Genomic DNA, 57,671 nt, shown 5'->3' with positions numbered 1-57,671 from the left:
CCGTCGACCCATGCCTGGATGGTGCGGACGGAGTCGTCGTTCCACTGATCGGTCGTGAACTCGTTGCCGTGTCCGTCGAACCAGACCAGGTCCGGTCGGCCCGACGGGGTGTCCCGTCCGAAGAAGAATTCCTGCTGCCGGAGCGACGGTGCGCTTCGCCTGATCCGAAGCAGGCGTGAGACGAACGCGACGAGATCGGAATCGATGTTCGACCAGTCGATGGCCCACGCGTCCTCGGCGGGTGCGTCTTCGGCAATGCAGTACGCGTTGTTGTTGCCGAACTGCGTGTGTCCCAGTTCGTCTCCGGCGAGCAGCATCGGCGTTCCGGTGGAGAGTGCCAGGGTGGCGAGCAGTGCCCGTACATGGCGGGCTCGGGCACCGGTGATGGCAGGGTCGTCCGTCGGTCCTTCGGTCCCGTGGTCGACGGAGATGTTGTTGTCGGTTCCGTCGCGGTTCTCCTCACCGTTCGCCTCGTTGTGCTTGCGCGAGTACGACACGAGGTCGTGGGCAGTGAAACCGTCGTGGGCGGTGATGAAATTGATTGACGCCCAGGGCTTTCGGCTAGCACCGCCGTAGATGTCCTCGGATCCGGCGAGCCGTGACGCGAGATCGCGCACACCGATCTGTTCGGCCCAGAATCGGCGGACCGTGTCGCGGTAGCGATCGTTCCATTCGGACCACATCGGGCCGAATCCACCCACTTGATAGCCGGCTCCCGTTGCATCCCACGGCTCGGCGATGAGCTTGACTCGCGAGAGAACCGGATCGGTCGTGATGGCAGTGAGGAGGGGTGCGCGAGCGTCGAATCGCCATCCTCCAGGCCGTCCCAGCGTGCTGGCCAGATCGAATCGGAAGCCGTCGACTCCCATGACCTCGGTCCAGTACCGCAGGCTGTCGCAGACCATGCGCACCACTGCGGGGGACGCGGAGTCGAGTGTGTTGCCGCACCCGGTGAGGTCGACGTCGTATCCGCGACCGTCCAGCAGGTAGTACCCCGGCGCGTCGAGTCCGCGCCAGCTGATGGACGGCCCGGACACCGACGACTCGCACGTGTGGTTGTAGACGACGTCGAGCACGACTTCGATTCCGACGCTGTGTAGTACGTCGACCATCGTCTTGAACTCGGTCACCTCGGCGCCGGGTTCGGAGGCGAAACGTGGATCGGGCGCGAAGAACGCACCCGTCGAATATCCCCAGTGGTTACGCATTCCTCGTGCCCGCACGTCGGGTTCGGTCGACATCGCCTGCACCGGTAGTAGTTCCACTGTGGTCACGCCGAGTGTGGTGAGGTGCTGGAGTACTGCGGGTGCAGTGAGGCCCAGGTACGTCCCTCGGTGCTGCGCGGGTACGTCCGGGTGCCTGGCGGTGTAGGCGCCGACGTGGAGCTCGTACAGCACGGTCCGATCCCACGGAACGGACGGCCGGACGATCTCGCGCAGTACGGTCGGGTCGGTGACGACCGACAACGGCATGTGCCCGAGCGAATCGACTGTGCTCGGTTGCCCGAACGGCTCGTCGTCGTAGGGGAGAAGAGCATGCGCGTCACCCAGTTGCCCGACGATCTGCCGCCCCGCGGGGTCGAGAAGTATCTTCCGATCGTTGAAGCGTCGCCCGGCCGCCGGGTCCCACCGCCCGTGCGCGCGGAACCCGTATCTGGTTCCGGGGGTAACGCCGGCAACGAAACCGTGCCGAATGCCGAAGGTCTTCTCCCGGAGTTCGACGCGCCGTTCGGAGCCGTCGGGATCGACCAGGCATACCTCGACGCCGTCGGCCTCGGGCGAGTGGACCGCGAATTGCGTACCACTTGCCGACGCAGTAGCTCCCAACGGAAACGGACAGCCGGGAGGAGAGGACTCCTCGCCGGAGGCGGGACGATCGTCGGTGTGATCAATGGAAGGCGACACGCTTCGAGATCCTGCCGTGTGTGGGGGATGGATGTGCGACAAGATAGACGTCGTGTCTGAACCGGATCCCGATTTGCTCATCGATTTCAACGACGTACTCATCAGGCGAGGTGGGGTGACGCTGGTCGGCCCGGTCACCTGGCAGGTGGAGCTCGACGAACGGTGGGTGGTGCTCGGGCCCAACGGGGCGGGCAAGACCTCCTTGATGCGGATCGCAGCCGCGGAGGTGCATCCGACGTCGGGCACCGCACACGTGCTCGGCGAGGTGATGGGAAAGGCCAACGTCGCTGATCTCAAGACGCGCATCGGTCTGTCGTCGTCGGCTCTCGCTCATCGCATCCCTGCCGACGAAACCGTGAGCGATCTGGTCGTGTCCGCCGGATACAGCGTGCTGGGACGGTGGCGTGAACGGTACGACGACATGGACACCGAGCGCGCCGTGGACATGCTGGAGAGCCTCGGAGCCGAACACCTGTCGCAGCGAACGTACGGAACCTTGTCCGAGGGTGAACGCAAGCGCGTGCTGATCGCCCGTGCGTTGATGACCGACCCGGAACTTCTCCTGCTCGACGAGCCCGCCGCGGGTCTCGACCTGGGCGGCCGCGAGGAACTCGTCGCGCGACTGGCGGATCTCGCTGCCGATCCCGACGCACCGGCCACCGTCCTGATCACCCACCACGTCGAGGAGATTCCCCCCGGTTTCAGTCACGCACTGCTGCTCAAGGAAGGCGGGGTGGTGGCGCAGGGGCTCGTCGACGACGTGATCACCGCCGAGAACCTGACGGAGGCGTTCAGCCAGTCGATCACACTCGATCGGGTGGACGGCCGTTTCTTCGCTCGGCGAACGAGGGCGGCCGGGCAGCACCGCCGGTGACACGTCCGACAATCGGACGTTGTAGTTTTCGAAGATGACTCCGACCGAAGCTGTGCCTGTCCGGGATGCATCGACCGTGATCCTCGTCCGTGACGCGCCGTCCGGAATAGAGGTCTTCCTCCTCGAGCGCGTGTCCGGCATGGCGTTCGCAGGTGGGATGACGGTGTTTCCAGGGGGCGGCGTCGACAGTTCCGACGGCGACGCCGATCTGACCTGGGCGGGCCCGGATGCATCATGGTGGGCGGGCAGATTGGGCGTCGACGAACGAAGAGCCGCGTCGCTCGTCTGCGCGGCAGCCCGCGAGACGTTCGAGGAATGTGGAGTCCTGCTCGCCGGTCCTACGGCCGATTCGGTGGTGCGCGACACCTCCGTCTACGCCGACGATCGAGCCGCACTCGAACGGCACGAACTCACCTTCGCGGCGTTCCTCGAGCGTCATGGGCTGGTGCTGAGGGCGGATCTGCTGCGGCCGTGGTCCAACTGGATCACGCCGGACGGCGAAGCGCGTCGCTACGACACGCACTTCTTCGTCGCGGTCACGCCCGAGGGGCAGGACGCCGATGGCGCCACACGTGAAGCCGCGTCGGTCGGTTGGAGGTCTGTGGAGTCCGCGCTGGACGACTGGCGCGGTGGACGTACCGTTCTGCTTCCTCCTACGTGGAGTCAATTGGCTGGGCTGACGGCCTTCGATTCGGTGTCCGGCGTCCTCGCCGCGGAACCGGTCATCACTCCCATTCAGCCGAACCTGTACTACGTCGACGGGGAACTGCGGGTCGAGTTTCCCGACGACGAGGCCTACTACGCGGGCAGTGCGCACCCGTGGTCGGGGAGATGACGCCGGGCACCGGTAGCGTGTGCGGACATGGCTGAGTTCGTGAATCTCGAGGTATCCGACGGTATCGGCACCATCCGCTTGGACCGACCACCGATGAACGCGTTGAACCGTCAGATACAGGAGGAGATCCGGGCCGCCGCGCGTGCCGCGACGATCGATCCCTCGGTCAAGGCCGTCATCGTCTACGGCGGTGAGAAGGTCTTCGCCGCCGGTGCGGACATCAAGGAAATGGTGGAGTTGTCGCCCGCGCAGATGAACGACATCATCGGGGACCTGCAGTCCGCGCTGGGGTCGGTGTCCGAGATACCCAAGCCCGTCGTTGCCGCGATCACGGGTTACGCACTCGGAGGTGGCCTCGAAGTGGCGTTGAGCGCCGACCGTCGCATTGCCGGCGACAATGCGAAACTCGGGGTGCCCGAAGTGCTTCTCGGCGTCATCCCCGGCGGTGGCGGAACCCAGCGGTTGGCACGCCTCGTGGGTCCGAGCAAGGCCAAGGACCTGGTCTTCACAGGCCGATTCGTCGGAGCCGAGGAAGCACTCCGCATCGGACTGGTCGACGAGGTCGTCGCCCCGGACGAGGTGTACAACGCCGCGAGAAAATGGGCTTCGCAGTTCACCAAGGGTGCGTCGCGGGCGCTGGCTGCGGCCAAGGCGTCGATCGATCAAGGCCTCGACACAGATCTTCACACCGGCCTGAAGATCGAAGCTCAGCAGTTCGCGGCTCTGTTCGCGACGAAGGATCGGACCATCGGCATGGAGTCGTTCATCGCCAACGGACCGGGCAAGGCCGACTTCACCGGCGAGTGATCGCCTGCCCCGCGAAACTGGAACTTGTTCATTTCCTACCGGATAGTAGGCTGCCCTCATGACTGCAAGCCCTCACGACGGTTCGTCCGACTCCCAGGCGGCCGGCGCTGATTCCAGCCTCCACGTCGTACCGGACCCCGCTCCCAACCCGCACGCCACGGCGGAGCAGGTGGAGGCCGCGCGGAGCGACACCAAGCTCGCCCAGGTCCTCTACCACGACTGGGAAGCCGAGACGTACGACGACAAGTGGTCCATCTCGTACGATGAGCGCTGCATCGACTACGCGCGTGGACGGTTCGATCAGGCCGTCGGTTCTTCTCCGGACGCGCAGGATGCGCTGCCCTACGGTCGCGCGCTCGAACTGGGGTGCGGCACCGGCTTCTTCCTGCTGAACCTGATGCAGGCGGGTATCGCGGAGAAGGGTTCGGTCACGGACCTGTCGCCGGGAATGGTCAAGGTGGCATTGCGCAACGCCGGGCACCTGAATCTCGACGTCGACGGCCGAGTCGCCGATGCGGAGACCATCCCGTACGAGGACAACACGTTCGATCTCGTTGTCGGGCATGCCGTGCTGCATCACATTCCGGATGTGGAGCAGTCCCTCCGCGAGGTGCTCCGTGTGCTCAAGCCCGGGGGGCGCTTCGTGTTCGCCGGCGAGCCGACGACTGTGGGAAACTTCTACGCTCGGTGGTTGGGACGCGCTACGTGGGAGACCACAACGCGAATCACGAAGTTGCCGTTCCTGGCGAGCTGGCGCAAGCCACAGGAGGAACTCGACGAGTCCTCGCGGGCAGCGGCACTCGAAGCCGTCGTGGACCTGCACACGTTCGATCCGAGCGATCTCGAGAACATCGCGACGAGTGCCGGTGCCGTCGACGTCCAGGCGCGGACGGAAGAGTTCGCGGCAGCATTGCTCGGCTGGCCTGTCAGAACGTTCGAGGCGGCGGTTCCCGCCGAGAAGCTCGGGTGGAACTGGGCCAGGTTCGCGTTCGGGGGCTGGAAGACACTCAGCTGGGTCGACGAGAAGGTTCTCACGCACGTTGTCCCGCGTGGGTTCTTCTACAACGTGATGATCACCGGTCTGAAGTCGTCCTGACCGTTCGCACTCGCTGAACATCACGCGCTGAACATATCGGCACTTCATGGGCTACACCTTCACCGACGCCGACATCGACTACCTCACCGACGATGTCGGCGTCGGCGCGCTCGACTGGATCTCTCGGCTGGCGCTCACCAAGCAATCCATGCTCGCCGACGTGACCGCGGCACGCAGCAGGTTCGGCGACAACACCGCCGCACTCGTCGAGACCATCACTGCGCGGCGCAAGGCTTCTGCCAAGCTCGACGGTGCAGGGTCGTGGCTGCTGACCGACGATGCCGTACAGCAGGCGACGCCGACGATCGTGGCGCGGCGCCGTGCCGAACGGCTCGCCGGCCTCGACGTCCACGACGTCACCTGCTCGATCGGCACCGAACTGGACTCGTTGGTCAGCACCGCAGGGTCTGTGCTCGGAAGCGACCTCGACCCGGTGCGGTTGCGGATGGCCGGCCACAACGTTCCGTCCGCGTCGATCGTCCGAGCCGACGCACTCGTTCCCGTGTCCCGTGGCACCGTCGTGCTCGCCGACCCCGGGCGGCGTTCGGACGGCAGGCGCACCCACGACCCCGCGGCTCTGCAACCGCCGCTGCCGGACCTGATCGAGACGTACGTCGGACGCGATCTCGTCGTCAAGTGCGCCCCCGGACTGAATTTCGATTCGCTCGGGTGGGCAGGAGAAATCGAGTTGGTGTCGCTCGACGGCGGGGTCAAGGAAGCGTGCCTGTGGTCCGACGGCCTCTCCGCAGCGACGATCACACGGCGCGCATCGGTATTGAGTTCCGACGGATCCGCCTACGAGATCACCGATTCCGAGCCCGACGACATCGACTCCGCAGAACCCGGGGAGTGGTTGATCGACCCTGACGGAGCTATCGTCCGCGCAGGCCTCGTTCGTCATTACGGGGCCCGGCACGGGTTGTGGCAACTCGATCCCCGCATCGCATATCTGACCGGCAACACGGTGCCCGAGGGTGTGAACGGATTCCGGATCCTCGACCGAATCAAGTACTCGGAGAAATCGTTGCGGCAGGCCCTTGCCGCGCACGGATGCGGATCGGTGGAGATCCTGGTGCGTGGCGTGGACGTCGACCCCGCAGTGCTACGGCCCCGCCTGAAGTTGAAGGGCGACACAGCGCTGTCGGTGATCATCACGCGGATCGGCCGGTCCGGTGTGGCGTTCGTCTGTCAGGCTCGTCGCCCGGGCAGGACCGATCAGGACGTGTAGGTGAAGATCTCGCCGAGATAGGTCGAGGTGACCACCTGGCCGTCAGGCCCGATCGACGTACCGACCGTGGGGCCGGAGGCGCCTTCGAGCACCTGCTCGGACACCGTCTCCCCGCTCGCCGAGTCCAGCGCGACGAGGACTGCCTCGTCACCGCGGCCAACGACCGTGACGATGCGGCCATCGGCGGTGCTCACCGGAGTACCCAACTGCTGCAGATCATCTCGCGACCAGGCGACACTCGCGCTCGTGCCGTCGTCGCGGATCGAGCGCACCGACCCCTCGCCGCCCGACGGAACGATCGAACCGTCGCTCGCGACCGATGGCGTGTTGCTCGCACCGAATCCGGCTCCGAACGTCCACCGCTGCGAACCGTTCGAGGCGTCGAACGCGGACACCCGGCCGTCGACGTCGGCGAGATAGATCGTCGAGCCGTCCTCCGACAGAACAGGACTCGACGACACTCCGGCCGGGAGCAGTTCCGACGACCAACGCTCCGTGATCGACGGTGTCGCCTCCGCGTCGTAGTGCAGCGAGATCAACTGCGGTGCAACGGCACCCGAACGCCACAGAACGAGATAGATGTTCGACGCATCCAGGTCCACGGCGGGCGTGGCCGCCACTGCGCACTCGGCGGAACCCGTCGCACACGCATCGAGACCGGTTGCAGGCGGGAGGAAATCGGCGCCGGGCTCGGCCAGGAAATCAGGAGGGTCGATCAGATCGTGGATCGGCACGACGGACTTGCCGGTCTGGGTGTCCAGGACGTTGATCTGACCGAACTGAGTCACAGCCAGAACGCTGCCGTCACCGAGGAACTGCGCGGAACGCGGAACGCCGTTGGTGGGGGTGCGCCAACGCAATTGACCGTGCTCGTTGAACGACGAGAACCCACCGTCGTCGCCGACGTACACATTGGCCACGGAATCGACGAGGGGTGTCTCGGTGCCCACCGACGGCCCGACGCGGTTGCACCAACGCTTACGGCCCGACTCGATCTCGAACGAGAAGAGATTGCACCCGGCCTCACCGAGCGTCGAGACGAACATCTGACCGCTCGCCGCGATCGACACCGGAGACGACGTCGTCGCACCCAGCGGGCGCGACCACGCGAATTGTGCGTCCGACAGTCCGGCATGCTCGGTGGAACTGCTGTTCCGGGAGTCACCGTGCACGACAGGCCACCCGTCGGGCGCGAATGCGTCGATTGCCTCCCCGCCCCCGCCGCATGCTGCCGCGGTCAGGGCTGCAACGGTCGCCAGCGACACCACGCGAGCCACACCAGCTCTACCGCCAAGCACCTTGTTACTTCTCCTCGAACGTGTCCGACGCACATGATTCAAGGACAGAGACTATCCCGGCCACCGTCTCGATGGCCAAAGCGGTCCACACGGGTCGTTCCGAGCCGCACTGCAGTGCCGCTAGGGTGGACGGCTATGACGAGCATGTGGAACGCGCCGCTGCGTTCACGCTGGCGGGGATCACGACGACGCGACGAGGACCAGGCCCGGTTTCTCACCCGCGACTCGCTCCGCTGGGTGCTGAAGAACAAGGCCTACACACCGTGGTACCTCGTTCGGTACTACCGGCTCGCTCGGTTCAAGGCTGCCAATCCTCATGTCGTGCTACGGGGAATGGTGTTCCTGGGCAAGAACGTCGAGATCCATTCGACTCCCGAGTTGTCCCGGCTGGAGATCGGGCGATGGGTACACATCGGCGACGGCAACGCGATCCGGTGCCACGAAGGTTCGCTGCGGATCGGTGACAAAGTGGTGTTCGGCAAGGACAACGTCGTCAACACTTACCTCGACATCGAGATCGGTGCGTCGACGCTCGTCGCAGACTGGTGCTACATCTGCGATTTCGACCATCGGATGGACGACGTCACCACACCGATCAAGGACCAGGGGATCGTCAAGGGACCGGTTCGGATCGGTCCGGACACCTGGATCGCCGCCAAGGTGACGGTTCTCCGCGAGACCAGCGTCGGTCGTGGATGCGTGCTAGGTGCACACGCAGTCGTCAAAGGCGTGATACCGGACTACAGCATCGCCGTCGGTGCGCCGGCCAAGGTAGTCCGCAACCGCAAGGCCGACTGGGAAGCCGGTGCTGCCGAGCGCGCGAAGTACATCGCAGCGCTCGAGGACATCGAACGCAAGAAGGCACTCAGGGCAGCGGAAGCTGCGCGCGGAGACTCAACTGCGCTCGGGTAGAGCACGTTCGACGATGGTAGGGCGCGCGAGCGGATACCGCACCTTCCGTTTCGCGGCCAGATAGACCTGGGCGGTCGCTTCCGCGACATGCCTCCAGTCGAAGTCGACGGTCAATCGCTCACGTGCGGCGTGGGCTCGCTCCTGGGCTGCATCGACGTTGTCCAGAACTCGTCGAACCGCAGTGGCGAGTCCTGCCACGTCGGACGGCTCGAAGGACAGACCGGTCACGCCGTCGACTATCGCTTCCCCCAACCCTCCTGCCGTCGACGCCACCAGCGGGGTCCCCGCGGCCGCAGCTTCGAGAGCGATGATGCCGAACGGTTCGTAGCGGCTGGGGAGAACGATTGCGTCGGCACCGTGGAGCCAACCGAGTAGTTCTGTGTGGTCGAGCGATCCGAGGAAGGAGACGGAACGGGTCACTCGGTGCGTTCGGGCGAGCTGCGCCAACCACGCGAACTGTGTTCCCTCGCCTGCAATGTGCAGTGTGGTGCCCGGGTGGCTCCGACGGATGCGCGGCATGGCGGCGATGGCGTCCTGGATGCCCTTCTCGTATTCGAGACGGCCGACGTACAGCAGTTTGGCGGGTTCCTGGCGAGGCTGGCGAGGACGGAAGGTCCACGTGCGGATGTCGATGCCGTTCCTGATGACCGACACCGCCGAGTCGCGAATCCCGAACAGCCGAGTGACCTCGTCCTTCATCGATGCCGAACAGGTGATGACGGCGTCGGAATCGTTGGCCAGCCACCATTCGATGGAATGCACCTGACGATTGATCGTGCCGGAGATCCAGCCACTGTGCCTGCCCGCCTCGGTGGCGTGGATCGTCGAGACGAGGGGGACGTCGAAGTGTTCGGCGAGCGCGATGGAAGGGTGCGCCACCAGCCAGTCGTGCGCGTGGACGACGTCGGGTTGCCAGCCGTCGCCCAGGCCCGGCTTGCCGAGTGCGATTCCGGCGCGAACCATCGCGTGTCCCATGGCGAGGGTCCACGCCAGCATGTCTTCGCCGAAGACGAAGTGCGCGGGATCTTCGGCCACCGCGACCACCAGGACGCCGTCTTCGATGCGATGGTGCGTGGGATGGGTCGACGCGTCGGTGCCCGTCGGGCGGCGCGCCAGCACCACGACTTCGTGTCCGGCGGAGACGAGTTCGGTTGCCAGATGGTGGACGTGTCTGCCCAGCCCCCCGACGACGACGGGCGGGTACTCCCACGACACCATCAGAACCTTCACTTCGACGCTCCCCTCCGAGCTGCAGATCCGTGCTGCAGGTTCTCCGAGCTGTACTTACCTGCTACTCGACGAGCGTCGAGTGCGGGAAAAAGCCCGTCCGCCTGGTTCCACCCGCGTGCGAGCCGCTCCGCGTCGTCGTGACGACCACCGCGGACCGCGTCCGCGATCTCCCGGAGAGCGTGGGCGTGGACGTGCGCACGCTGGCGCGCATATCCGGCCGCCGTGTCCTTGCTGACCATGAATGCCCAGTCACTGGCAACCGCGTTGAGTGTCTCACGCAGAATCTGGTCGTTCACCCTGTTGCGCAATTCGGGTATGCCCGATCGCTGCCCGTCCACCGTGCGCTGCCCGTCCACCGTGCGCTGCCCGTCCACCGTGTGCTGCCTGTCCACCGCGCGCTGTCCGTCGAGTGAGCTCAGCGCTGCCTCGACCACCTCGGCGTTCAGATCGACCAGATCGCGGACGGCGTCGCCGTTCCACACGCGCCAGTCCTTGCCCGACCCCCATGACGACTCGGTCAACTGTACCGGCGAGCCCACGAATCCCTTGCTGCGAGCGTCGTCGAGAGTTCCGATGTCGATTCCGGCTTCCGGTAGAGCTCGCAGGACACGTTCGAGCCAGACTGGACCCTCGAACCACCAATGGCCGAACAATTCCGTGTCGAACGCCGCCACGACGAGTGCGGGTCGACCGATGCGGTCGGACTCGGAGCGGAGCCTGCGCCTGACCGCGTCGACGAAGTCCGCGACGTGAATGTCGATCGCGGCGGAGGCGGCCGCGGGATCGTAGGGCTCCTTGTCGGCCGAGTCGACGGTTCGTCCGGTGACGCGGGCGTGCTTGAGCCCGGTCGCATGGTCGTAGGTGTGGAAGTCGCGGTACGAGGCATGACCGGGGTAGCCGGATTTCGGCGACCACACGCGATAGCTGACCTCGAGATCGCGCCCGAATGCGAGAACGTCGGATTCTCGCACCGGTCGCCCGAGCGTCGTGTCGCCTCGCAGGGATGGGCCGTCCACCATGAAGTGGGTGACCCCTGCGTCCGCGTATCCGACTTCCATCCCCGGTGCGTACGCACATTCGGGTGCCCAGATGCCGGTGGGCCGTGTGCCCCAGCGCCTCGCCGCGTCGGAAAGCCCCTCGGACAGCGAGAATTCGCGCAGCCTCGGATCGAGCAGCGGTTGGAAGGGGTGGGCGAGGGGGCCGCCGAGCAGTTCGACCGTTCCAGCGTCGACGAGTGTACGAACGACCGGTGATCCACCGTGTCGCCACTTCGTCTCGAATGTGTCGAGTGCCCGTGCGGCGCTTCTGTGTTCGCGGATCGACATCGCACGGTCGGTCGCCTCGTGCGCGCGCAGCTGCCAGTTTCCGAGCCAATGATGCATCCCCGCAAGACAATGCGGGTCGTCGAGTTGAGCGGCGAGCACCGGGGTGATTCCGAGCGAGAGCAGGTTGGTACGTCCCTCGTCGGCGAGCGTCGAGAGCATGTCCGTCAGCGGCAGATAGGAGTCGGCCCACGATTGGTACAACCACTCCTCGCCGACCGGCCATCGGCCGTGATTGGCGAGCCAGGGCAGGTGCGAGTGCAGAACCAGAGAGAACATGCCCGGTTCGGTCACCTTCGGTGAAGGTGTGCTCACCCGCTCACCGCAGCTCCGCCGTGAGGCTTGATCGCGACGGCGACCAGGTCGAGGCTCCCGTCCATGTCCGTCGGGTGGATGTCGAAATCTGCCGTGGTGATCGATGCGACGTCGGCCGAGAGGGCTGCCGGCCAGGGCTCCCCGGCGAGAGCGCGCTCGATCTGAGCGTCGATGAACGACCCTCCGTGCTTGTCGTCGAGCTTTCGAAGCGTGGACCCGTGATGGACGCCGGTCATGACGTCCACGGTGAAACCTGCGTGTTCCAGCAGCTCGGACAGCTCGTCCGCGTTCAATTCGCGCGTGTGGAACGGGTTCAACGGAGTGTCTCGCCCCGGGGAGAACGTGATGCGATTCGGTGTACTGACGAGCAACTCTCCACCCGGGCGGAGGACCCGGAAGCACTCGTCGAGGAACTGCCCCTGATCCCACAGATGCTCGATCACCTGGAAGTTGACGACCACGTCCACCGAGTCGTCGCGAAGGGGCAGCTGTGCCAGATTGCCGCGGAGCATGCGGACTCCGCGATACCGATCGTGTACGTGAGCGGCGGCGCCTGCGTCGTAGTCCACGCCGGTGACCGACTCGGCAACGGCGTCGATCATGTTGGCGCCGTAGCCTTCTCCTGATCCTGCCTCGAGGACGGTGCGGTGCCGGCACCGCCCCAGCAGGTGCTCGTACACGACCTCGTGTCGGCGGAACCAGTAGTTCTCCTCCGCGATGCCAGGAACCGTGCGCTCGCCGGTGAGGGGGAGCGGTGCGTCCGCGTCGGCTGTCGATGATTCGCTCACCGACGAGAGGGTAGTGCCTACGTCCAGGGACGATCCATCGGCAGTGGCGTCCGATCAGGCGGGGCGGATGTATTGTCGGATCGGAAATGCGGTAAGTTACCCACCAGTAACTAAACATGGGGTAATCTACGGCAGGGCCTAGAACAGCAAGAACCCATAAGGCACGACCCGATTCACCCTACGAATCAGCGGAACATGACCAGGAGGTCGACGCAGACCCATGACGAACATCGTTGTTTTGATCAAGCAGGTTCCCGACACGTGGTCCGAGCGCAAACTCACCGACGGTGACTACACGCTCGACCGTGAGGCAGCCGACGCCGTTCTCGACGAGATCAACGAGCGCGCCGTCGAAGAAGCCCTGCTCATCAAGGAATCACAGGGCGGCGAGGTGAAGGTGCTGTCCGCAGGCCCCGACCGCGCCACCGATGCCATCCGCAAAGCGCTGTCCATGGGTGCCGACAGCGCCGTGCACCTCAACGACCCCTCGCTCCACGGGTCCGACGCCATCCAGACTGCGTACGCGCTGGCAGCTGCGCTCGGGAACGTCGCGTTCGAGAACGACGAGCCCGCCGATCTGATCATCGCGGGTAACGAGGCCACCGACGGCCGCACGGGCGCTGTACCGGCAATCATCGCCGAGTACCTCCAGATCCCCGCTCTCACCCAGCTCCGCAAGCTGACCGTCGCCGACGGCACCGTGTCGGGCGAGCGCGAGACGGACGAGGGCATCTTCGGCCTCGAGGCTGCACTGCCGGCCATCGTCAGCGTCACCGAGAAGATCAACGAGCCGCGCTTCCCGTCCTTCAAGGGCATCATGGCCGCGAAGAAGAAGACGGTGCAGACCATCACGCTCGCCGAGATCGGCGTCGAGGACGGCATCGTCGGCGTGGAGAACGCAGGAACGACCGTCACGTCGTCCACCCCCAAGCCTCCCAAGACTGCAGGCGAGCGGGTCACCGACGAGGGCGACGGCGGCGACAAGATCGCCACCTACCTCGTAGGCCAGAAGATCATCTGATCCCGCCGACGTAACGCCGCGCAGACCACTTAAGGAGAGCAAGTCATGGCAGAAGTACTCGTGCTCGTGGAGCACGTCGAGGGAACCCTCAAGAAGGTCAGCACCGAGCTGATCACCGCCGCCCGTGCACTCGGCGAGCCGTCGGCAGTCGTCACCGGTCCCGCCGGTACCACCGACAAGCTGGCCGACGCATTGACCGAGGCAGGCGCGGAGAAGATCTACGCCGCGGAGTCCGACGACATCGACGGCTTCATCATCACCCCCAAGGTCGACGTCCTCTCGGCACTCGCCGAGTCCGTCTCGCCGGCCGCGATCATCACCGCAGCCAGCATCGAAGGCAAGGAAGTCGCCGGACGCCTCGCGGCGCGCCTGGGCTCCGGTCTGCACAACGACGTCATCGCTGTGAACGGCGACGGCAGTGCCACCTACTCGATTTTCGGTGGCGCGTTCACCGTCGAGGCAAAGGCCAACGGAGACGTCCCCGTCATTTCGTTGCGTCCGGGCGCAGTGGAAGCCGAGCCGAAGGCAGGCGCGGGTAGCCGCGAAACCGTCGAGGTTCCGGCGCAGGAAGACGGCGTCGTCAAGGTCACCTCGCGTGACCCGATCGTCGGCGGCGACCGCCCGGAACTCACCGAAGCGACCGTCGTCGTGTCCGGTGGCCGTGGCGTCGGAAGTGCAGACAAGTTCAACGTCGTCGAGGACCTCGCCGACTCGCTCGGCGCAGCCGTCGGAGCGTCGCGCGCTGCGGTGGACTCCGGTTACTACCCGGGTCAGTTCCAGGTGGGTCAGACCGGTAAGACGGTCTCCCCGCAGCTCTACATCGCACTCGGCATCTCCGGCGCCATCCAGCACCGCGCCGGAATGCAGACCTCGAAGACCATCGTCGCAGTCAACAAGGACGAAGAAGCACCCATCTTCGAGATCGCCGACTACGGCATCGTGGGCGACCTGTTCAACGTCGCACCTCAGCTCACCGAAGCGGTGAAGAAGCACAAGGGCTGATATCGCCCGGACAGACGACACGCCCCCGCCTCCCCGTTTCGGGGGCGGGGGCGTGTCTGTCGTTCACACAACGTGTTCGGACACGTTACCCACCTGATGCGCTGACGTGGCCGCGGCTCGTTAGACAACTTGCATGACCACTTCAGTCATGAACTCGCGTGCATCGTCCATGCCCGAGACGGCCACGAAGGGCCGAGGCGCCGACCGCTATTCGCTCGTCCTGTCCACCGACCGAGACCATCGCGACGCCGCTCAGAAACTCCGCTACGACGTGTTCGCGTCCGAACCCGGATACGACATTCCCCGAGATCCCAGCGGCCGTGATGCCGACCGCTTCGACGAATTCTGCGACCATCTTCTCGTCCGCGACAACACCACCGACGACTTCGTCGGTTGCTACCGCATGCTCACTCCCGACGCTGCCATCGCAGCCGGGGGCTACTACACCGCAACGGAATTCGATCTCACAGCCCTGAATCCGGCCGCGTCCTCGGTAGTCGAGATGGGACGCGCCGTCGTCCGGCCCGAGCACCGATCCGGCTCCGTCCTCGGACTCATGTGGGCTGGAATCCTGCACTACCTCGAAGTGACCGGCCTCGAATGGGTCATGGGATGCGTATCGGTACCCATGCAGGCGTCCGCCGAGGACGTTCCAGGGGCGAACGTCCGAGGCGTCCGCGACTTCCTGCTCGACAAGCATGGATCGGCACCCGACCGCCGCGTGATCCCACGTAACCCAGTCGTGGTCGACGGCCGCGGTCTGGACGACATCGTGGCCCCAGCGCGAACGTCGATCCCTCCTCTGCTTCGCGGATACCTGCGACTGAACGCGGTGGTGTGCGGAGAACCGTCGCACGACCCCGACTTCGGAGTTGCGGATTTCGTCGCACTGCTCGGGCTGAGCGATGCCAACACTCGGTACCTGGATCGGTTGAGGAGCGCGGCCAACACGTACGAGACGAGGGGACAGGGATGAGCGCGTCGAACATCGTCGACTCGTCCGGCCGCGCAGCCGAATCGGCCGTGACGGAACAGGTGGTGGATCATGCATGGATGCCGTCCAGCCCGTGCGGAGACGGCTGCATCGCGCGCGGAAGCGCAACCGTGGGTTCGGTGGTGGTCGCACTGCGCATTCTGGTCGCGCTGTTCGCGGTCGCTCTGCTCCCGGTACTGATCGCCGTCGGTGTGGTCTCACCCCGACTGCGCAGGCGCGTCACTCGGTTCGGTGCGCGGATGTTGCTGTTCGCCGTCGGTATCGGGCTCTGCGTCCACGACCCACGGTCGGATCGGGAACGCTCCCGTACCGAACACGGCGCGCTCGTCGTGGCCGGACACATTTCCTGGACGGACGTACTGGTCCTGACGGCACTGCGACCGGCGACGTTCGTCGCCCGCGGCGACCTGATCGAGTGGCCGGTACTGGGCCTGTTGGCCAGGGCAATGAAGGTGCTTCCCATTCACCGGCAGAAACTGCGTGCGCTCCCGGGGACCGTCGACCAGGTTGCGGACAGACTGCGCGACGGTAAAACGGTCGTGGTGTTCCCGGAAGCGACGACCTGGTGCGGACAGGCGTACGGCTCGTTCCGGCCTGCGATGTTCCAGGCCGCGATCGACACGGAGACCTGGGTGCAGCCGGTCCGGCTCGCGTACGTCGACGGAGATTCTGCTCGCACGACCGCGACGTGCTTCGTCGGCGACGAGACCATCGGTCAGTCGATCGGCAGGATCCTGCGGCTGAAAGGAATCGTCGCGCGCTTGGAACTGGCCGCTCCCGAGGCGCCGGGCACCGACCGTCGGGATCTCGCGAGGCGTTGCGAGGCAGCGGCGCGATCCGGTGATCGATTCGATCCGACCATGCACGGCGTCGTCACTCTCGACGTCACCCACGACGTCGTCCGGGCACCGGAACGGCCCGCGCACCGCTGAGCAGGATCCTCGGGTGGCCGGGTTTCTCGGGTGGGTGGGGCATGTGTCATCACCGGCTATCCTTGGAAGCGTTATGCCTTCTGCCCGCAGTTCGGCTGCTGCCCCCCGCACGAGTGCACCCGTGTACCTCGATCATGCTGCGACGACGCCCATGTCCCGCGCCTCCATCGAGGCCATGACGGCAGTGTTCGCCACCGTCGGGAACGCATCCTCGCTGCACGGATCCGGCAGGGCCGCCCGCCGCAAGGTCGAGGAGTCGCGGGAATCGATCGCCGCGAACCTCGGAGCTCGGCCGTCGGAGGTGATCTTCACCTCAGGTGGAACCGAGAGCGACAACCTCGCGGTGAAGGGGATCTTCGCGGCTCGGCGTGACGCTGACCCGTCGAAAACCAGAATCATCGCCAGCGCCGTCGAGCATCATGCGGTTCTCGACGCAGTCGAGTGGCTCGCCGACCACGAAGGCGCAGAAGTCACCTGGCTCGAGGTCGACTCTCGTGGCCGAGTCCACCCGGACACCCTCCGTGCGGAGCTGGCCGTGGGAGCGGACCGAACCGCGTTGGTGACCATCATGTGGGCGAACAACGAGGTCGGCACCATCATGCCGATTGCCGAGCTGGCCGCCATCGCTCGCGAGTACGACGTGCCCATGCACAGCGACGCCATCCAGGCCGTCCCACATCTGCGCGTCGACTTCGGCGCCAGCGGCCTGTCCGCCATGAGTATCGCTGCGCACAAGTTCGGCGGACCGCAAGGCGTCGGTGCCCTGCTGCTCGGACGCACGACGGCCTGTGTCCCGCTGTTGCACGGGGGCGGTCACGAGCGTGACGTCCGATCCGGGACGCACGACACTGCGTCGGTTGTTGCGATGGCTGCAGCTCTCGCGGACACCGTCGCGCACCTCGATGACCGTCATTCGAACGCGGAGCGGTTGCGCGAGAAGATGGTGAGAGGTGTTCGCGCGATCGATCCCGAGGTGATCGTCAACGGCCCGACCGACGATCGGCGGCTACCCGGTATCGCGCACTTCACCTTCCTGGGCTGCGAGGGAGATTCCCTGCTCATGCTGCTGGATGCGGCAGGCATAGAATGTTCGACGGGGTCCGCCTGCACCGCCGGTGTGGCCAGCGCCAGTCACGTGCTGATCGCGATGGGCGCGGACCCGTCGACAGCACGCGGATCCCTGCGTTTCTCGCTAGGACCCGAATCGACCGACAATGACGTGGACGCACTGCTGGCAGCGTTGCCGCAAGTAATCGAACGAGCCCGCGCGGCGGGATTGGCGAGCGTAGGAGCTCGGGGAGGACAGCGCTGATGCGTGTACTGGCTGCAATGAGCGGCGGAGTGGATTCGGCAGTTGCGGCTGCCCGCGCAGTCGACGAAGGACACGACGTCGTCGGCGTCCATCTGGCTTTGTCGACCGAGCCCGGGACGCTGCGCACCGGTTCGCGCGGATGCTGCTCCAAGGAAGACGCCGGGGATGCGCGCCGGGCTGCAGACGTGCTCGGCATCCCGTTCTACGTGTGGGACTTCGCCGACCGATTCAAGGAAGACGTCATCGACGACTTCGTCGAGTCGTACGCTGCAGGCGAGACGCCCAATCCATGCCTCCGGTGCAACGAGAAGATCAAGTTCTCCGCGCTTGCCGACCGTGCGCTCGCTCTCGGATTCGACGCCGTGGCAACGGGGCATTACGCCCAGCTGCACGACGGCGTGTTGCGCCGTGCCGTCGACGCCGACAAGGATCAGTCCTACGTACTCGCGGTACTGACGCACGGACAGCTGTCGCGGGCGATGTTCCCCATCGGGGACACCCCCAAGTCCGAGATCCGCGAGGAGGCCGCAGCACGCGGACTCGCGGTCGCGGACAAGCCGGACAGTCACGACATCTGCTTCATCCCGTCAGGTGACACTCGTGCGTTCCTCGGAGCGAAGATCGGTATCCGTCCCGGCAAGGTCGTCGATGCAGACACCGGTGTAGAACTTGCCGATCACGAGGGTGTGCACGGCTTCACGATCGGTCAGCGCAAGGGCCTCGGAGTATCCGGGCCTGCCGCGGACGGAAAGCCTCGCTACGTCACCGCCATCGAACCCGAGAGCGGCAATGTCATCGTCGGGTCTGCTACTCGCCTCGACGTGTGGGGAATCAGTGGCGACCGCGCGATCTGGACGGACGGTGTTGCACCTACCGGTCCGATCGAATGCGTCGTACAGGTTCGCGCGCACGGTGGGCTCACGGAAGCTGTTGCGGAAGCAACCGCCGACGGGGGAGTGGACATTCAGCTTCGTAGTGCACTCACCGGAGTGGCGAAGGGACAAGCGGCCGTGTTGTACCGCCGCGACGTCCAGGGCGACATCGTCATCGGCAGTTCCACCATTGCCGGCACTCGTTCCGAGAGCGAGTGAGCGGCAGCGTCTTCGGGGCGCTGGCGACGGGCATCGGGTCGTGGCCCGGCACCGACGTTCGAGAGGCGTCCTCGATCGTTCTCGGTGAGCTGCCTGCACTGCCGCACATCGTCGAACTTCCGGCTCGTGGACTCGGTGCGGACACCATCGGCAGGACAGGCGCGCTGATGGTGGACATCGAACTCGACGTGCGTACGTCGGGTTATCGGGTGTCGCAGCGCAAGTCACTGACGGGTCGCCGCGCAGAAGATCTGTTGCACGAGGACCTCGACGTTCTCGAAGAGCTCTGGGAGACGGGTGGGTTCGGCGCGACCCATCGCGTGTTGAAGGTGCAGGCGGCGGGTCCGTTCACCATGGCCGCGCAGGTCGAGCTGCGCAGCGCGCACCGAGTGTTGACCGACCGCGGCGCGGTTCGCGACTTCGCGGATTCGTTGGCCGAGGGGCTCCGCCAGCATTGCGCCGAGCTCCGAACCCGGCTGGGTGTGGACGTAGTGGTCCAGATCGACGAGCCGAGTTTGCCTGCAGTACTTGCCGGTTCACTGTCCGGCGTGACCAGACTCGATCCGGTGCGGGCCGTACCGGAGCCCGAAGCGTTGGACCTGCTCGACTCCGTGTTGAGTGGCGTCGGCGTTCCCACTGCGGTGCATTGTTGCGGTGCAGACGTGCCGTTGGACCTGCTGCGCCGAAGCGCCGCGGAGGCCGCTGCACTCGACGTGGCGCAGCTCGGCGCACGTGACCTCGACGGCATCGGAGAGTTTCTTCAGGCAGGCAAGACGATCATGTTCGGCCTCGTGCCTGCGGTTCGGCCGGAGAAGGTGCCGACGTGGCGTGAGGTCGCGGCACCCGCGGTGACACTCGTCGACCGGCTCGGATTTCCGCGGTCCGTTCTGTCGACTCAGGTGTCGGTCACCCCCGCGTGTGGGTTGGCCGGGGCGACGCCGGAGTGGGCCAGGCAGGCGCTCGAGCTGGCGGGCAATGTCGCGGACGCTTTTCAGGACGCACCCGACTCGCTCTAGCAGCGTGTCGAGTGTCGGTGGGGTCCGTTAATGTTCGAGTGTGGACGAATCGACTGCACCGACTGCCGCGACCGAGAATGCCGACGATCGGGCGACGGGCACTCCGGCCTCCAGGGAGGACAAGGAGCGATGGCAGCAGCTGGCCGAGGACGTACGGGGTCATCAGTTCCGCTACTACGTCCGGGATTCGCCGGTCGTTTCGGACGGTGAGTTCGACGCGTTGCTGCGTGAGCTGACCGAGCTCGAGGAGCTCCATCCCGAACTGCGCGTGGCGGATTCGCCGACCCAGTTGGTCGGTGGCGGGTTCGCGACGGAGTTCACCGCGGTCGACCACCTCGAGCGAATGCTGAGTCTGGACAATGTCTTTGATCACGACGAGCTTCGGGCATGGGCCAAGCGTGTCGAGACCGAAGTGGGGGATCGCTCTGCAGGGCTGCACTACCTGTGCGAGGTCAAGATCGACGGTGTGGCACTCAACGTGGTGTACGAGAACGGAAAGCTCGTCCGCGGTGCCACTCGCGGTGACGGTAGAACCGGCGAGGACGTGACGCTGAATGCCCGCACCATCTCCGACATTCCGGAGACGCTGACTGCCAGCGAAGATCACCCGATTCCGACGCTTCTCGAGGTGCGCGGCGAGGTGTTCTTCCGGCTGGAGGATTTCCAGGCGCTCAACGCCTCGCTCGTGGAGGAAGGTAAACCGCCCTTCGCGAACCCACGTAACTCGGCGGCAGGGTCACTTCGTCAGAAGAATCCGGCGGTCACGTCCAAACGCAGACTCGGCATGATCTGCCACGGGTTCGGCCGCATGGAAGGGTTCGCGCCGGACACGCAGATGCATGCCTACGAGGCTCTGAAGGCGTGGGGGCTTCCCGTGTCGTCCCACACGTCGCGTGTGGAGGGGATCGACGCCGTCGTGGAGAAGGTGGCCTACTGGGACACCCATCGGCACGACGTCGAGCACGAGATCGACGGCCTCGTCGTCAAGGTCGACGAGATGAGTCTGCATCGTCGGCTCGGAACCACCTCGCGTGCGCCGAGGTGGGCAATCGCGTACAAGTACCCGCCGGAGGAAGTGACCACCAAGCTTCTCGACATCCGTGTGAGTGTCGGCCGCACCGGACGCGTCACCCCGTTCGCGTACATGGAGCCCGTGCTGGTGGCCGGTTCCACTGTGTCCCTGGCGACGCTGCACAACGGTTCCGAGGTCAAACGGAAGGGTGTCCTGATCGGGGACACCGTGACCATTCGGAAGGCAGGCGAGGTCATTCCGGAGGTCCTCGGACCTGTCGTCGACGCCCGCACCGGCGACGAGACCGAGTTCGTCATGCCGACCGAATGTCCCGAGTGCGGGACCACGCTCGCACCGGCAAAGGAGGGAGACGCCGACCTTCGGTGCCCCAACTCCGAGTTCTGCCCGGGGCAACTCCGAGAACGTATGTTCTTCGTTGCAGAACGAGGCAGGTTCGACATCGAGGGGCTCGGCTACGAGGCCGCAACCGACCTGCTGAAGGCCGGGGTGATCGAGAACGAGGGCGACATCTTCTCACTCACCGAGGACGACCTGCTGAAGACCGACATCTTCCGCACCAAGGCCGGAGCGTTGTCCGCCAACGGAAAACGACTGTTGGCCAACCTGGACAAGGCGAAGGACCGCCCTCTGTGGCGTGTGTTGGTGAGCTTGTCCATCCGCCACGTCGGACCCTCCGCGGGCCGAGCGCTCGCGAGTGAGTTCGGCAGCCTCGAGCGTATCGAGAACGCGTCGCAGGAGGAGCTTGCCGCTGTCGACGGCGTCGGCGGGACCATTGCCACGGCCGTATCCGAGTGGTTCAGGGTGCCGTGGCATCGCACGATCGTCGAGAAGTGGCGTGCAGCGGGTGTGCGGATGGAGGACGAGCGCGACGAGTCCATCGTCCGAAACCTGGAGGGCATGTCGATCGTCGTCACCGGATCGCTGGAGAACTATTCCCGTGACCAGGCGAAAGAAGCAATTCTGGTGCGCGGAGGAAAAGCAGCGAGCTCGGTGTCGAAGAAGACTGCATTCGTCGTCGTCGGTGAGTCGCCGGGCAGCAAGCACGACAAGGCCGTCGAGCTCGGCGTACCGGTCCTCGACGAGGCCGGCTTCACCGTGCTGCTCACCGAAGGCCCCGATGCAGTGCGGGAGCCGGATCCTGATGCCGAGGCGGAAGCTGACGACGCGGGGGAGGACGCGTAGCTCAGCCGAGAACGGTGGCGACGATGCCTGCGAGGTAGCCGAGGCGCGCGACCTCGGAGGGGCGGAAGTCCGGTCCTCCGGGGCGTCCGAGCATCAACACCGTCCCGGAGGCGCCGAGCGGTGCCGCGGCGATCTTCGTGTCCATGTCGCGCCACACCTGCGGCACCCACTCGGCGTCACCGTCGAGGGAAGCCGGGTGTGCCAACGGCATCCACGGCATGTCTGTTGCGTGTGTCTCCGGTGCACCCGAGCTGCCCACGACGCGGTAGGCCCCGTGAGGTCCTGTCGCGACCACGACGCTCCAGCCGACCCGCAGTACCCGCGGTGCTCCGTCGACCAGCACCTGAAGCCTGTCGTCGGTCGCCGCCGCAACCCGGTCGATCAGTTCCAGTTCGCGATGCGTGTCGAGCACACCGGTGTACGGCCGGATGGAGTCGACCCGAACGTCGGTCAGATTCTCGGCCGCGGTGATCAGCGTGTCGGGAAGTGCGCCGGGCGGAACGTCCACGACGAGGTCGTCGACGGCATACCCGTCGCCGCGTTCGATGACGTCGAGCGACAGAATGTCCGCGCCGACCGAACCCAGAGCGACGGCGAGCGAGCCGAGGCTACCCGGACGGTCGGGGAGCTGAACGCGGAGCAGGTAGGACATGTCGCGCCCTTTCGCTTACGAGATGACAGAACTTCCACGGGTGAAACACCGCGAGCCATCCTCGCACTGTTGGCGTCTCGCGGCGCAACTGCCGCACCGGCCGTGACCTTCGCGACATCTGGGTGCGACCCAGCGAACCGGGAGTGGAGCCTGCAGGAATGACCCAGCGAACCGGGAGTGGAGCCTGCGACGAGGGCCCCGATAAGGTTGACGATGGCCGCGTGTTTTTCGCGGTGCGTCGTCATATGTGTGAAAGGGGTCTACGCGGTGCCTGATATCTCCCGCGACGAGGTGGCTCACCTTGCCCGGCTGTCTCGGCTTGCGCTCAGCGAAGCCGAGTTGGACGAGTTCGCCGGCCAGCTGGATTCGATTCTTCACCACGTGAAGGCGGTGGCCGAGGTGGCTGCGGACGATGTGACGCCGACGGCCAATCCGAGCGCGATCACCAATGTCACGCGCCCGGACGTGATCGTGCCGGGTCTGACTCCCGAGCAGGCTCTGGCCGAGGCACCCAACGCCGAAGAAGACCGATTCGCAGTGCCGCAGATTTTGGGAGAGAGCGAATGACCGACCTGACCACGCTCGACGCGTCCGACCTGGCGTCGAAGATTCACGCGCGTGAGGTATCGGCCGTCGAGGTCACGCAGGCTCACCTGGATCGCATCGAGAAGGTCGACGGGGACATCCACGCGTTCCTGCACGTGTCGGGCGCCGCTGCGTTGGTTGCTGCCAAGGAGGTCGACGAGGCCCTCGGTGCGGGAGAGGCTGCGCCGTCGGCGCTTGCCGGTGTGCCGTTGGCGCTGAAAGACGTGTTCACCACCACGGACATGCCGACGACGTGTGCGTCGAAGATGCTCGAGGGCTGGATCTCCCCGTACGACGCGGCGGTCACCTCGAAGCTTCGCTCGGCGGGAATTCCGTTGCTCGGTAAGACGAACATGGACGAGTTCGCGATGGGCTCGTCCACGGAGAACTCCGCGTACGGTCCGACCAAGAACCCGTGGGACACCACACGCATTCCCGGTGGATCCGGCGGCGGCAGTGCTGCAGCGTTGGCGTCGCATCAGGCGCCGCTGGCGATCGGAACCGACACCGGTGGATCCATTCGTCAGCCTGCAGCGTTGACGGGCACCGTCGGCACCAAGCCCACGTACGGCACGGTGTCCCGGTACGGCCTGATCGCGTGTGCGTCGTCCCTCGACCAGGGCGGGCCATGCGGCCGTACGGTGTTGGACACCGCCCTGCTGCACGAGGTCATCGCCGGTCACGACCCTCGGGATTCGACGTCCGTCGACACGTCGGTGGCGTCCGTGGTGGCGGCCGCGCGCGAAGGAGCGGGCGGCGACCTGAAGGGCGTGCGCGTGGGTGTGGTGAAGGAACTGCACTCCGACAGCTACCAGAGCGGGGTCATCTCCTCGTTCGATGCGGCCGTGGCGACGTTGACCTCGCTCGGTGCCGAGGTCGTCGAGGTCTCGTGCCCCAACTTCGTTCACGCGCTCGCCGCGTACTACCTGATTCTCCCCTCGGAGGTGTCCTCCAACCTCGCCCGGTTCGACGGCATGCGCTACGGAGCACGTGCAGGCGACGACGGTAAGCACAGCGCCGAGCAGGTCATGGCGATCACGCGCGCCGAAGGGTTCGGCGCAGAAGTGAAGCGCCGCATCATGATCGGCACCTACGCGCTGTCCGCCGGGTACTACGACGAGTACTACGGTCAGGCGCTGAAGGTGCGGACTCTGATCGCTCGCGATTTCGACAGGGCGTACGAGAAGGTCGACGTGCTGGTGTCGCCGACCACTCCGACGACGGCGTTCCCTCTGGGGGACAAGGTCGACGACCCGATCGCCATGTACCTCAACGACCTGTGCACGTTGCCGACGAACCTCGCCGGGCACTGTGCGATGTCGGTGCCGTCGGGTCTCGCCTCCGAGGACGGGCTGCCCGTCGGTTTGCAGATCATGGCGCCGGCGTTCGCCGACGACAGGCTGTACCGCATCGGCGCGGCCTACGAGGCTGCGCGCGGCGCGCTGCGCTGACCCACGTCCCGATCGACCCACGTGACGATTCGTTCGGTGCACGACGCCGCCCTGGGTGTCGTGCACCTTCGAATCGACACCGTGATCCTGCCTGCCCTGGTCCTGGCGCTGGTGTGCACCCTGGGGTGGATTCTGCTGCGGCGACGCATGATGCTGATCCCGCTGTCCGCAGCACTCGTCTGTGGCGTACTCGCTGCGCTGAACACTCAGATCTGGCATACGCCCACGCTCGCGGCAGCGCTCGGGCATCCGCCCAGGGGCACCGTGACGAGCGCAGTGATACCGGGTGAGACCTCCGGGTTTCACGCGCGTCCGGCTGCGATCTACACCCCTCCGTTCTATGGAACTCCCGGCGACGCGGCTCCGCCGGTGCTCGTCCTGCTGACCGGCCAACCGGGTCATGTCGTCGACTGGATCGACGGCGGACACCTGGCCGACACGATGGATACCTACGCAGCGTCCCACGACGGCCATGCGCCCGTCGTGGTGGTGGCCGACGCGCTGGGCGAGTCCGACCCCATGGGCTCCGTCGACGAATGGGGCGAGCCCACTCCCAACCCGATGTGCATGGACTCGCGTCTGGGCAACGTCGCCACGTATCTGTCGGTGGATGTGCCCGCATGGATACGGCACACGATGCGGGTGGACACGGATCCGAGCGCGTGGGCAATCGGTGGTTACTCCTATGGCGGCACCTGCGCCGTGCAAACGGCTCTGACCGCCCCGGGGATCTACCCGACGTTTCTGGACATCTCCGGTGAGGACGAACCCCGCCGAGGCACGCGCGAGGACTCGATCACCGCTGCGTTCGGGGACGGTAGCGCCGAGTCGACTCGACGTTTCGACCAGTGGACTCCGCTGACTCTGCTGCGCGAGAAGACGTTTCCGAACTCCTCCGGCGCGTTCGTCGTCGGCTCCTCGGACACGGAGTTCGAGCCTCAGACTCGCGAACTGTTCGCCGCTGCGGCCGCGGACGGGCTGTCCGTCCAGTACTCCGAACTTCCCGGCGGCCATTCCATGGATGTGTGGGCACCGGCCCTGGAACGTGAAATGGACTGGCTCGGGACCCGAATGGGACTGTAGATCTACCCACAATCGAGAAGGCCTGTTCCCTGATCCTCCCCGTACCGATGGCCGTGGCCCGCAGGCGCATCGAGAGCGAAGAGCAGATCCACCGACGTCTGTGCAAAGGAGACCAACGGAATCCACTGTGGCACCGGTGCGTCGACTCGCGCCTTCGTCAGATCCGGTGGTGAGAGGATCAGCTCGCGCGACCACCACACCACCGGATCGGAGGTGTTCGCCAGAACGACGCCGCGCCCGGTATCCACCTTCTTCGCCGGCGGACCCGCCCACAGTGTGCTGCAGACCGCCGACGAATCCGGCTGCAGCGCAGCGCTTCCTGCAACCGAGCCGAGGCTCTGGCCGTAGATGTGCAGCGTCGGTCTGCGGTCCTCGTCGAGCGCAGCCAGCTTCGCTTCCACTGCCACGCGCAGGGCTCGGGTGGATTCGATCGCAGCGTCCTCCGCGAACAGGAACGTCGCCCAGCTCGGTTGGTCCGAGTACTGCAGAGCGACTGTCGCGACATCACCACCGAATCGTTCGTCGAACCCGCGGACCGCGTTCTCGTCGACCCATCCCGATCCGGTGGGCACGGCGATCACGACGTGCGCCTTGGCCAGACCGCCGGAGCGCTCCAGTTCCTCCGCAGCCAATTCTGCGCGTTCGCCGTACGTCGGAGCGGCACGCAGCCCCACGTACGTGCGCACGGCCGTGCTGCCCTCGCCTCCAGCGAGGAACCGCTGACCCTGCACCCCGACCGAGACACCACCGACGGGTGCGACCGCGTGCGCCTGAACTGTGCTCGACACGAGGTCCGCCTGCGCATATCGCTGCGCGAAAGCATCACGTGCCCAATCGAATCCGAAGACCGATATCGTAACGGCCACGACGGCTGTCGTTGCCAGCAGCCGCATCGCCCCGAGTTTGCCCGCTCCGCGGGCCGAGCCGATTCCGATGACGACCAGAAGAGCGCAGACCGAGACCGAACCGCAGACGACTTCGATCCAGTACATCGGACCCACGCGAGGGACTCCCCAGGACTCGCGCAGTCCGTTCTGCCACTGCGCGTCGGCGATCCCGACCGCACCGACGGTGAGCAGTGCCAGGCCGAGGGCTACGCGGCGAGCTCGCGGTCGCGGACAGGTCCGGTGCACCCGGGACGTGATCCGGTGCGCTACCGCGGAGACGACCAACGCTGCCGCGGCGAACAAGCCGGTCACCACCGCTTGGACCAGTGACGCTCGGGGCAGCAACGACGGCGACAGGGATGCCGCGACGGACAGTGCAAGAAGCAGCGACGTGCTCACCCGAGGAACCGCGGGAACAGCATGCAGGTTCGTCGGTGCCGGCGGGGTCGTTGTCGTGGGCGTGAGTACGAACGTCATGCGAGTACCTCCGGGCTACGACGGCGCAGAACGGCACCGGCGACGGTCGTCGCGGCGGCGGCCGTCGTCAGGACGCCACCGGTGATCAGGAAAGGGAGGGCGGGCTCCGGCGTCGGCGATCGGTAGTTCTGGCGCCAGGAGTTGAAGTCGACTGCAGTGCTTGCGATATCGCTCATCACGAAACAGCTCGCGCGGGACCAGGCTCCGATTCTGCCGTCGCAGGCGTCGTCCATCGACGTGCTCAACGCGGCGTCGAGGCGTGTACGGGCGTCGGGGGATGCGGGGGCGCCGTGCGCCGCGCCGAACCGCAGCAGGTCGTACCCCAGATCGTGTGCTTTGCAGCCGGATTCGAAGTCCGTGGGTAGTGGCACGGGCGACGAGCAGTCCCCGTCCGGTGCCACCGCCCTGCCGTCCTCGAGCGTGGGGCGGTAGTACTCGTTCTCGAAGCCGATCGGTATCGCACCGATGGCGGCCGTTGCGTCGTCGTCGACCAGGGCCTCGATGGCGACGGTCGCCGCGGTCCTGCGAGGTGCCGAGATGTCTGCGTCGGCGACCGGCATCGCCGTGCCGACTCCGATACCCAGCATGGTTCCGACCACCACGGTGCCGACGACGTACTTCGCTCTCGCTGTCATGGCTACGAACGCTAGGAATCGAGGACCGAATCGGTAATCGCCCCGAAGTGCCGTTTCGACTGCCGTCGTGGTGCGTGACGCTTACGCGAAGTGCTACCGCGGGGGTAGGTCGATCTCACCCCTCGGTACGATGACTTTTCGCTCGCGAGTTCCTACTGTGCTTCTCGTGGGCATATCGAGTAGGACCGAGAAGGCGACACGAGTTCGACGGCTGGTTCCGCCGGGGCGCGGCGTCGACGTCACCATCCTCGCGGTGACCGCGATTCTGTATTCCATCGCGTGGCCGACGTTGCAGGTCACGCACGACGTGCCGGTTCCGATCATGCCGATCGTGTCTGCTCTCGCCGTGTTTCCCTTCGTGCTCGTCCGTGCGAATCCCGCTCTCGGATGGGCTGTTTCGGCCGGCTCGGCCGTGGTGATCCCGGTTGCGTTCGATCGCCTGCCGGGGTACGACTTTCCGTGGCAGGTGACACACGTCCTCGTGCTCCTCGCGCTCGTACTTTCCGTCAGTCTTCGCTGCGCACTACCGGTCGTGGCGGTCACCTGGGTTGCGACGGTCCTGCTGTTTCTCGTATATGCACCGGGCAACGACGGAATAGGGTGGGGCGTCGGGCTGACCGCGATCGTGGTGTTCGGCCTGCTGATTCGCTGGCTGGTGCTGTCGCGGCGGCAACTGGCCAAGCAGGAGGAGGTCAGCGAGCTCGAACGCGCGCGCAGAACGATTCTCGAGGAGAAGGCCAAGATCGCGCGCGATCTACACGACGTAGTTGCCCACCACATGTCGTTGGTAGTGGTGCAGGCGCAGAGCGCCCCATACCGAGTGGACGACGTATCGCCCTCGGCCGCGGCAGAATTCGAGTCGATCGGGGCAACCGCACGGGAGGCACTCAACGAGATCCGCGGAATGCTCGGGGTACTGCGCAGTGACGGAGTGCTGGCGGACGACGCTCCGGCACCCGGGGCAGGAGACATCACGACGCTGCTCGAGAACACCCAGCGCGCAGGGGTTCGGCTCAGCTGGCAGATCCTCGGCGGTGCCGACGCGGTGTCGGCGACCACAGGGCTCGCGCTGTATCGGATAGTGCAGGAATCGTTGTCCAATGCCTCCCGGCACGCTCCCGGTAGCGAGGTACGCGTACGACTCCACTACGCACCCGACATCACCTACCTGGAAGTCGTCAACGACGAGGCTGTCGATACGACCGCCACCCGGGCGAGCACCGGAGGCGTCGGTACGGGCGGTCACGGGATCACCGGTATGCGCGATCGTGCGGTCGGTGTCTCGGGCTGGCTCGACGCCCGCCCTCGATCCGGCGGTGGATTCGAGGTCGTTGCGCGGCTTCCGGGCAAGGCGCCTGCGGATCCGCCCGGGGGATCCGCGTTCCCCGTCACCGGGCCTGCAGCTTGATCGGGCCCCAGTTTGATCGTGCCCCTCCCCAGTGTGATCGAGCCCACCGACTACGTCAGGACATAGGGTGTCATCCGTGGCCATCACCGTGTTCATCGCAGACGATCAGGCAATGGTGCGGCAGGGTTTCGGTGCCTTGCTCGCCGCTCAACCGGACATCAGCGTCGTGGGAGACGCGGACAACGGAGCCACCGCAGTCACCGAGGTGAAGCGACTGCGCCCCGACGTCGTTCTCATGGACGTCCGTATGCCGCAGATGAACGGACTCGACGCCGCACGCGCGATACTCCGCGCGTCGCTCGATCCTCCGGTCCGCATTCTGATGCTCACCACATTCGACATCGACGACTACGTCTACGAGGCGCTGACCATCGGAGCCAGTGGGTTCATGCTCAAGGACGCACCCGCCGACGAACTGATTCGGGGAGTGCGCGTCGTCGCCTCGGGTGAGGCGTTGCTGGCGCCGTCGGTGACACGCCGGTTGATCGCCGACGTCACCACGCGTCGCGGCACGGCCAAGCAGCCACCGGCGAAGCTGTCCGTACTCACGCCGCGCGAACGCGAAGTGCTCGAACTGATCGCGAAAGGCCTGTCGAACACCGAAATCGCGGCGACTCTGTTCGTGGCCGAACAGACCGTCAAGACCCATGTAGGCAAAGTGCTCGGCAAACTGGACCTCCGAGACCGCGCGCAGGCAGTGGTGCTGGCATACGAGAGCGGAGTCGTCACACCTGGGTGAGCGGCGGCGCTGCGAAATGACCGGATGAGGCAGGAGTGAAGCCTGCGAAATGACCGGATGAGGCAGGAGTGAAGCCTGCGAAATGACCGGATGAGGCAGGAGTGAAGCCTGCGAAATGACCAGATGAGGCAGGAGTGAAGCCTGCGAAATGACCAGATAGCCCAGTCGGATTACGGTGTGAGTATGGAACCGACGAGAGGCGAAAAATTGCGCATCGGAGTTCTCACGGGCGGCGGTGATTGCCCCGGGCTCAATGCGGTGATCCGTGCGGTGGTCCGAACGGCGGATGCGCGGTACGGCTCCACCGTCGTCGGATTTCAGGACGGTTGGCGGGGTTTGCTCGAGAACCGCCGGATTCAGTTGCGCAACGACGATCGCAACGATCGACTGCTGACCAAGGGCGGGACGATCCTTGGTACGGCACGCACCAATCCGGAGGTGCTCCGGGCCGGTCTCGACAGGATCAAGGAAACGCTGGAGGACAACGGGATCGACGTCCTCATCCCCATCGGCGGCGAGGGGACGTTGACGGCGGCCAACTGGCTGTCCGAGGAAGGTGTACCCGTCGTCGGAGTACCCAAGACGATCGACAACGACATCGACTGCACCGACGTGACGTTCGGATTCGACACCGCGCTCACCATCGCGACCGACGCGATCGACCGACTGCACAGCACCGCCGAGTCGCATCAGCGCGTGATGTTGGTGGAAGTGATGGGCAGGCACGCGGGATGGATTGCGCTGCATGCAGGCCTGGCGTCGGGCTCGCACATGACCTTGATTCCCGAGCATCCGTTCGACGTCGAGGAAGTGTGCGATCTGGTGCGCAAGCGCTTCCAGCGCGGTGACTCGCATTTCATCTGCGTCGTCGCCGAGGGTGCGAAACCGCGGGAAGGATCGATGGCGTTGCGCGACGGCGGCATCGACGAGTTCGGTCACGTGAAGTTCACCGGGGTGGCGCATCAGCTCGGCCAGGAGATCGAGCGTCGCATCAACAAGGAAGTACGAACCACGGTGCTGGGGCATGTTCAGCGCGGCGGAACACCGACTCCGTACGACCGTGTGCTCGCCACCCGGTTCGGGGTGAACGCGGCCGACGCGGCGCATGCAGGTGATTTCGGCCAGATGGTGTCTTTACGCGGCGCCGAGATCGGTTTGGTGTCGCTCGCCGAGGCGGTCAAGCAACTCAAGCGCGTACCGGAGAGCCGTTATGTCGACGCGGCGGCGTTCTTCGGCTGACTTCTACAGGCGGCCGGCTTCCTGACGGATCTGGGACTCGCGATGCTCGTTGTCGCGACGTAGATCGCGGCGGCGTCGGCCCGCCTCGAAGCGCTGCCGACCGAGAGCGGTCGACGGTTCCAGCGGCGGAAGCTCGAGAGGCTTGCCTGCGTCGTCGACGGCGACCATGGTGAAGTAGCAGCTGTTCGTGTGACGGGTTTCGCCGCGCTGGATGTTCTCGGTCTCGACGCGGATGCCGACTTCCATGGACGTTCGTCCGGTGTAGTTGACCGACGCGGAGAAGGTCACGAGTTCACCGACATGGATCGGTTCGCGGAACACCACGCGGTCCACCGAGAGGGTGACCACGTACGCCTGCGCATACCGACTCGCACAGGCGTACGCCACCTGGTCCAGGAATTTCAGAATCGTCCCACCGTGAACGTTGCCGGAGAAGTTCGCCATGTCCGGTGTCATCAACACGGTCATGTACAGGGTCTGCTTCGAGGTGTCCGTCACCGGCCAACCGTAGCGAGCACCTCTGGTTACTCGCGCGTTCTTCCCAGCGCATAAACTCGTGTGCATGACTGCTGCCTTGGTCGATCTGATCGATTACGACGACGTGCTTGCCCGTTTCGACCCCGTTCTGGGCATGGAGGTCCACGTCGAGCTGGGCACAGCCACCAAGATGTTCTGCGGCTGCCCGACGGCGTTCGGAGCCGAGCCGAACACGCAGGTGTGCCCGGTGTGCCTGTCCCTTCCCGGTGCGCTGCCGGTGGTGAACTCCGCGGCCGTCGAGTCCGCTATCCGCATCGGTCTCGCACTGAACTGCTCGATCACCCCGTGGGGCAGGTTCGCGCGGAAGAACTACTTCTACCCGGACCAGCCGAAGAACTACCAGATCTCGCAGTACGACGAACCGATCGCCACCGAGGGATACCTCGACGTGCTGCTCGACGACGGTAGTACGTTCCGCGTCGAGATCGAGCGGGCGCACATGGAGGAGGACACGGGCAAGTCGACTCACGTCGGCGGCGCGACCGGTCGAATCGAAGGCGCGAGCCACTCGCTGCTGGACTACAACCGTGCAGGTGTGCCGCTGGTGGAGATCGTCACCAAACCCATCACCGGCACCGGTGCACGCGCCCCCGAGGTCGCCAGGGCGTATGTCACGGCACTGCGGGATCTGCTGAAGGCGCTCGATGTGTCCGATGTGCGTATGGACCAGGGTTCGCTGCGCTGCGACGCCAACGTCTCGTTGATGGAGAAGTCGGCCTCGGAGTTCGGTACCCGCACCGAGACCAAGAACGTCAACTCGCTCAAGAGCGTCGAGGTCGCCGTTCGCTACGAGATGCGCAGGCAAGCGGCCGTTCTGCAATCCGGCGGTGAGGTGGTGCAGGAAACACGGCACTTCCAGGAGTCCGATGGCACCACCTCGAAGGGGCGCAAGAAGGAAACTGCCGAGGACTACCGGTACTTCCCGGAACCCGACCTCGCTCCCGTCGCTCCCGACGCGGCGTGGGTGGAAGAGCTACGCGCGACGCTTCCCGAGCTCCCGTGGTTGCGCCGAGCACGTATCCAGGAGGACTGGGGTGTCTCCGACGAAGAGATGCGCGACCTCGTCAACTCCGGCGCGCTGGATCTGGTCGCGTCGACGGTCGACGCCGGTGCGACGCCGCAAGCCGCGCGCTCGTGGTGGGTCTCCTACCTGGCTCAGAAGGCGAACGTCGCGGGCGTCGAACTGGATGCTCTGGCGATCACGCCTGCACAGGTGGCCGAGGTGGCCGGCCTCGTCGCCGACGGCAAGGTCAACAACAACGGCGCGCGTCAGATCGTCGACGGCGTCCTCGCCGGTGAAGGTGAGCCTGCTGCGGTCATGGCGGCACGCGGCCTCGTCGTCGAGAAGGACGACACCAAGTTGCAGGCCGCGGTCGACGAGGCACTCGCAGCCAATCCCGGTGTGGCCGACAAGATTCGCGCCGGCAAAGTTCAGGCCGCGGGCGCGATCGTCGGCGCCGTCATGAAGGCCACTCGCGGTCAGGCCGACGCGGCCAGGGTCAAGGAACTGGTCCTCGCTGCGTGCAGCTGATTCGTGGACGTGATCGAACGGCCCCCGCGGTGCTCACCGCCGGGGCCGTTCGGCTCTAGTCGAATCCGCCGCCGCCCGCCGGGACCGGAATCTTGACGACGCGGTCGTCGTTGGGGCCCGGTGCATCACCGTTCTTGTTCACGGTGCCCGCCCAGATCTGGCCGTCGGGTGCGATCGCAGCGCCGTTGAGTCGGCCGTAGCGGTCCTGGACGAGCAGCGACGGTGCCGCGGTGACTGCTCCCGTGTCGGGGTCGGTGACGAGGACGGCCATGGCCTTGGCGTCGGTCAGGGAAATGGCGACGGCGCCGTCTCCTGCGCCGCAGCCGGCTACACCCGGCCGGTCCGGCCACGTCCACACCGGTGAAATAACCGCGCCGAGAGGATCGATGCGCTGGAGCCGATCCTCCACCGCCGTCCGGTCGGTGACCCAGATTCCGCCCGACGGATCGATGCACACGTCTCCCGCGGTTCCGATGCCACTGAGGGCGACCTGCGGGGCTGGACCGGTCTGGCCGGGGACCAGCGAGTCGACCCGCAGAAGCTTGCCTGCGAGCGACGCCGGATCGGCAGCAGACGACGGGTTTCCGGCGTCACCGGTCAGCACCAACAGCTGACCGGGGTTCAGGAAATCCAACGCGCCGCGGTTCCCCTGTGCGCCGCGCGGAATGCCGGTCAGCACGTTCTTGGGGGTATCGCCCGCCGCGATGCGCACGACTCTGTTGTCCGTTGCCGTCGTGACGTAGGCGTACATCAGACCGTCCTCGGCGAAGCTCGGCGACAACGCGAGGTCCAGCAGTCCACCGTCGCTGCTGGAATCGACGTCGAGACGCGCGATCTCGATGGGGGACTGGCCCTGGGTCACCTGCATGATCCGTCCGGTGAGGCGCTCGGCAACCAACGCGGACCCGCCACCGGGGAGCATCACGAGCCCACCCGTCGGGTCGAGGCACGTCGCGATGACGTTCGGGTCCAGATCGATGCAGGGACCCGGCTGCGGCTGCGGACCGTTCGGTGTGGTCGAGGTGGGTGGCGCGTCCGGATCTGCCGGGTTGATCTCGGCGGCACCGAACGACGGTTCAGGGGTGAACGGGCTGGCCGTGGAATCGTCGAACCGAGCACATCCGGCTGCCAGGGCCACGGTCATCGTCAGGACTGCGACGGTAGTTGCGGTTCGGGACGACGCTCGCACCAACTTCATGTACGAAACGTTACTCGAGGCGCCGCGCCCGGGCTCAATACGGCTGAATCGGCACCGACTCGCTCTACTGTTGACGCTGTGACCGACAAGCCTCGCGACGAAGAGCGGCCCGACACCGGCTACGAGCCCGCGTCGAGCCCATACGACCAGCCGACCGAAAAACTCCAGCCTCGGACCGAGGACGAACTGGACTTCGGGAAGAGCGGATCCGGGTCGTACCCGACCGAACAGATCCCGTCGTCGTTCCGCCCCTCGCGTTTCGACGAGCCGATCGCACCCGACAGCAGCAGTACCGCATACTCCGACAAGCCCACCGAATTCCTGCCGACCACACCTGCGTCGGCGTCGTACGGCACCGGCTCGTCCGATCGATTCGCGACGGATCAGAACGCACCGGAACCGGTTGTGCGCACCGAGACGGTCGAAATTCCGGCGCGGCGCGGGACGACGGATCTCGGCTTGCTCCTCCTGCGTCTCGTCGTCGGCGCAATCTTCCTGGTGCACGGCCTGCAGAAACTGACCGGTATGTGGAACGGTCCAGGTCTCGACGGGTTCCGTTCGCTGCTGGAAGAGACCGGCTACGACCGGGCGGACATCCTGGCCATCGCGGGGGCGGTCGGAGAAACCGCGGGCGGCGCACTGCTGATCCTCGGCCTTGCGACACCGTTCGCCGGCGCAGCAGTACTGAGCGTCATCATCAATGCATGGCTGTTCAAACAGGCCGCCGAGCCGGGCCTGCAGTTCTTCGCGCCCACAGGGGTCGAGTACGAGACGGTCCTGGCTGTCGCCGCCGCGGCGATCATCCTCACCGGGCCCGGAAAGATCGCGTTCGATGGACGACGAGGGTGGGCGACGCGACCACGTTTCGGATCTTTCATCGCGCTGATCCTGGGAATCGCCGCCGGCGTCTGCCTCTGGATCTTCCTCAACGGAGCCAATCCGCTCGCGACCTGATCCCGCTGTGAGTAGAAATGTAGGTCCTGACCTACATTTCTACTCACCTGGGGGTCACGGGACGTACCGGACCGCGCCCTTGTCGGCCGAGGTCGCCAATGCCGCGTAGGCGCGCAGTGCAGTGGTGACCGTGCGCTGACGATCGACCGGCTGCCACGGGCGCTCCGACGCCTCCATCTTGGCTCGACGAGTCTCCAGAGTGGAATCGTCGACGAGGATCTCGAGGGTGCGGGAGGCGACGTCGATACGGACCTGGTCGCCGTTCTCGACGAGTCCGATGACTCCGCCCGCGGCAGCCTCGGGGGAGATGTGGCCGATCGACAGGCCGGAGGTGCCACCGGAGAACCGTCCGTCGGTGACGAGTGCGCAGACCTTTCCGAGCCCGGCTCCCTTGAGGAATGCCGTCGGGTGCAACATTTCCTGCATACCGGGACCGCCCTTGGGGCCCTCGTATCGGACGACGAGGACGTCACCGGGCTTAATCTTCTTCTGCAGAATCGCCGAGACCGCTTCTTCCTGAGACTCGACGACGAGTGCCGGGCCCTGGAACGAGAACAGTTCCTCGTCGATGCCCGCGGTCTTGAGGATCGCCCCGTCGAGTGCGATGTTTCCGCGCAGAACGACGAGACCGCCTTCGACGGTGTACGCGTGTTCCTTGTCGCGGATGCAGCCGCCGACGGCGTCGGTGTCGAGCGAGGACCACCTGTTCTCGGTGGAGAACGGCTCGGTGGTACGAACGCCTCCCGGCGCCGCGTGGAACAGCTCCAGTGCCTCGTCCGACGCCGCGCCGGACCGGATGTCCCACGTGTCCAGCCACTCGTCGAAGCTCTTCGTGTGCACGGTGGAGACGTCGGTCTCGAGCAGGTTCGCGCGGCGGAGTTCGCCGAGCAGCGCGGGGATTCCGCCTGCCCGGTGCACGTCTTCCATGTGGTAGTCGGAGTTGGGGGACACCTTGGACAGGCACGGAACCTTGCGGCTGATGGCGTCGATGGTGTCGAGATCGAAGTCGACCTCGCCTTCCTGTGCCGCGGCGAGGGTGTGCAGCACCGTGTTGGTGGACCCGCCCATCGCGACATCGAGTGCCATCGCGTTGCGGAACGCCGCGGGGGTTGCGATGTTGCGCGGCAGAACGGACTCGTCACCGTCGCGGTAGTACTTGGTCGCGGCCTCGACGATGGTGGTGCCTGCGCGCTCGAACAGTGCGTATCGGGCTTTGTGAGTGGCGAGCGTGGATCCGTTGCCGGGCAGGGCCAGTCCGAGAGCTTCGGTGAGGCAGTTCATCGAGTTGGCGGTGAACATGCCCGAGCACGAACCGCACGTCGGGCATGCACTGCGCTCGACCTCGTCCAGGCCTTCCTCGGACACGGCGTCGTTCGCGCTGGCCGAGATCGCGGTGATGAGGTCCGTCGGGGCCTGTGCGCCGCCGCCGACGACGACGGCTTTGCCTGCCTCCATCGGCCCACCCGAGACGAACACTGCCGGAATGTTCAGTCGCATTGCGGCATTGAGCATTCCCGGCGTGATCTTGTCGCAGTTGGAGATGCACACGAGAGCGTCGGCGGTGTGCGCGTTGGCCATGTATTCGACCGAGTCGGCGATGATCTCGCGGCTCGGAAGCGAATAGAGCATGCCGCCGTGTCCCATTGCGATACCGTCGTCGACCGCGATGGTGTGGAACTCGCGCGGGACGCCGCCTGCGGCACGTACGGCGTCGGCGACGATCTCGCCGACGTTCTTCAGGTGGACGTGCCCGGGTACGAACTGGGTGTACGAGTTGGCAATTGCCACGATCGGTTTGCCGAAATCCGAATCCGTCATTCCGGTGGCGCGCCAGAGCGAGCGTGCGCCCGCGGCGTTTCGTCCAACAGTGGTAACTCGTGACCGTAGCGGCGGCATGGCTTCTCTTCCTCGATCAATAGCGGTTTCTCGCTCGATCGAGGTTACTCCCGGCTCACGAACTCGAGGCGCCTGGCTCGGCTTCTCGGTCGGCGTCCGCTGTCCGTTCCTCCTCTGCCGTCCTGTCGGCTTCGGCTGCGGCCGCATAGGGATCGGTGATGCGCCCGCCGCTCGCCGCAGCGAGTACCGGAAGTCTGTCGAAGCGAACCAACGGCAGCGACTTCTCGGACTTGTCGGTCAGGACGACCCGCGCCCATCTCCGGTTCGGGAAGTGAATGCCGCGTACGTCTTCCCATGCGACGAACTCGGAGCCGAGCAACCTCCGTATCGCGAGACCGTCGAAGCTGACCACGGTACGAACTCGGAACACCCACACTGCAGCGATGATCGGAAGCACTACGAGCCATCCGAATGCTGCGGGCCAACTGGCGGCGGGGAAGGCGACGCCGATGAACAGCATGCCGACTCCTACCAGCGACAGGCGCGAGATACGGATGACCTGCGGCGCGGGAACGGGCGTATGGGATGATGTATCCGGTGGTTCGGACTGCTGCGAAGACGACACCCCTTCATCTTCGCATTGCACCTACGCGATCTCACATAATGGGATTGCGTCGTGACGAGTTTGACTCTTCCCTATGCGCGCGCCTACCGTCGAGCGCGTGAAGCGGAATTGGATACTCGTAATCGGCCGGCGCGTCAACGCCTGAGCCGGTTCTCGACCAACTCGCATCGACGCGCCACCCTCGTACAGCCTCGGCTGACGGGGGTTTTTTCTTGCCCAGAGATCGCCCAGCTACATCTTTCATCCTGAGGAAGCACTAGTGAGCGCACCAACCGCACGCCCAGGGCCCTCGACTCGTAAGTCGGGAGCAAACGCCAGCTCGTCGGCACCGGACATCAACGGAGCCGTCGACGGATCGCGTCGCCATGTCGCACCCGAGAAGGTGACCGGCGCACAGTCCGTCGTCCGAGCACTCGAGGAACTCGACGTCGACACGGTATTCGGCATTCCGGGTGGAGCCGTTCTTCCGGTGTACGACCCACTCTTCGACTCCAAGAAGGTTCGCCACGTCCTCGTTCGTCACGAACAGGGCGCAGGGCACGCAGCCACCGGATACGCGCAGGCCACCGGCCGCGTCGGCGTCTGCATGGCGACGTCGGGCCCCGGAGCGACGAACCTCGTCACACCGCTCGCCGACGCTCAGATGGACTCCGTTCCCATCGTCGCCATCACCGGCCAGGTCGCGCGAAGTCTCATCGGCACCGACGGGTTCCAGGAAGCCGACATCTCCGGCATCACGATGCCCGTCACCAAGCACAACTTCCTGATCACCGACGGCGTCGACATCCCACGCATCATGGCCGAGGCGTTCTACATCGCGTCCTCCGGTCGTCCGGGCGCGGTCCTCGTCGACATCCCCAAGGACATCCTGCAGGCACAGACCACGTTCTCGTGGCCACCGGAGATGCGGTTGCCCGGATATCGTCCGGTCACCAAGCCGCACGGCAAGCAGGTTCGCGAGGCAGCTCGGTACATCGCCGACTCCAAGCAACCGGTGCTGTACGTCGGTGGCGGTGTCATCAAGGCCAACGCGTCGGCAGAACTGCTCGAACTCGCGGAACTGACCGGCATCCCGGTCGTCACCACGTTGATGGCGCGCGGAGCGTTCCCCGATACTCACCAGCTGAACCTGGGCATGCCCGGTATGCACGGCACCGTGGCCGCTGTGGCCGGCCTGCAGCGCAGTGATCTGCTCATCACGCTCGGCGCCCGGTTCGACGACCGCGTCACCGGACAGCTCTCGTCGTTCGCGCCGAACGCAAAGGTGATCCACGCGGACATCGATCCGGCCGAGATCGGCAAGAATCGCTATGCCGACGTGCCGATCGTCGGTGACTGCAAGGAGGTCATCGTCGAGCTGATCGAGGCGCTGCGTGCCGATCGCGCCACGGGCACCACCGTCGAACTGGGTGATTGGTGGAAATACCTCGACGGGATCCGCAAGACGTACCCGCTGAGCTACGACCGCCCCAGTGACGGGAGCATGTCGCCGGAGTTCGTCATTTCCTCGGTCGGCAAGTTCGCCGGACCCGACGCGATCTACTGCGCGGGCGTCGGCCAGCATCAGATGTGGGCCGCGCAGTTCATCAACTACGAGAAGCCGCGCACGTGGCTGAACTCGGGCGGACTCGGCACCATGGGCTACGCCGTTCCGGCGGCGATGGGCGCCAAGATGGGCCTTCCCGACGCCGAGGTGTGGGCGATCGACGGTGACGGCTGTTTCCAGATGACCAATCAGGAACTCGCCACCTGTGCGGTCGAGGGGATCCCGATCAAGGTCGCACTCATCAACAACGGCAACCTCGGCATGGTCCGTCAGTGGCAGACGTTGTTCTACGAGGAGCGGTACTCCAACACCAATCTGGGGACCCACGGCGCCCAGCGCATCCCGGATTTCGTGAAACTTGCCGAAGCCCTGGGCTGCGTCGGAATTCGCTGCGAGCGTGAGGAAGACGTCGACGCGGTCATCGCACAGGCTCGCGCGATCAACGACCGCCCCGTCGTCATCGACTTCATCGTCGGCGCCGACGCGCAGGTCTGGCCCATGGTCGCTGCAGGCACCGGTAACGACGAGATCATGGCCGCCCGCGGAATCCGACCACTGTTCGACGAGGACGAGGCTTCCGTGGCCGAACCCGCCGTCATCCACGAGGCAATGGCACGCGAGCAGGCCCACGGCAACGCCCTGCACGAGAAAGGCACCGACAAGTGAGTACCAGCCACACCCTCAGCGTCCTCGTCGAGGACAAGCCAGGTGTTCTGGCACGCGTCGCCGCACTCTTCTCGCGTCGCGGATTCAACATCTCCTCACTTGCGGTCGGCGGCACGGAGATCGCGGGGATCTCCCGAATGACGATCGTCGTCACCGTCGACGAGTTCCCACTCGAGCAGGTGACGAAGCAGCTGAACAAGTTGATCAACGTCATCAAGATCGTCGAGCAGGACGACGACTCGTCGGTGGCCCGCGAGCTGGTTCTCATCAAGGTGCGCGCCGACGCAACAGTGCGCAGCGAGGTCATCGAGACCGTGAACCTGTTCCGCGCCAAGGTGATCGACGTATCGCCCGAGGCTGTCACCGTCGAGGCCACGGGCACACGCTCGAAGCTCGATGCGTTGCTGAAAATGTTGGACCCCTATGGAATTCGAGAAATAGTTCAGTCGGGAGTCGTTGCCGTCGGACGTGGACCGAAATCGATCACTGCGTCGCGGTAGCGACCACATGTGATGAACATGCTCAAACAAGAGGAAAGGTATTAACCAGTGGCAGTCGAGATGTTCTACGACGACGATGCTGATCTGTCGATCATCCAGGGCCGCAAGGTCGCCGTCATCGGATACGGAAGCCAGGGCCACGCGCACTCGCTGAGCCTGCGCGACTCGGGCGTCGACGTCCGCATCGGTCTGAAAGAGGGATCGAAGTCCCGCGCCAAGGCAGAGGAGCAGGGCCTGAAGGTCGGTACTCCGGCCGAGGTCTCCGCATGGGCCGACGTGATCATGGTGCTCGCACCCGACACCGCCCAGGCTGCGATCTTCAAGGAAGAGATCGAGCCCAACCTGAAGGACGGCGACGCACTGTTCTTCGGCCACGGCCTGAACATCCACTTCGACCTGATCGAGGCTCCGGAGTTCGTCACGGTCGGCATGGTCGCTCCCAAGGGCCCCGGACATCTCGTCCGTCGTCAGTTCGTCGACGGCAAGGGCGTTCCCGCGCTCATCGCCATCGACCAGGACCCGAAGGGTGAGGGCCAGGCGCTCGCACTCTCGTGGGCCAAGGGCATCGGCGGCACCCGCGCAGGCGTCATCAAGACCACGTTCAAGGAAGAGACCGAGACCGACCTGTTCGGCGAGCAGGCCGTGCTGTGCGGCGGCACCGAGGAACTCGTCAAGACGGGCTTCGAGGTCATGGTCGAGGCCGGCTACGCGCCCGAGATGGCATACTTCGAGGTTCTGCACGAGCTCAAGCTCATCGTCGACCTCATGTACGAAGGCGGCATCGCCCGCATGAACTACTCGGTGTCCGACACCGCCGAGTTCGGCGGCTACCTCTCCGGCCCTCGCGTCATCGACGCAGGCACCAAGGAGCGCATGAAGGCCATCCTCGCCGACATCCAGTCCGGTGAATTCACCCGTCGTCTCGTCGCCAACGTCGAGAACGGCAACACCGAGCTAGAGGGACTGCGCAAGGCCAACGCCGAACATCCCATCGAGGTCACCGGCAAGAAGCTGCGCGACCTGATGAGCTGGGTCGACCGTCCGATCACCGAGACGGCCTGATCTTTCGCCGTATCGATGTAACCCGAGTGAAGGGCATCCGTGAGGGTGCCCTTCACTCGTTCGACGAGGGTGAACCCCACTCGGTTCCCCTCGGCCTCTAAACTTGTCCCGCACCGCACAACGCACCATCCGATCGACCGCTACCGTCACCTCGACCTATCTAGGGAGTTCTTCACGTGAGCCAGCCAGGCCGTCCTGTCGTTCTGATCGCCGACAAACTTGCGCAGTCCACTGTCGAGGCACTCGGCGACGGCGTCGAGGTTCGCTGGGTCGACGGCCCGGACCGGCCGGCACTGCTCGCCGCGGTTCCCGAGGCCGACGCCATCCTCGTCCGCTCCGCGACCACGGTCGACGCCGAGGTGCTCGCAGCCGGAACCAACCTGAAGATCGTCGCACGTGCAGGCGTCGGCCTGGACAACGTGGACGTACCCGCAGCCACCGAGCGCGGAGTCCTCGTCGTCAACGCACCGACGTCCAACATCCACACCGCCGCCGAGCACGCCGTCACATTGCTGCTGTCCGCCGCCCGCCAGATCCCCGCGGCCGACGCCACCCTCCGTCAGCACGAGTGGAAGCGCAGCAAGTTCAACGGCGTCGAGATCTTCGGCAAGACCGTGGGTGTCGTCGGACTCGGCCGTATCGGTCAGCTCTTCGCGCAGCGTCTCGCTGCGTTCGAGACCCACGTCATCGCCTACGACCCCTACGTTTCCGCTGCCCGCGCCGCGCAGCTCGGGATCGAACTCGTCAGCCTCGACGAACTGCTGACGCGCGCCGACATGTTCTCCGTGCACCTCCCGAAGACCCCGGAGACCAAGGGCATCATCGGCAAGGAAGCCCTCGCCAAGACCAAGCCCGGTGTCATCGTCGTCAACGCAGCACGCGGCGGACTCGTCGACGAGCAGGCTTTGGCCGACGCCATCACCAGCGGCCACGTCTTCGCCGCAGGCATCGACGTCTACGCCTCCGAACCGTGCACGGACAGCCCGCTGTTCGAACTCCCGCAGGTCGTGGTGACCCCGCACCTCGGAGCCTCGACCACCGAAGCTCAGGACCGTGCAGGCACCGATGTCGCCAAATCCGTGCTGCTCGCTCTCGCAGGCGAATTCGTCCCCGACGCCGTCAACGTCAAGGGCGGCGCCGTCGGCGAAGAGGTCTCGCCGTGGCTCGAGATCGTCCGCAAGCAGGGCGTGTTGCTCGGTGCCCTGTCCGACGAACTTCCCGCGTCGCTGTCCGTCGACGTACGTGGAGAGCTCGCAGCCGAAGACGTCGAGATCCTGAAGCTCTCGGCCCTGCGCGGTCTGTTCTCCGCCGTGATCGAGGACTCGGTCACGTTCGTCAACGCACCCTCGCTCGCCGAGGAGCGTGGGGTCACGGCCGAGGTCACCAAGGCTCCCGAGAGCGAAAACCACCGCAGCGTCGTCGACATCCGCGCCGTCTACGGTGACGGTTCCGTCCTCAATGTCGCGGGAACGCTCACCGGCACCACTCAGGTCGAGAAGATCGTCAACATCAACGGACGCAACTTCGATCTTCGCGCCGAGGGCAAGAACCTCATCGTCAACTACGCGGACCAGCCCGGAAGCCTGGGCCGCATCGGCACGTTGCTCGGCGACGCGGGAATCGACATCCAGGCAGCTGCACTGAGTCAGGACTCCGAGGGTGACGGCGCAACGATCCTGCTCCGCGTGGACAAGGACGTTCCGTCCGAGCTCCGCTCGAACATCGCATCGGCAGTAGGCGCGTCGACCATCGAACTCGTGGATCTTTCCTGATCGTTTCTCATCCCTGATCGCTCGACAAGAACGAGGAGTACATGAAGCTCGCCGTCATCGCCGGAGATGGAATCGGCCCCGAGGTCGTCGACCAAGCACTGCAGGTGCTCGACGTCGTTGTCCCCGGAGTCGAGAAGACCGAGTACGACCTCGGTGCACGCCGCTACAACGCGACCGGCGAGCTTCTTCCGGACTCCGTGCTGGAGGAGATCCGCGGTCACGACGCAATTCTGTTGGGGGCCATCGGAGATCCATCGGTCCCCAGCGGCGTGCTCGAGCGCGGACTGTTGCTGCGTGCGCGGTTCGAACTCGACCACCACATCAACCTGCGTCCGGCGAAGCTGTACCCCGGCGTGACGGGTCCGCTCGCGGGCAACAAGGACATCGATGTAGTCGTCGTGCGTGAAGGCACGGAGGGTCCCTATACCGGCAACGGTGGGGCACTCCGAGTGAACACTCCGCACGAGGTCGCCACCGAGGTCAGCGTCAACACCCGTTACGGCGTCGAGCGCGTGGTCCGAGACGGATTCGCGCGGGCGGTGGCACGGAAGAAGCACCTCACGTTGCTGCACAAGACCAACGTGTTGACGTTCGCCGGCAGCCTCTGGGCACGCACGGTCGAGGAAGTATCCAAGGACTTCCCGGACGTCGAGGTCGCCTACCAGCACATCGACGCTGCGATGATCCACCTGGTCACCGATCCGGGTCGATTCGACGTCATCGTCACCGACAATTTGTTCGGTGACATCGTCACGGATCTCTCCGCTGCCGTCAGCGGCGGCATCGGCCTGGCCGCCAGCGGCAACATCGACGCGACGCGTACCAACCCGTCGATGTTCGAGCCGGTCCACGGCAGCGCTCCCGACATCGCGGGGCAGGGCAAAGCCGATCCGACAGCTGCGATTCTGTCGGTGTCTCTGTTGCTTGCGCACCTCGGTGACACGGCGAACTCCGAGCGCGTCGAAGCCGCCGTCGCCGCCGACCTCGCCTCCCGAGGTCCGGCCGCTGCAAGCACCGCCGACATCGGAGCCAGAATCGCAGCGGCGCTGTAGCAGTTATTACCCCCTGTCTTCGGAGCGAAAGTGCCGTTCGGTCAGTCTGACTGACCGAACGGCACTTTCGCTCCGAAAAGGGGGGCACGGCACGGCACGTTCGGTTCGGCGGGGTTCAGCTGAGACTACGGCTCCGGCGATTGCTGGTCGTCGGGGATGACCGGCACGGCGAGGGCGGGGAACACCGAGGACACGGCGAACGCCAGAGGAAAGCTGATGGCCGCGAGTGCACCGAATGCAGGCGGAACCATGGACGCGGCGATGAACTGTCCGGTGTTCTGAGCGCCGAGAGCGCGTCCGCTCCAGTACGGGCCGGAGACTTCGGCTACCGCGGTGAACGCCAGGCCGTTCGGCGCGACGGTGACGACCGATGCGATCACCATCACGGCGATGGACACCGGGGAATCGAGCCAGTCGGTGACCGCCAGGACCACCATGGTCACCGTCGTGGACACGGCGACCCACCGTAGCGGTCGCATCCGGCTACCCAGCGTGTCCGACAGGGCGCCGACGCCTATGCGCCCGAAGGCTCCGAGAATCTGTGTCAGCGTGACGAGGACACCTGCGGAGGCAGCCGACCATCCGCGGTCCGACATCAACCACACCAGCGCGTACGTCCAGACGACGTATTGAGGGACGACGAGCAGGACCGACGTCGAGTGGATGCGCCACAGTTGGCTGCTGGCGCGATAGGGGTTGGCCAGCAGCCCAGCTCGCTCTGCGGCCTCGCGGTCGGGGCGCGGTGGGTCGATGATCGCCAGGCAGGCGACCGCGGTGGTGACGCACACGATCGCGGGCACGAGAAGGGCAGCGCCGACGCCGTGATCGCGTGCGATGGGTGGGATGAGCAGTGCGCCGATGGCGACGCCGAGCGGTACGGACATCTGTCGGATCCCCATGGCGAGTCCGCGTCGTTCCGGCGGGAACCATCCGACGACGACACGTCCGGATGCGCTGTTGGCGCTTGCGGCTGCCATTCCGCCCAGAAGCAGGCACAGGCCGAGTACGACGAACGACGTCGTGAACACGGCAGCGAAGCTCGCCGCGGATGTGAGTGCCAGCCCGATGGCGAGCACCAGCTTCTCACCGATCCTGTCCACGAGGACACCCCAGGCGATGAGAGTCAGCATGATTCCGACCGTCGGCATGGCCACCACGAGTCCGGCTGCGGCGAGGCTCAACCCGCGATCTTCGTGGAGCGACGGGATGAGAAATGCTGCGCCGTTGATGAATACGGCACCCGAAGTCTGGGCGAGCATTCCGAGGGCGAGCATGACCCACTTGCGGGCACCGGCGGTGTGGGTGGTGTCTTCGGTGGTCGTCATGGGGTAGCCGTCTCACTGTCAGTGATCCCATAATGTGGAATCCGAGTCTTGCATGGTGAACTCGACTGTCGATGTTACACCCGCCGTACGGTCAGGATCGGACGGGCGTGCCGACAGCTCTGATGGCGGTCGATAGACTTCCGACATGCGTCTCGGTCGAATTGCAAGTCCTGATGGTGTGGCATTCGTGAGTATCGAAGGGGAAGGTGACCAGCAGACAGCAAAGGAAATCGCCGAACATCCCTTCGGCACACCGACCTTCACCGGTCGTTCGTGGCCCCTCGCCGACGTTCGCCTCCTGGCCCCGATTCTCGCGAGCAAGGTCATCGCGATCGGCAAGAACTACGCTGCGCACGCGGCGGAGATGGGAGGCCGAGCGCCGGAGTCCCCGGTCATCTTCATCAAGCCCAACACCTCCATAGTCGGCCCCGGTGCGCCGATCGTGCTGCCTCCGACATCCGACGAGGTGCACTACGAGGGTGAGCTCGCCGTGGTCATCGGTCGTCCGTGCAAGGACGTGCCCGCGGCGAAGGCACTCGATGTGGTGCTCGGCTACACCGTCGCGAACGACGTCTCGGCCCGCGATCATCAGCGCCAGGACGGTCAGTGGACGAGGGCCAAGGGCCACGACACTTTCTGCCCGCTCGGTCCGTGGATCGAGACGTCGCTCGACGCGTCGGACGTGGAGATCAAGACGGAGGTCGACGGCGAGGTGAAGCAACGCAGCCGGACGTCGCTGCTGCTGCACGACATTCCGAAGATCATCGAGTGGGTCTCGGCAGTCATGACGCTGCTGCCGGGTGATGTGATCCTCACCGGTACGCCGGAGGGCGTCGGGCCGATCACCGCCGGTCAGTCCGTGTCGATCACGGTCGAGGGCATCGGAACTCTGACCAACCCCGTTGCAGCGAAGAACTAGAGAACCACACCACCGATCGAACGTGAGTGAGAACATGACCTCCCCCGAAGTACGCGTCCGATTCTGCCCGTCGCCGACGGGCACGCCCCATGTCGGCCTGATCCGCACCGCGTTGTTCAACTGGGCGTACGCACGTCATCACGGTGGGAAGTTCGTCTTCCGGATCGAGGACACCGACGCGGCCCGCGATTCCGAGGAGTCGTACGCGGCGATCCTCGACGCACTGCGCTGGCTCGGCCTGAGCTGGGACGAGGGCCCCGAGGTGGGCGGTCCGTACGAGCCGTACCGTCAGTCGCAGCGCAGGGATCTGCATCTCGACGTCGTGCGACAGTTGCTCGACGCCGGCGAGGCGTACGAGAGCTTCTCCACGCCCGAGGAAGTCGAGGCGCGGCACAAGGCGGCGGGCCGGGATCCGAAGCTGGGGTACGACAACTTCGACCGGGACCTCACCGCGGAGCAGAAGCAGGCTTTTCTCGACGAGGGGCGTAAACCTGTTGTGCGGCTTCGGATGCCGAGTCACGACCTGTCCTGGGTGGACCTCGTGCGCGGGGAAACCACCTTCAAGGCCGGTACCGTGCCGGACTTCGCGCTCACGCGCGGAAACGGAATCCCGTTGTACACGTTGGTCAATCCTGTCGACGACGCGTTGATGAAGATCACTCACGTCTTGCGCGGCGAGGATCTCCTGTCGTCGACGCCGCGGCAATTGGCGTTGTACGAAGCATTGGTCCGTATCGGGGTAGCGGAGAAGGCCCCCGAATTCGGTCACCTACCGTTCGTGATGGGTCAGGGCAACAAGAAGCTGTCCAAGCGCGATCCCGAGTCGAACCTGTTCATTCATCGCGACCGAGGGTTCGTGCCCGAGGGCCTGCTCAACTATCTCGCACTGCTCGGCTGGGGCATTTCCGACGACCACGACGTGTTCTCGCTCGACGAGATGGTGGCCGCGTTCGACATCTCCAAGGTCAACTCCAACCCCGCCCGATTCGATCAGAAGAAGGCAGACGCGATCAACGCCGAGCACATTCGGCTGTTGGAGCCGGCCGATTTCGCGGCGCGGCTCCGCGCGTTCCTGACCGCGCAGGGGCACCTGCCCGCCGAGATCGACGAGGCGCAGTTCGCCGTCGCGGCGGACCTGGTGCAAACACGCATCGTCGTGCTGTCGGATGCGTGGGGATTGCTGAAGTTTCTGTACGTGGACGACGCCGACTTCGAGATCGACCCCGCGGCGGCCGCGAAGAACCTCGGTGCCGATGCCGGCCCGGTGCTCGACGCAACGATCGCAGCGTTGACCGCCCTGCCGGACTGGCGGACGGCCGACCTCGAGGAGTCGCTGAAGTCGGCCCTCATCGACGGTCTGGAGCTCAAGCCGCGCAAGGCGTTCGCTCCGGTGCGCGTCGCGTTGACCGGTTCGCACATCAGCCCTCCGCTGTACGAGTCGATGGAACTGCTCGGACGCGAGAAGACACTGGCCCGGCTCGCCGCCGCGCGCGCCACGGTCGGCTGACCGTCATGACCCGGTGAGCATCACCACGCGGATGGACCGGATGCAGCGCAGACATCCGGTCCTGGGGTTTCCGCTTGCCGTGATCTACAAGTTCGTCGACGATCAGGGCGGCTACCTCGCTGCGTTGATCGCGTATTACGCCTTCGTGTCGTTGTTTCCGCTGCTGCTGCTCGCGTCGACGATTCTGGGAATCGTGCTGGCGGGCAATCCGGAGCTGCAGCAGCAGATCCTCGACTCCGCCCTCAGTCAGATCCCGATCATCGGACAGGACGTCGGTGAGCCCGAGCGGATCGGTGGGGGAACGCTCGGCTTGGTGGTGGGTGTGCTCGGTTCGCTCTACGGCGGTCTGGGGGTGGCCGTCGCGGTGCAGAACGCGATGAACACAGCCTGGGCCGTGCCGAAGAATCTCCGTCCCGATCCGATTTTCGCCCGAGTGCGTGGCCTGGCGTTGCTGAGCACGGTCGGTGTTGCCGTACTGGCGATCACGGCCGTCAACGTCGCGAGTTCGGCGGGATACTTCGGCCGAATCAGCGGCGTCGTCGTGCTCGTGGCCGTGCTGATGCTCAATGTTGTGGTCTTCGTCGTCGCATTCCGTCTGGCCACGGCGCGATCGCTGTCACTGACCGACGTGCTGCCCGGTGCGATAGTCGCCGGGGTGATATGGCAGCTGCTGCAGACGTTCGGAGGCGTCTACATCAAGTACGTCGTGTCGCGGGCGTCGGTCACCAACGGTGTGTTCGCTGTTGTCCTCGGCGTGCTTGCGTTCATGTACATCGCTGCGGTCCTCGTCGTCATCGCCGTGGAGATCAACGTAGTCAGAGTCGACAGGCTCTACCCGCGTGCGCTTCTCACCCCGTTCACCGACGACGTGCAGTTGACCGAAGGCGACAGGTTGACCTACACCGGACAGGCCGAGGCGCAACGGAGCAAGGGCTTCGAGGAGATCGAAGTGACGTTCGACGGCCCACGCGGTGACGACGAAAGCCGTACCGGTCAGCCTGGCTCCGCGTAGCATTCTCGGACGGCGAGATCCAGGGGAAATCGAACTGGCGTGTCCCCGAACAGAAGTCTCGTTGCCGTGTTCGAGGCCGCCACGACGTGGTCTGTCGCGCGCTCGGGATCCCGGGTGTGCACGACCACCTCGTCGTGTTGGAAGAACACCAGTTCGCCCGACCCTGGGTCTTCCGCCAGCCGGCGGCGCAGATCGGCCAGCAGACACAGGGCCCATTCCGACGCGGTGGCCTGTACGACGAAATTGCGGGTGAATCGTCCTCGCGCATGCGCGTCACCGTGGGTGTACCACTCCTGAGTCGGGGGAGGGCACGCGCGTCCGAGGTGCGAATGCACTACCTCTCCGCGCTCGCCCGCCCGGGCGGCGCGTTCCACGTATTCCACAGCGACGGGGAACCGCCTGCGCAGCATGGCAAGCAGCGAGCGGGCTTCGCCTGCTGTCGCCCCGTACAGGACTCCGAGAACGGCTACCTTGGCCTTGGCGCGGTCCCCGGCGAAAGCCGCGGCGGCGACCGGCGCGTAGAGATCGTCCGCTCCCGCTGCGTCCATCATGTTCGGGTCTCCGGACAGCGCCGCGAGAATCCGGGGCTCCAATTGTCCGGCGTCGGCGATGACGAGTACGTGTTCAGGGTCGGCGACGACGCTACCGCGAAGTGACTTGGGAATTTGGAGCGCGCCGCCACCCCGGCTGGCCCAGCGTCCGGACACGACACCGCCCGGTACGTAGACCGGACGAAACCGGTTGTCGCGCACCCAGGTGTCCGCCCACGACCATCCGTTGGTGCTGAACAGCTTGGCCAGGTCTCGATGCCGGAGCAGGAGAGCCACCGCGGGATGGTCGACGGCCCGGAGCACATGGGCGCGCGTCGAGGTCACCTCGACACCTGCTCGCGCGAACGCCGAGAGGACCTCGGGCGGTGAGTTCGGGTTCACGCGTCGGCCGAAGGCGTCGCTGATCTTGTCCTCCAGCGCGAGCATCTCGGCCGGCCTGTCGCCGTCGGCCGGGCGCGGACCGAGCGTTTCTCGGAGGTAGGCCTCGTGCATCGAGCTCGAGAACGGCAGTCCGGTGTAGGACATTTCGGCCGCGGCGAGTGCGCCCGCGGATTCGGCTGCTGTCAGCAGGCGTAGCCGACGCGAGTCTCCGATCCGAGATTCGTGGTCTCGATACCACTCGACGACGGAATCGACGGTGGGATAACGGTATGCGTCGAACAGGGTCGACTCGTCGTCCGTCACTGCGGCCTGAGGAACGTACAGCTCGCCCTGCCGCATTCGAAGCAATGCCTCGGTGAGCGACAGATCGTGACACCGGTCGACGCGTACCCCTGCCCGCAGCAGCGTCGGATAGGTGCGGGCCGTGCTTTCCCAGACCCAGCGCGGATGTCCGTCGGATTCGAGCCGAGCGATGGTGTCGGCTGCGTCGACGAGTTCGGTGGGTGGTCCCGCGGGTGTCCCGTCGTCGGCGAGCTCGACGAGCACCGTCGAGTTACTCGTCGGGGCCACGAGGACCCTCACCGGCTGCGGTTCGTTGTTCTCATCGAGGGAAAGTCTGCGCCAGCCGCTCGTCGATGGCTCGATCGGGGTTGTCCGACGGCGTCGTACCGTGCTTGCGGGCTGTTTGACCAGGCGATTTGGAGAAACACCGGTGTCCTTTGATAGTCTCTATCCCGGCTCGAAACGCGGTGCACACAGCAGCTGGTGTGGATCACGGTGAAGGTCATTGGGGTATGGTGTAATTGGCAACACAGCGGTTTCTGGTACCGCCATTCTAGGTTCGAGTCCTGGTACCCCAGCAAGCGTTCGGAAGCGATTTGGTCGCCGAGCGCGTTCCGGTTAAGCTTGTCGAGCTTCTTCGGAAGAGCAAGAATTTTTACCGGAAGTACACTGCAAGTTCCTGGCCCCGTCGTCTAGCGGCCTAGGACGCCGCCCTCTCAAGGCGGTAGCGCGGGTTCGAATCCCGTCGGGGCTACGTAGAAAATGGGCTCCCATCGTTCGCGATGGGAGCCCATTTTTTCTTTCGGTCGGTTACACGCTCTTACGACGGAACATCTTCTGGTGGTCGGCGGGTCCGTGGGCGTTGTTCACCTTGGACGTGCCGTCCTTGTGATCGACGGACTGCGTCGCACGGTGGTTCTTCTTGTCGAGCGCCTCGCGAAATTTCTTCTTCAGATCTTCGTTGGTCGGTTCGGTCATGATCGCTCCTCACGCAGGGATGCAGGCAACGTACCGCACCCGACGTTCGTGTTTCACTCGATTTTCGGCAGGAACTCCGCCGTCGTTCCCCCCGGAGGCATCGCCGGGAGGCCGAGTTTGCGGTGATCCCACGACCTGACCCTGTCGGACACGATCCGGACTGCGATGCGCTTGTTCATCATCTGGTCGACAAAGGGGCGTACTTCTTCGCTGTACGGTCCGGTGTATCGCTCCCAGACGCTGATTCCGACCTTGGTGATCGCGTCGGCGTCGTCGACGATCTCGGCCCGCCCCTCGATGGAGACTCCGCGCAACGCGTCGTACGTCAACCCGTCCTCGACGAGCACGGTGACCCGCGCATCTCGCCGAAGATTGACGGCTTTCTGCGATTTCGCTTTGGTCTCGAACCATATTTCGCCGTCGACGAGGGCGTACCACATCGCGACGAGGTGGGGCGTTCCGTCGCGGCCGATGGTCGCGAGGTTCGCGATTCGGCTTCTGTCCAGAAATGTCGCGATCTCGTCGTCGGTCATCGTTATCTGTGCGCGCTGGTTGATTCCCACGTTGTCTTCTCTATCAGAGGTAGTGCCGCGCCCGCGGTGCTTCCGGGCACGCGCGCGCTCAGAGCCTTTTGTGCAAGGCTTCGGCCGCGGCCAGGAGGTCGGCGGCCCATCGCACACCGGGACGGCGTCCGATCCTGTCGATCGGTCCCGAGACCGAGACTGCTGCAACGACATTGCCAGTAGCATCCCGCACGGGTGCCGCCACGCTGGCTACGCCGGGCTCGCGTTCCCCGGCGCTCTGCGCCCACCCGCGTCGCCGAACTTCGGCGAGGACTCGTTCGCCGAACTCGGCGTCGGGAAGGATTGCTCGTTGGGTGTTCGTATCGGCCCACGCCAGTAGAACTTTGGCGCCCGAGCCGGCTGTCATCGGAAGACGTGCACCGACGAGGACGGTGTCGCGAAGCCCGGTCGGAGGTTCCATCGACGCCACGCACACGCGAACCGTGCCATCGCGGCGAAAGACCTGGACGCTTTCTCCGGTGATCTCGCGGAGCCGGGGGAGGACCGACGCCGCGGCCTCGACCAGAGTGTCCGATGCGGTCGATGCGAGTTCGGCGAGGCCGGGGCCGGGGCGCCACAGGCCGTTGGAATCGCGCGCCAACAAGCGGTGAATCTCGAGCCCGACAGCCAGACGGTGCGCTGTCGCTCGCGGAAGGCCGGTGCGGCTGCACAGATCGTTCAACGTGCACGGCTCCTCCGCGACTGCGTACAGGACACCCATTGCTTTGTCGAGAACGCCGATGCCGCTATGCTGTCCCATAGGTCGATACTAGCGTCTCGCATTATGAGATTGCGATTCTGGGTCGCCTCACGGATCGGTCCGTCGGGGATTCGGGTCGCCGCGCTACGTCTCGGCACCGTACACGCGACGTGGACCAGCCCGTAGTCCACCGGCGCGACGCACACGAGGAATGGTTGGTGTTCTTATGGCCGGCACAGCACGCACCCTGGCGGAAAAGGTGTGGGATCAGCACGTAGTGGTTCGGGGCGGAGGCGAGGGCGCCTCGCGCGAGCCCGACCTGATCTTCATCGATCTCCACCTGGTCCACGAAGTCACCAGCCCTCAGGCATTCGACGGTCTACGGTTGGCGAATCGTCCACTGCGTCGGCCCGATCTGACGATCGCGACCGAGGATCACAATGTTCCCACCGCCGACATCTTTGCTCCGATCGCGGACGTCGTGTCGCGCACTCAGGTGGACACACTGCGGCGGAACTGCGAGGAATTCGGAGTTCGCCTGTACCCCATGGGTGACCTGGATCAGGGCATCGTCCACATCATCGGCCCGCAGTTGGGACTGACACAGCCGGGAATGACAGTGGTGTGCGGTGACAGTCACACCTCCACGCACGGTGCATTCGGATCCATCGCGATGGGAATCGGCACGAGTGAGGTCGAACACGTGATGGCGACGCAGACGCTGTCCCTTCGTCCGTTCAAGACGATGGCGATCACCGTCGACGGCGATCTGGCGCCTGGAGTGACGAGCAAGGATCTGATTCTCGCGGTCATCGCCAAGATCGGAACCGGTGGCGGCCAGGGGTACGTGCTCGAGTACCGCGGCGAGGCCATCAGGAAGTTGTCGATGGAAGCTCGAATGACCATCTGCAACATGTCGATCGAGGCCGGTGCGCGCGCCGGAATGATCGCCCCCGACGAGATCACCTACGAGTACATCAAGGGACGTCCCCATGCGCCGCAGGGCGAGGACTGGGATGCTGCGGTTGCAGCGTGGGAAGAATTGAAGACCGACCCCGACGCCGTGTTCGACAACGAAGTGCACATCGATGCGTCGACGCTCACGCCGTTCGTCACGTGGGGTACCAATCCCGGTCAGGGTGCGCCTCTGGGCGAGCGGGTGCCCGATCCCGCCGACATCGTCGACGAGAGCGAGAAGGTCGCTGCCGAGAAAGCCTTGCAGTACATGGGACTCGAGGCAGGCACACCGTTGCGTGAGGTGGCGGTGGACACGGTGTTCGTCGGTTCGTGCACCAACGGGCGGATCGAGGACCTGCGAGCCGTGGCCGAGGTCCTGGAAGGTCGGAAGGTCGCCGACAGCGTTCGGATGCTGATCGTTCCCGGGTCGATGCGCGTTCGTGCGCAGGCCGAGAAAGAGGGGCTGGGCGAGATTTTCACGGCTGCGGGAGCCGAGTGGCGTCAGGCCGGGTGCTCGATGTGTCTGGGAATGAACCCGGATCAGCTTGCCGTGGGGGAGCGGTCGGCATCGACCTCGAACCGAAACTTCGAAGGCCGTCAGGGTAAGGGAAGCCGGACCCACCTCGTCTCGCCTTTGGTGGCGGCTGCCACCGCGGTGCGCGGAACTCTCTCGTCGCCCGCCGATCTCGTGGACGCACCCAGCAGCCATTAGTTCCGGAGCCTGAACCGGCGTCGCCCGATCAAGTCTTTCCGAAACCTGTACTTCTTAGGAGATTTTTCGATGGAACCCTTTACCCGCCATAAAGGAATCGGCGTCCCACTGCGTCGCTCGAACGTGGACACGGATCAGATCATTCCTGCCGTGTATCTGAAACGTGTGACTCGCACCGGGTTCGAGGACGGTCTGTTCTCGGCATGGCGCAATGATCCGGAGTTCGTGCTCAACGTTTCCCCGTACGACAAGGGCTCGGTTCTGGTTGCCGGCCCCGACTTCGGAACTGGGTCCTCCCGCGAGCACGCGGTGTGGGCGCTATCGGACTTCGGATTTCGGGTCGTGATCGCGTCTCGGTTCGCCGATATCTTCCGCGGCAACGCAGGCAAGGCCGGTCTGCTCGCCGCCGAAGTCGACCAAAGTGACGTCGAATTGATCTGGAAAGTGCTCGAAGAGCAGCCGGGATTGGAAATTCTCGTCGACCTGGAATCGAAGACGGTGACCGCTGGAACCTTGGTGGTGCGCTTCGCCATTGACGACTACACGAGATGGCGTCTGCTCGAAGGTCTTGACGACATCGGATTGACGTTACGCCAGGTAGAGGCCATTGCCGAGTATGAAAAGGCAAGGCCTTCATGGAAACCGACAACCCTCCCGGCGCGCATCGAGGAGCCGTCCGAAGGGTAGCGAAAACGGCCTTCGACACGCATTGAGCCCGTGAATCATTCCGCCACGCCGGATGAGAATTGGCGTGGCTCATAGACTCTTGACGCCTTGGGGTTTACCGTTGTAGTAGTCGGTCCGACGATGGGCCACAATATTGCGGAGGAAATCCATGAACAAGGCAGAGCTGATTGACGCCCTGACCGAGAAGTTGGGGTCTGACAGGAGGAGCGCCACAGAGGCTGTCGAGAACATCGTCGACACCATCGTGCGCGCGGTTCACCGTGGCGAGAGCGTGACCATCACCGGATTCGGTGTGTTCGAGCAGCGTCGTCGCGCAGCGCGCGTGGCCCGTAACCCGCGCACCGGCGAGACTGTCCGTGTCAAGCCGACCAACGTCCCGGCATTCCGCCCGGGTGCTCAGTTCAAGGCAGTCATCGCCGGTGGACAGAAGCTCCCCGCCACCGGACCCGCCGTCAAGCGTGGCTCGGCGTCCGCGCCCGCCAAGAAGACTGCGGCAGCAAAGAAGACCGCGGCCAAGAAGGCAGCCGTCAAGACCACTGCTCGCAAGACGACCGCCGCCGCCAAGAAGGCAGCTCCGGCCAAGACGACTGCTCGGAAGGCAGCCGCTCCCGCCAAGAAGGCAGCTCCGGCCAAGACGACTGCTCGCAAGACCACTGCTGCGGCCAAGAAGGCTCCGGCCAAGACCGCTGCGAAGAAGACCACCACCGCGGCAGCAGCCAAGAAGGCTCCGGCCAAGACTGCAGCGAAGAAGACCACCGCTGCAGCAGCCAAGAAGGCTCCGGCGAAGACTGCAGCAAAGAAGACCGCGGCCAAGAAGGCTCCGGCAAAGCGCACCGCACGCAAGTAATCTCGCGCAGCAGAAATCTTGCAGATCGGTGAGGGCCCCGGACGTACGACACGTCCGGGGCCCTCGTCGTGCACTGTCGACCGTCCGTGAAACATCAGCCGTCCGCGAAACATCAGCCGTCGGCGAAACATCAGCCGTCGGCGAAACATCAGCCGTCGGCGAAACATCAGCCGTCGGCGAAACATCAGCCGTCCGCGAACATCAACTGTCGGCGAACATCAGCCGTCCGCAGGAATGACCGGGAGCGGACTCGCGAGGTGATCCGCGGCGATCATGGTGCCGTCGTGGAACGACAGAACCCACACACTGCCCTTGCGATTACGGTTGGGCGGTAGTGCAACACCGTCCCTGTCCGCCCACCACTGCAGCAGATCCGGGATGACTTTTCCTTGGCTGCAGATGGTACGGACGCCACCGAGAGCGGAGATGGCGACCGCGCGGCGGCGAGCTTCGTGTCGCTCGGCCCAGTAGCCCTCCTCGGACAGCAGCGGCTCCAGCGTTATCTGCTCTCCCTTCTCGTCCGCCGAGGGTTGAATCGTCGATACACAACGTCGACGATTCGCGGCGTGGAACTTGTCGGCCCCGAACGCGGACAACAACGGCACGAGCGCTGCTGCCTGTGTCTCGCCGACGGCATCGAGCGGGCGAAGTGCATCGTCTCCTCGATATCGTGATCGTCGACCGGCTTTGGCATGACGAACCAGCAGCACGGTGTCGGTGTCCGCCGGCTGCTTGAGGAAACGACGAAGGATCTTGTGATCCATCGGGTACGACAACTGGTCCGCCGCCTCGGACGGGGTGACCCAGCGAAGTTCGTCGACCTCGGAGTTCGGTTCGAACTCGCCTCCGATGGCTTCGGCCGCCCAGTAGTCCACCTTCTTCAACTTGCGGTGACCGGGAATGGGGTAGGTGACCTTCGAGAGGTAGCGACCGAGGCGTACGTCGAATCCGGTCTCCTCCGCCACTTCTCGCACCGCTGCACCGACCGTCGTCTCACCCGGGTCGAGCTTGCCCTTGGGGAACGACCAGTCGTCGTACTTGGGACGGTGGACCAGTGCGACGGAGATCTCGCCGGCGCGGTTGGGTGTGTGACGCCACAGAACCGCACCCGCAGCGAAGATGTTGGCGCGCAACGAGTTGTCGGAACCCGACATCAGGAGCCTTGATTCCGCCGGCGTCGCATGGATTCCACCTGGTGCTCGCGGACGGTCTCGCCCTGTGCCGGAGACGCTGCCCATCCGCCGTCGGGGCGGAGGATCCAGCATCGTGTCGTCGGGTCGAGAGCCGATTCGAAGATCTCGTTCAGCTGACCGGTGAGGCGTGGATCCTTGACCTGAGCCATCACTTCCACCCGTCGATCGAGATTGCGATGCATCATGTCCGCACTGCCGATCCAGAACTCGTCGGAACCACGGAAATGCAGGACACGCGAGTGTTCGAGGAATCGACCGAGAATGGAACGGACCTCGATGTTCTCGCTGAGCCCCGGTACTCCCGGCTTGAGCGCACAAATCCCTCGGACGACGACGTGCACGGGGACACCGGCCGCCGACGCTCGATACAACGCGTCGATCACCTGCTCGTCGACCAAGGCGTTGGCCTTCAGCCTGATTCCGGAGTCAC

Annotated in this window: 52 protein-coding genes and 2 tRNA genes (2 of these 54 only partly in view); 35 read left to right on the top strand and 19 right to left on the bottom strand. The window is 65.3% G+C overall.

The features are described from left to right. Positions 1–1,904 carry the 5' portion of a glycogen debranching protein GlgX gene (gene glgX / locus CH293_RS25960; protein ID WP_094721864.1) on the bottom strand. Its footprint begins 250 nt before the window's first position, so the window shows 1,904 of its 2,154 coding nt (coding positions 1–1,904); its start codon is at positions 1,902–1,904; its stop codon lies off the left edge, out of view. A 31-nt stretch (positions 1,905–1,935) separates the two neighbouring features. Here glgX and CH293_RS25955 point away from each other — a divergent pair, with 31 nt between their 5' ends. The 5 genes from CH293_RS25955 to CH293_RS25935 are packed head-to-tail and all read left to right on the top strand — an operon-like array spanning position 1,936 to position 6,744. Next, complete coding sequence (locus tag CH293_RS25955; protein WP_037111312.1) at positions 1,936–2,778, top strand: ABC transporter ATP-binding protein; 843 nt, start codon at positions 1,936–1,938, stop codon at positions 2,776–2,778. Positions 2,779–2,812: 34 nt separating this feature from the next. Beyond that, positions 2,813–3,613 (top strand): NUDIX hydrolase, encoded by an 801-nt coding sequence (locus tag CH293_RS25950; protein WP_094721863.1) that lies wholly within the window; start codon positions 2,813–2,815, stop codon positions 3,611–3,613. A 27-nt stretch (positions 3,614–3,640) separates the two neighbouring features. Beyond that, positions 3,641–4,420 (top strand): enoyl-CoA hydratase/isomerase family protein, encoded by a 780-nt coding sequence (locus tag CH293_RS25945; RefSeq protein ID WP_037111317.1) that lies wholly within the window; start codon positions 3,641–3,643, stop codon positions 4,418–4,420. A gap of 58 nt (positions 4,421–4,478) precedes the next feature. Continuing rightward, positions 4,479–5,516: a class I SAM-dependent methyltransferase gene (locus tag CH293_RS25940; protein ID WP_094721862.1), complete on the top strand. Its 1,038-nt coding sequence runs from the start codon at positions 4,479–4,481 to the stop codon at positions 5,514–5,516. 46 nt (positions 5,517–5,562) lie between these two features. Further along, on the top strand, positions 5,563–6,744 hold the full coding sequence (locus CH293_RS25935) for an SAM-dependent methyltransferase (RefSeq protein WP_094721861.1): 1,182 nt from the start codon (positions 5,563–5,565) through the stop codon (positions 6,742–6,744). Here the strand turns inward: CH293_RS25935 and CH293_RS25930 are convergent. Beyond that, on the bottom strand, positions 6,732–8,042 hold the full coding sequence (locus tag CH293_RS25930; RefSeq protein ID WP_255122981.1) for a PQQ-binding-like beta-propeller repeat protein: 1,311 nt from the start codon (positions 8,040–8,042) through the stop codon (positions 6,732–6,734). The two genes, CH293_RS25935 and CH293_RS25930, sit on opposite strands and share 13 nt — an antisense overlap. A 135-nt stretch (positions 8,043–8,177) precedes the next feature. Between CH293_RS25930 and CH293_RS25925 the strand changes: the two genes are divergently transcribed. Continuing rightward, complete coding sequence (locus tag CH293_RS25925; RefSeq protein WP_037111325.1) at positions 8,178–8,954, top strand: acyltransferase; 777 nt, start codon at positions 8,178–8,180, stop codon at positions 8,952–8,954. On the opposite strand, the gene CH293_RS25920 is transcribed toward CH293_RS25925, so the two are convergent. Genes CH293_RS25920 through CH293_RS25910 form a run of 3 tightly spaced genes read right to left on the bottom strand, consistent with a single transcriptional unit; the run spans position 8,937 to position 12,609 of the window. Then, positions 8,937–10,184 (bottom strand): glycosyltransferase family 4 protein, encoded by a 1,248-nt coding sequence (locus CH293_RS25920; RefSeq protein ID WP_094721859.1) that lies wholly within the window; start codon positions 10,182–10,184, stop codon positions 8,937–8,939. The genes CH293_RS25925 and CH293_RS25920 overlap by 18 nt on opposite strands. Then, positions 10,181–11,785, bottom strand: coding sequence for a glycoside hydrolase family 57 protein (locus CH293_RS25915; RefSeq protein ID WP_176460130.1), 1,605 nt, complete (start codon positions 11,783–11,785; stop codon positions 10,181–10,183). The genes CH293_RS25920 and CH293_RS25915 overlap by 4 nt, the downstream gene beginning before the upstream one ends. Before the next feature lie 32 nt (positions 11,786–11,817). Continuing rightward, the gene (locus tag CH293_RS25910) at positions 11,818–12,609 is read right to left on the bottom strand and encodes a methyltransferase domain-containing protein (RefSeq protein WP_037111333.1); all 792 of its coding nucleotides are present in this window, start codon (positions 12,607–12,609) and stop codon (positions 11,818–11,820) included. Between the two features lie 220 nt (positions 12,610–12,829). Here CH293_RS25910 and CH293_RS25905 point away from each other — a divergent pair, with 220 nt between their 5' ends. The 8 genes from CH293_RS25905 (at position 12,830) to ligA (ending at position 22,192) form a co-directional block, all read left to right on the top strand. Further along, complete coding sequence (locus CH293_RS25905; RefSeq protein WP_019664336.1) at positions 12,830–13,630, top strand: electron transfer flavoprotein subunit beta/FixA family protein; 801 nt, start codon at positions 12,830–12,832, stop codon at positions 13,628–13,630. A 45-nt stretch (positions 13,631–13,675) separates the two neighbouring features. Continuing rightward, positions 13,676–14,632, top strand: coding sequence for an electron transfer flavoprotein subunit alpha/FixB family protein (locus CH293_RS25900; RefSeq protein ID WP_019664335.1), 957 nt, complete (start codon positions 13,676–13,678; stop codon positions 14,630–14,632). Between the two features lie 133 nt (positions 14,633–14,765). Beyond that, positions 14,766–15,608: a GNAT family N-acetyltransferase gene (locus CH293_RS25895; RefSeq protein ID WP_094721857.1), complete on the top strand. Its 843-nt coding sequence runs from the start codon at positions 14,766–14,768 to the stop codon at positions 15,606–15,608. Next, positions 15,605–16,558, top strand: a complete 954-nt coding sequence (locus tag CH293_RS25890) for a 1-acyl-sn-glycerol-3-phosphate acyltransferase (protein WP_094721856.1) — start codon at positions 15,605–15,607, stop codon at positions 16,556–16,558. Before CH293_RS25895 ends, CH293_RS25890 begins: the two co-directional genes overlap by 4 nt. Before the next feature lie 73 nt (positions 16,559–16,631). Continuing rightward, positions 16,632–17,870: a cysteine desulfurase family protein gene (locus CH293_RS25885; protein ID WP_094721855.1), complete on the top strand. Its 1,239-nt coding sequence runs from the start codon at positions 16,632–16,634 to the stop codon at positions 17,868–17,870. After that, positions 17,870–18,961 carry a tRNA 2-thiouridine(34) synthase MnmA gene (gene mnmA, locus CH293_RS25880; protein ID WP_037111340.1) on the top strand — a complete coding sequence of 364 codons (1,092 nt, stop codon included), beginning with the start codon at positions 17,870–17,872 and terminating at the stop codon, positions 18,959–18,961. Before CH293_RS25885 ends, mnmA begins: the two co-directional genes overlap by 1 nt. Continuing rightward, positions 18,958–19,977 (top strand): methionine synthase, encoded by a 1,020-nt coding sequence (locus tag CH293_RS25875; protein ID WP_037111342.1) that lies wholly within the window; start codon positions 18,958–18,960, stop codon positions 19,975–19,977. Before mnmA ends, CH293_RS25875 begins: the two co-directional genes overlap by 4 nt. Positions 19,978–20,017: 40 nt before the next feature. Then, positions 20,018–22,192: an NAD-dependent DNA ligase LigA gene (ligA, locus tag CH293_RS25870; protein ID WP_094721854.1), complete on the top strand. Its 2,175-nt coding sequence runs from the start codon at positions 20,018–20,020 to the stop codon at positions 22,190–22,192. A gap of 1 nt (position 22,193) precedes the next feature. On the opposite strand, the gene CH293_RS25865 is transcribed toward ligA, so the two are convergent. Continuing rightward, the gene (locus tag CH293_RS25865; protein ID WP_019664328.1) at positions 22,194–22,844 is read right to left on the bottom strand and encodes an amino acid-binding protein; all 651 of its coding nucleotides are present in this window, start codon (positions 22,842–22,844) and stop codon (positions 22,194–22,196) included. A gap of 267 nt (positions 22,845–23,111) precedes the next feature. Here CH293_RS25865 and gatC point away from each other — a divergent pair, with 267 nt between their 5' ends. Genes gatC through CH293_RS25850 form a run of 3 tightly spaced genes read left to right on the top strand, consistent with a single transcriptional unit; the run spans position 23,112 to position 25,963 of the window. Then, entirely contained in the window at positions 23,112–23,411 is a 300-nt protein-coding gene (gene gatC / locus CH293_RS25860; protein WP_026347656.1) for an Asp-tRNA(Asn)/Glu-tRNA(Gln) amidotransferase subunit GatC, read from the top strand. Continuing rightward, positions 23,408–24,880, top strand: coding sequence for an Asp-tRNA(Asn)/Glu-tRNA(Gln) amidotransferase subunit GatA (gene gatA, locus CH293_RS25855; protein WP_094721853.1), 1,473 nt, complete (start codon positions 23,408–23,410; stop codon positions 24,878–24,880). The genes gatC and gatA overlap by 4 nt, the downstream gene beginning before the upstream one ends. Before the next feature lie 21 nt (positions 24,881–24,901). Further along, complete coding sequence (locus tag CH293_RS25850; protein ID WP_094721852.1) at positions 24,902–25,963, top strand: esterase family protein; 1,062 nt, start codon at positions 24,902–24,904, stop codon at positions 25,961–25,963. A 2-nt stretch (positions 25,964–25,965) separates the two neighbouring features. On the opposite strand, the gene CH293_RS25845 is transcribed toward CH293_RS25850, so the two are convergent. Both CH293_RS25845 and CH293_RS25840 read right to left on the bottom strand, forming a co-directional pair. Continuing rightward, positions 25,966–27,327, bottom strand: a complete 1,362-nt coding sequence (locus CH293_RS25845; RefSeq protein WP_255122980.1) for an alpha/beta-hydrolase family protein — start codon at positions 27,325–27,327, stop codon at positions 25,966–25,968. Beyond that, a complete protein-coding gene (locus CH293_RS25840; RefSeq protein WP_094721851.1) occupies positions 27,324–27,962 on the bottom strand; it encodes a hypothetical protein in 639 nt (212 codons plus the stop codon). Before CH293_RS25840 ends, CH293_RS25845 begins: the two co-directional genes overlap by 4 nt. 166 nt (positions 27,963–28,128) lie before the next feature. On the opposite strand from CH293_RS25840, the gene CH293_RS25835 reads away from it, so the two are divergent. From CH293_RS25835 to CH293_RS25825, 3 genes are all read left to right on the top strand, one after another. Next, complete coding sequence (locus tag CH293_RS25835; protein WP_094721870.1) at positions 28,129–29,370, top strand: sensor histidine kinase; 1,242 nt, start codon at positions 28,129–28,131, stop codon at positions 29,368–29,370. Positions 29,371–29,446: 76 nt separating this feature from the next. After that, a complete protein-coding gene (locus CH293_RS25830; RefSeq protein WP_037111350.1) occupies positions 29,447–30,109 on the top strand; it encodes a response regulator transcription factor in 663 nt (220 codons plus the stop codon). Between the two features lie 207 nt (positions 30,110–30,316). Beyond that, on the top strand, positions 30,317–31,348 hold the full coding sequence (locus tag CH293_RS25825) for an ATP-dependent 6-phosphofructokinase (protein WP_026347655.1): 1,032 nt from the start codon (positions 30,317–30,319) through the stop codon (positions 31,346–31,348). Between the two features lie 3 nt (positions 31,349–31,351). Here the strand turns inward: CH293_RS25825 and CH293_RS25820 are convergent, their stop codons facing one another. Then, on the bottom strand, positions 31,352–31,816 hold the full coding sequence (locus tag CH293_RS25820) for an acyl-CoA thioesterase (RefSeq protein WP_170945378.1): 465 nt from the start codon (positions 31,814–31,816) through the stop codon (positions 31,352–31,354). Between the two features lie 94 nt (positions 31,817–31,910). Here CH293_RS25820 and gatB point away from each other — a divergent pair, with 94 nt between their 5' ends. After that, a complete protein-coding gene (gene gatB, locus CH293_RS25815) occupies positions 31,911–33,416 on the top strand; it encodes an Asp-tRNA(Asn)/Glu-tRNA(Gln) amidotransferase subunit GatB (RefSeq protein WP_094721850.1) in 1,506 nt (501 codons plus the stop codon). A gap of 55 nt (positions 33,417–33,471) precedes the next feature. Here the strand turns inward: gatB and CH293_RS25810 are convergent, their stop codons facing one another. Next, a complete protein-coding gene (locus CH293_RS25810) occupies positions 33,472–34,614 on the bottom strand; it encodes a sorbosone dehydrogenase family protein (protein ID WP_037111356.1) in 1,143 nt (380 codons plus the stop codon). 78 nt (positions 34,615–34,692) lie between these two features. Here CH293_RS25810 and CH293_RS25805 point away from each other — a divergent pair, with 78 nt between their 5' ends. Beyond that, complete coding sequence (locus CH293_RS25805; protein WP_094721849.1) at positions 34,693–35,568, top strand: DoxX family protein; 876 nt, start codon at positions 34,693–34,695, stop codon at positions 35,566–35,568. A 54-nt stretch (positions 35,569–35,622) separates the two neighbouring features. On the opposite strand, the gene ilvD is transcribed toward CH293_RS25805, so the two are convergent. Then, on the bottom strand, positions 35,623–37,464 hold the full coding sequence (ilvD, locus tag CH293_RS25800; protein WP_094721848.1) for a dihydroxy-acid dehydratase: 1,842 nt from the start codon (positions 37,462–37,464) through the stop codon (positions 35,623–35,625). A 55-nt stretch (positions 37,465–37,519) separates the two neighbouring features. Beyond that, on the bottom strand, positions 37,520–38,029 hold the full coding sequence (locus CH293_RS25795; protein ID WP_241483829.1) for a PH domain-containing protein: 510 nt from the start codon (positions 38,027–38,029) through the stop codon (positions 37,520–37,522). Positions 38,030–38,288: 259 nt separating this feature from the next. Here CH293_RS25795 and CH293_RS25790 point away from each other — a divergent pair, with 259 nt between their 5' ends. The 5 genes from CH293_RS25790 (at position 38,289) to CH293_RS25770 (ending at position 44,627) form a co-directional block, all read left to right on the top strand. Further along, positions 38,289–40,241 carry an acetolactate synthase large subunit gene (locus CH293_RS25790; protein WP_037111361.1) on the top strand — a complete coding sequence of 651 codons (1,953 nt, stop codon included), beginning with the start codon at positions 38,289–38,291 and terminating at the stop codon, positions 40,239–40,241. After that, positions 40,238–40,741 carry an acetolactate synthase small subunit gene (ilvN, locus tag CH293_RS25785; protein ID WP_037111362.1) on the top strand — a complete coding sequence of 168 codons (504 nt, stop codon included), beginning with the start codon at positions 40,238–40,240 and terminating at the stop codon, positions 40,739–40,741. Before CH293_RS25790 ends, ilvN begins: the two co-directional genes overlap by 4 nt. A gap of 60 nt (positions 40,742–40,801) precedes the next feature. Beyond that, positions 40,802–41,803 (top strand): ketol-acid reductoisomerase, encoded by a 1,002-nt coding sequence (ilvC, locus tag CH293_RS25780; protein ID WP_170945377.1) that lies wholly within the window; start codon positions 40,802–40,804, stop codon positions 41,801–41,803. A 176-nt stretch (positions 41,804–41,979) separates the two neighbouring features. Next, positions 41,980–43,575 (top strand): phosphoglycerate dehydrogenase, encoded by a 1,596-nt coding sequence (serA, locus tag CH293_RS25775; protein WP_094721847.1) that lies wholly within the window; start codon positions 41,980–41,982, stop codon positions 43,573–43,575. A 41-nt stretch (positions 43,576–43,616) separates the two neighbouring features. Then, a complete protein-coding gene (locus CH293_RS25770) occupies positions 43,617–44,627 on the top strand; it encodes a 3-isopropylmalate dehydrogenase (RefSeq protein ID WP_037111365.1) in 1,011 nt (336 codons plus the stop codon). A gap of 125 nt (positions 44,628–44,752) precedes the next feature. On the opposite strand, the gene CH293_RS25765 is transcribed toward CH293_RS25770, so the two are convergent. After that, the gene (locus tag CH293_RS25765) at positions 44,753–45,952 is read right to left on the bottom strand and encodes an MFS transporter (protein WP_094721846.1); all 1,200 of its coding nucleotides are present in this window, start codon (positions 45,950–45,952) and stop codon (positions 44,753–44,755) included. 145 nt (positions 45,953–46,097) lie between these two features. Between CH293_RS25765 and CH293_RS25760 the strand changes: the two genes are divergently transcribed. The 3 genes from CH293_RS25760 to CH293_RS25750 are packed head-to-tail and all read left to right on the top strand — an operon-like array spanning position 46,098 to position 49,390. After that, complete coding sequence (locus CH293_RS25760; RefSeq protein WP_037111367.1) at positions 46,098–46,871, top strand: fumarylacetoacetate hydrolase family protein; 774 nt, start codon at positions 46,098–46,100, stop codon at positions 46,869–46,871. Between the two features lie 34 nt (positions 46,872–46,905). Then, positions 46,906–48,378, top strand: a complete 1,473-nt coding sequence (gltX, locus tag CH293_RS25755; RefSeq protein WP_037111368.1) for a glutamate--tRNA ligase — start codon at positions 46,906–46,908, stop codon at positions 48,376–48,378. A gap of 31 nt (positions 48,379–48,409) precedes the next feature. Then, positions 48,410–49,390, top strand: coding sequence for a YihY/virulence factor BrkB family protein (locus CH293_RS25750; RefSeq protein WP_037111565.1), 981 nt, complete (start codon positions 48,410–48,412; stop codon positions 49,388–49,390). Here CH293_RS25750 and CH293_RS25745 read toward each other — a convergent pair. Further along, positions 49,372–50,967 carry a bifunctional 3'-5' exonuclease/DNA polymerase gene (locus CH293_RS25745; protein WP_094721845.1) on the bottom strand — a complete coding sequence of 532 codons (1,596 nt, stop codon included), beginning with the start codon at positions 50,965–50,967 and terminating at the stop codon, positions 49,372–49,374. The genes CH293_RS25750 and CH293_RS25745 overlap by 19 nt on opposite strands. Positions 50,968–51,110: 143 nt before the next feature. Between CH293_RS25745 and CH293_RS25740 the strand changes: the two genes are divergently transcribed. Together CH293_RS25740 and CH293_RS25735 are read left to right on the top strand one after the other, a co-directional pair. Beyond that, positions 51,111–51,182: transfer RNA gene (locus CH293_RS25740), tRNA-Gln, on the top strand. A gap of 103 nt (positions 51,183–51,285) precedes the next feature. After that, positions 51,286–51,358, top strand: a tRNA-Glu gene (locus CH293_RS25735). A gap of 56 nt (positions 51,359–51,414) precedes the next feature. Here the strand turns inward: CH293_RS25735 and CH293_RS28310 are convergent. From CH293_RS28310 to CH293_RS25725, 3 genes are read right to left on the bottom strand one after another with little or no spacing between them, the layout of a single operon-like run. Further along, positions 51,415–51,582: a DUF5302 domain-containing protein gene (locus CH293_RS28310; protein WP_170945355.1), complete on the bottom strand. Its 168-nt coding sequence runs from the start codon at positions 51,580–51,582 to the stop codon at positions 51,415–51,417. 53 nt (positions 51,583–51,635) lie between these two features. After that, complete coding sequence (locus CH293_RS25730) at positions 51,636–52,145, bottom strand: pyridoxamine 5'-phosphate oxidase family protein (protein ID WP_094721844.1); 510 nt, start codon at positions 52,143–52,145, stop codon at positions 51,636–51,638. 58 nt (positions 52,146–52,203) lie between these two features. Beyond that, the gene (locus tag CH293_RS25725; RefSeq protein ID WP_037111371.1) at positions 52,204–52,905 is read right to left on the bottom strand and encodes an IclR family transcriptional regulator; all 702 of its coding nucleotides are present in this window, start codon (positions 52,903–52,905) and stop codon (positions 52,204–52,206) included. 166 nt (positions 52,906–53,071) lie between these two features. Here CH293_RS25725 and leuC point away from each other — a divergent pair, with 166 nt between their 5' ends. The 3 genes from leuC (at position 53,072) to CH293_RS25710 (ending at position 56,048) form a co-directional block, all read left to right on the top strand. Then, entirely contained in the window at positions 53,072–54,514 is a 1,443-nt protein-coding gene (gene leuC, locus CH293_RS25720) for a 3-isopropylmalate dehydratase large subunit (RefSeq protein WP_037111372.1), read from the top strand. Positions 54,515–54,583: 69 nt separating this feature from the next. Next, entirely contained in the window at positions 54,584–55,201 is a 618-nt protein-coding gene (leuD, locus tag CH293_RS25715) for a 3-isopropylmalate dehydratase small subunit (protein WP_037111373.1), read from the top strand. Between the two features lie 148 nt (positions 55,202–55,349). Beyond that, positions 55,350–56,048 carry an HU family DNA-binding protein gene (locus CH293_RS25710; protein WP_019664298.1) on the top strand — a complete coding sequence of 233 codons (699 nt, stop codon included), beginning with the start codon at positions 55,350–55,352 and terminating at the stop codon, positions 56,046–56,048. Positions 56,049–56,266: 218 nt separating this feature from the next. Here CH293_RS25710 and CH293_RS25705 read toward each other — a convergent pair whose 3' ends face one another. Both CH293_RS25705 and CH293_RS25700 read right to left on the bottom strand, forming a co-directional pair. Further along, positions 56,267–57,202 carry an NUDIX hydrolase gene (locus CH293_RS25705; protein ID WP_037111375.1) on the bottom strand — a complete coding sequence of 312 codons (936 nt, stop codon included), beginning with the start codon at positions 57,200–57,202 and terminating at the stop codon, positions 56,267–56,269. Next, positions 57,202–57,671, bottom strand: partial view of an RNA degradosome polyphosphate kinase gene (locus CH293_RS25700; RefSeq protein WP_241483840.1) — the end only. Its footprint extends 1,633 nt past the window's final position; the window shows 470 of its 2,103 coding nt (coding positions 1,634–2,103); its start codon lies off the right edge, out of view; its stop codon occupies positions 57,202–57,204. Before CH293_RS25700 ends, CH293_RS25705 begins: the two co-directional genes overlap by 1 nt.

This window comes from Rhodococcus sp. 14-2470-1b (assembly GCF_002259415.1).
Classification (GTDB): domain Bacteria; phylum Actinomycetota; class Actinomycetes; order Mycobacteriales; family Mycobacteriaceae; genus Rhodococcoides.
The sequence above is the reverse complement of the archived record's forward strand: the minus strand, read 5'-3'. Positions and strand labels throughout refer to the sequence as shown.

Coding starts and splice junctions, on each gene's coding strand:
- gatB (WP_094721850.1), top strand. CDS start 31,911: ATGACTGCTGCCTTGGTCGATCTGATCGATTACGACGACGTGCTTGCC.
- CH293_RS25765 (WP_094721846.1), bottom strand. CDS start 45,952: ATGACGACCACCGAAGACACCACCCACACCGCCGGTGCCCGCAAGTGG.
- CH293_RS25935 (WP_094721861.1), top strand. CDS start 5,563: ATGGGCTACACCTTCACCGACGCCGACATCGACTACCTCACCGACGAT.
- CH293_RS25940 (WP_094721862.1), top strand. CDS start 4,479: ATGACTGCAAGCCCTCACGACGGTTCGTCCGACTCCCAGGCGGCCGGC.
- CH293_RS25915 (WP_176460130.1), bottom strand. CDS start 11,785: ATGTTCTCTCTGGTTCTGCACTCGCACCTGCCCTGGCTCGCCAATCAC.
- gltX (WP_037111368.1), top strand. CDS start 46,906: ATGACCTCCCCCGAAGTACGCGTCCGATTCTGCCCGTCGCCGACGGGC.
- CH293_RS25945 (WP_037111317.1), top strand. CDS start 3,641: ATGGCTGAGTTCGTGAATCTCGAGGTATCCGACGGTATCGGCACCATC.
- CH293_RS25925 (WP_037111325.1), top strand. CDS start 8,178: ATGACGAGCATGTGGAACGCGCCGCTGCGTTCACGCTGGCGGGGATCA.
- gatA (WP_094721853.1), top strand. CDS start 23,408: ATGACCGACCTGACCACGCTCGACGCGTCCGACCTGGCGTCGAAGATT.
- CH293_RS25885 (WP_094721855.1), top strand. CDS start 16,632: ATGCCTTCTGCCCGCAGTTCGGCTGCTGCCCCCCGCACGAGTGCACCC.
- CH293_RS25820 (WP_170945378.1), bottom strand. CDS start 31,816: ATGACCGTGTTGATGACACCGGACATGGCGAACTTCTCCGGCAACGTT.
- CH293_RS25840 (WP_094721851.1), bottom strand. CDS start 27,962: ATGACAGCGAGAGCGAAGTACGTCGTCGGCACCGTGGTGGTCGGAACC.
- CH293_RS25810 (WP_037111356.1), bottom strand. CDS start 34,614: ATGAAGTTGGTGCGAGCGTCGTCCCGAACCGCAACTACCGTCGCAGTC.
- CH293_RS25760 (WP_037111367.1), top strand. CDS start 46,098: ATGCGTCTCGGTCGAATTGCAAGTCCTGATGGTGTGGCATTCGTGAGT.
- leuC (WP_037111372.1), top strand. CDS start 53,072: ATGGCCGGCACAGCACGCACCCTGGCGGAAAAGGTGTGGGATCAGCAC.
- CH293_RS25890 (WP_094721856.1), top strand. CDS start 15,605: ATGAGCGCGTCGAACATCGTCGACTCGTCCGGCCGCGCAGCCGAATCG.
- CH293_RS25865 (WP_019664328.1), bottom strand. CDS start 22,844: ATGTCCTACCTGCTCCGCGTTCAGCTCCCCGACCGTCCGGGTAGCCTC.
- CH293_RS25710 (WP_019664298.1), top strand. CDS start 55,350: ATGAACAAGGCAGAGCTGATTGACGCCCTGACCGAGAAGTTGGGGTCT.
- CH293_RS25705 (WP_037111375.1), bottom strand. CDS start 57,202: ATGTCGGGTTCCGACAACTCGTTGCGCGCCAACATCTTCGCTGCGGGT.
- mnmA (WP_037111340.1), top strand. CDS start 17,870: ATGCGTGTACTGGCTGCAATGAGCGGCGGAGTGGATTCGGCAGTTGCG.
- CH293_RS25725 (WP_037111371.1), bottom strand. CDS start 52,905: ATGGGACAGCATAGCGGCATCGGCGTTCTCGACAAAGCAATGGGTGTC.
- CH293_RS25845 (WP_255122980.1), bottom strand. CDS start 27,327: ATGACGTTCGTACTCACGCCCACGACAACGACCCCGCCGGCACCGACG.
- ilvD (WP_094721848.1), bottom strand. CDS start 37,464: ATGCCGCCGCTACGGTCACGAGTTACCACTGTTGGACGAAACGCCGCG.
- CH293_RS25770 (WP_037111365.1), top strand. CDS start 43,617: ATGAAGCTCGCCGTCATCGCCGGAGATGGAATCGGCCCCGAGGTCGTC.
- CH293_RS25950 (WP_094721863.1), top strand. CDS start 2,813: ATGACTCCGACCGAAGCTGTGCCTGTCCGGGATGCATCGACCGTGATC.
- CH293_RS25900 (WP_019664335.1), top strand. CDS start 13,676: ATGGCAGAAGTACTCGTGCTCGTGGAGCACGTCGAGGGAACCCTCAAG.
- CH293_RS28310 (WP_170945355.1), bottom strand. CDS start 51,582: ATGACCGAACCGACCAACGAAGATCTGAAGAAGAAATTTCGCGAGGCG.
- leuD (WP_037111373.1), top strand. CDS start 54,584: ATGGAACCCTTTACCCGCCATAAAGGAATCGGCGTCCCACTGCGTCGC.
- CH293_RS25955 (WP_037111312.1), top strand. CDS start 1,936: ATGTGCGACAAGATAGACGTCGTGTCTGAACCGGATCCCGATTTGCTC.
- ilvC (WP_170945377.1), top strand. CDS start 40,802: ATGTTCTACGACGACGATGCTGATCTGTCGATCATCCAGGGCCGCAAG.
- CH293_RS25905 (WP_019664336.1), top strand. CDS start 12,830: ATGACGAACATCGTTGTTTTGATCAAGCAGGTTCCCGACACGTGGTCC.
- CH293_RS25895 (WP_094721857.1), top strand. CDS start 14,766: ATGACCACTTCAGTCATGAACTCGCGTGCATCGTCCATGCCCGAGACG.
- CH293_RS25750 (WP_037111565.1), top strand. CDS start 48,410: ATGGACCGGATGCAGCGCAGACATCCGGTCCTGGGGTTTCCGCTTGCC.